The sequence below is a fragment of the Curtobacterium sp. TXMA1 genome, assembly GCF_020162095.1.
GTDB lineage: Bacteria > Actinomycetota > Actinomycetes > Actinomycetales > Microbacteriaceae > Curtobacterium.
This window is the reverse complement of the sequence record NZ_CP083910.1, coordinates 224746-279350: the sequence shown is the minus strand read 5'-3', so window position 1 is coordinate 279350 and position 54605 is coordinate 224746. Positions and strand designations below refer to the sequence as shown.

Annotated in this window: 57 protein-coding genes and 1 pseudogene (2 of these 58 only partly in view); 28 read left to right on the top strand and 30 right to left on the bottom strand. The window is 72.7% G+C overall.

Going from position 1 to position 54605, the window contains the following annotated elements:
• Nucleotides 1-368, top strand: the 3' portion of a protein-coding gene (locus tag LCG91_RS01485; protein ID WP_224442251.1) for a glycosyltransferase family 2 protein. 472 nt of this gene lie to the left of the window's left edge; the window shows 368 of its 840 coding nt (coding positions 473-840); its start codon lies off the left edge, out of view; its stop codon occupies nucleotides 366-368.
• Here the strand turns inward: LCG91_RS01485 and LCG91_RS01480 are convergent.
• The gene (locus tag LCG91_RS01480) at nucleotides 286-903 is read right to left on the bottom strand and encodes a helix-turn-helix domain-containing protein (RefSeq protein WP_224442250.1); all 618 of its coding nucleotides are present in this window, start codon (nucleotides 901-903) and stop codon (nucleotides 286-288) included. The two genes, LCG91_RS01485 and LCG91_RS01480, sit on opposite strands and share 83 nt — an antisense overlap.
• Before the next feature lie 66 nt (nucleotides 904-969).
• On the opposite strand from LCG91_RS01480, the gene LCG91_RS01475 reads away from it, so the two are divergent.
• Nucleotides 970-1959, top strand: a complete 990-nt coding sequence (locus LCG91_RS01475; RefSeq protein WP_224442249.1) for an NAD(P)/FAD-dependent oxidoreductase — start codon at nucleotides 970-972, stop codon at nucleotides 1957-1959.
• Here LCG91_RS01475 and LCG91_RS01470 read toward each other — a convergent pair.
• The 5 genes from LCG91_RS01470 to LCG91_RS01450 all read right to left on the bottom strand — a co-directional run bounded on the left by LCG91_RS01470 (nucleotide 1944) and on the right by LCG91_RS01450 (nucleotide 5895).
• On the bottom strand, nucleotides 1944-2612 hold the full coding sequence (locus LCG91_RS01470) for a pentapeptide repeat-containing protein (protein WP_224442248.1): 669 nt from the start codon (nucleotides 2610-2612) through the stop codon (nucleotides 1944-1946). The two genes, LCG91_RS01475 and LCG91_RS01470, sit on opposite strands and share 16 nt — an antisense overlap.
• A 4-nt stretch (nucleotides 2613-2616) precedes the next feature.
• Nucleotides 2617-3030 (bottom strand): DUF6314 family protein, encoded by a 414-nt coding sequence (locus LCG91_RS01465; RefSeq protein ID WP_224442247.1) that lies wholly within the window; start codon nucleotides 3028-3030, stop codon nucleotides 2617-2619.
• Between the two features lie 9 nt (nucleotides 3031-3039).
• Nucleotides 3040-3387 (bottom strand): SHOCT domain-containing protein, encoded by a 348-nt coding sequence (locus LCG91_RS01460; protein ID WP_058749894.1) that lies wholly within the window; start codon nucleotides 3385-3387, stop codon nucleotides 3040-3042.
• A 209-nt stretch (nucleotides 3388-3596) separates the two neighbouring features.
• Nucleotides 3597-4655, bottom strand: coding sequence for an NAD-dependent epimerase/dehydratase family protein (locus tag LCG91_RS01455; protein WP_224442246.1), 1059 nt, complete (start codon nucleotides 4653-4655; stop codon nucleotides 3597-3599).
• A gap of 49 nt (nucleotides 4656-4704) precedes the next feature.
• Entirely contained in the window at nucleotides 4705-5895 is a 1191-nt protein-coding gene (locus LCG91_RS01450) for a zinc-dependent alcohol dehydrogenase (protein WP_058727523.1), read from the bottom strand.
• A 225-nt stretch (nucleotides 5896-6120) separates the two neighbouring features.
• On the opposite strand from LCG91_RS01450, the gene LCG91_RS01445 reads away from it, so the two are divergent.
• Entirely contained in the window at nucleotides 6121-6963 is an 843-nt protein-coding gene (locus tag LCG91_RS01445; protein ID WP_224442245.1) for a polysaccharide deacetylase family protein, read from the top strand.
• Between the two features lie 114 nt (nucleotides 6964-7077).
• On the opposite strand, the gene LCG91_RS01440 is transcribed toward LCG91_RS01445, so the two are convergent.
• A complete protein-coding gene (locus LCG91_RS01440; RefSeq protein WP_224442244.1) occupies nucleotides 7078-7701 on the bottom strand; it encodes a DNA alkylation repair protein in 624 nt (207 codons plus the stop codon).
• Between the two features lie 159 nt (nucleotides 7702-7860).
• Here LCG91_RS01440 and LCG91_RS01435 point away from each other — a divergent pair, with 159 nt between their 5' ends.
• The 6 genes from LCG91_RS01435 to LCG91_RS01410 are packed head-to-tail and all read left to right on the top strand — an operon-like array spanning nucleotide 7861 to nucleotide 15674.
• Nucleotides 7861-9519, top strand: a complete 1659-nt coding sequence (locus tag LCG91_RS01435) for an ABC transporter substrate-binding protein (RefSeq protein WP_224442243.1) — start codon at nucleotides 7861-7863, stop codon at nucleotides 9517-9519.
• Nucleotides 9516-10469, top strand: a complete 954-nt coding sequence (locus tag LCG91_RS01430; protein ID WP_058750329.1) for an ABC transporter permease — start codon at nucleotides 9516-9518, stop codon at nucleotides 10467-10469. Before LCG91_RS01435 ends, LCG91_RS01430 begins: the two co-directional genes overlap by 4 nt.
• Nucleotides 10466-11341, top strand: coding sequence for an ABC transporter permease (locus LCG91_RS01425; protein WP_058750330.1), 876 nt, complete (start codon nucleotides 10466-10468; stop codon nucleotides 11339-11341). The genes LCG91_RS01430 and LCG91_RS01425 overlap by 4 nt, the downstream gene beginning before the upstream one ends.
• A gap of 2 nt (nucleotides 11342-11343) precedes the next feature.
• Nucleotides 11344-13278 (top strand): gamma-glutamyltransferase family protein, encoded by a 1935-nt coding sequence (locus tag LCG91_RS01420; protein ID WP_224442242.1) that lies wholly within the window; start codon nucleotides 11344-11346, stop codon nucleotides 13276-13278.
• Nucleotides 13262-14926 carry a dipeptide ABC transporter ATP-binding protein gene (locus LCG91_RS01415; RefSeq protein ID WP_411955821.1) on the top strand — a complete coding sequence of 555 codons (1665 nt, stop codon included), beginning with the start codon at nucleotides 13262-13264 and terminating at the stop codon, nucleotides 14924-14926. The genes LCG91_RS01420 and LCG91_RS01415 overlap by 17 nt, the downstream gene beginning before the upstream one ends.
• Before the next feature lie 46 nt (nucleotides 14927-14972).
• Nucleotides 14973-15674: a GntR family transcriptional regulator gene (locus LCG91_RS01410; protein ID WP_224442241.1), complete on the top strand. Its 702-nt coding sequence runs from the start codon at nucleotides 14973-14975 to the stop codon at nucleotides 15672-15674.
• A gap of 25 nt (nucleotides 15675-15699) precedes the next feature.
• Here LCG91_RS01410 and LCG91_RS01405 read toward each other — a convergent pair whose 3' ends face one another.
• Nucleotides 15700-16743, bottom strand: a complete 1044-nt coding sequence (locus LCG91_RS01405) for an NAD(P)-dependent alcohol dehydrogenase (protein WP_224442240.1) — start codon at nucleotides 16741-16743, stop codon at nucleotides 15700-15702.
• A gap of 195 nt (nucleotides 16744-16938) precedes the next feature.
• Here LCG91_RS01405 and LCG91_RS01400 point away from each other — a divergent pair, with 195 nt between their 5' ends.
• The 3 genes from LCG91_RS01400 to LCG91_RS01390 all read left to right on the top strand — a co-directional run bounded on the left by LCG91_RS01400 (nucleotide 16939) and on the right by LCG91_RS01390 (nucleotide 19514).
• Complete coding sequence (locus LCG91_RS01400; RefSeq protein ID WP_058727514.1) at nucleotides 16939-17379, top strand: OsmC family peroxiredoxin; 441 nt, start codon at nucleotides 16939-16941, stop codon at nucleotides 17377-17379.
• Nucleotides 17380-17475: 96 nt separating this feature from the next.
• Nucleotides 17476-17952: a hypothetical protein gene (locus LCG91_RS01395; RefSeq protein ID WP_224442239.1), complete on the top strand. Its 477-nt coding sequence runs from the start codon at nucleotides 17476-17478 to the stop codon at nucleotides 17950-17952.
• Between the two features lie 53 nt (nucleotides 17953-18005).
• Nucleotides 18006-19514 (top strand): threonine/serine exporter ThrE family protein, encoded by a 1509-nt coding sequence (locus LCG91_RS01390; protein ID WP_058750332.1) that lies wholly within the window; start codon nucleotides 18006-18008, stop codon nucleotides 19512-19514.
• Between the two features lie 109 nt (nucleotides 19515-19623).
• Here the strand turns inward: LCG91_RS01390 and LCG91_RS01385 are convergent, their stop codons facing one another.
• Both LCG91_RS01385 and LCG91_RS01380 read right to left on the bottom strand, forming a co-directional pair.
• Nucleotides 19624-19818, bottom strand: coding sequence for a DUF2795 domain-containing protein (locus tag LCG91_RS01385; protein ID WP_058727511.1), 195 nt, complete (start codon nucleotides 19816-19818; stop codon nucleotides 19624-19626).
• 81 nt (nucleotides 19819-19899) lie between these two features.
• Entirely contained in the window at nucleotides 19900-20577 is a 678-nt protein-coding gene (locus tag LCG91_RS01380) for a TetR/AcrR family transcriptional regulator (protein WP_058727510.1), read from the bottom strand.
• Nucleotides 20578-20728: 151 nt separating this feature from the next.
• Here LCG91_RS01380 and LCG91_RS01375 point away from each other — a divergent pair, with 151 nt between their 5' ends.
• The gene (locus tag LCG91_RS01375; RefSeq protein WP_224442238.1) at nucleotides 20729-21046 is read left to right on the top strand and encodes a hypothetical protein; all 318 of its coding nucleotides are present in this window, start codon (nucleotides 20729-20731) and stop codon (nucleotides 21044-21046) included.
• Nucleotides 21047-21120: 74 nt separating this feature from the next.
• Here the strand turns inward: LCG91_RS01375 and LCG91_RS01370 are convergent, their stop codons facing one another.
• Nucleotides 21121-22062 (bottom strand): SDR family oxidoreductase, encoded by a 942-nt coding sequence (locus LCG91_RS01370; protein ID WP_224442237.1) that lies wholly within the window; start codon nucleotides 22060-22062, stop codon nucleotides 21121-21123.
• Between the two features lie 159 nt (nucleotides 22063-22221).
• Here LCG91_RS01370 and LCG91_RS01365 point away from each other — a divergent pair, with 159 nt between their 5' ends.
• Nucleotides 22222-23019 (top strand): hypothetical protein, encoded by a 798-nt coding sequence (locus LCG91_RS01365; RefSeq protein WP_224442236.1) that lies wholly within the window; start codon nucleotides 22222-22224, stop codon nucleotides 23017-23019.
• A gap of 43 nt (nucleotides 23020-23062) precedes the next feature.
• Here the strand turns inward: LCG91_RS01365 and LCG91_RS01360 are convergent, their stop codons facing one another.
• The 5 genes from LCG91_RS01360 to LCG91_RS01340 form a co-directional block, all read right to left on the bottom strand.
• Complete coding sequence (locus tag LCG91_RS01360) at nucleotides 23063-23848, bottom strand: endonuclease/exonuclease/phosphatase family protein (protein WP_224442235.1); 786 nt, start codon at nucleotides 23846-23848, stop codon at nucleotides 23063-23065.
• A gap of 9 nt (nucleotides 23849-23857) precedes the next feature.
• Nucleotides 23858-24451 (bottom strand): sigma-70 family RNA polymerase sigma factor, encoded by a 594-nt coding sequence (locus LCG91_RS01355; RefSeq protein ID WP_224442234.1) that lies wholly within the window; start codon nucleotides 24449-24451, stop codon nucleotides 23858-23860.
• Nucleotides 24452-24521: 70 nt separating this feature from the next.
• Complete coding sequence (locus tag LCG91_RS01350) at nucleotides 24522-26018, bottom strand: LCP family protein (protein ID WP_224442233.1); 1497 nt, start codon at nucleotides 26016-26018, stop codon at nucleotides 24522-24524.
• 100 nt (nucleotides 26019-26118) lie between these two features.
• Nucleotides 26119-26769, bottom strand: a complete 651-nt coding sequence (locus tag LCG91_RS01345) for a GntR family transcriptional regulator (RefSeq protein WP_058727503.1) — start codon at nucleotides 26767-26769, stop codon at nucleotides 26119-26121.
• 12 nt (nucleotides 26770-26781) lie between these two features.
• Nucleotides 26782-28926 carry an MMPL family transporter gene (locus LCG91_RS01340; RefSeq protein WP_224442232.1) on the bottom strand — a complete coding sequence of 715 codons (2145 nt, stop codon included), beginning with the start codon at nucleotides 28924-28926 and terminating at the stop codon, nucleotides 26782-26784.
• Nucleotides 28927-29012: 86 nt separating this feature from the next.
• Between LCG91_RS01340 and LCG91_RS01335 the strand changes: the two genes are divergently transcribed.
• Both LCG91_RS01335 and LCG91_RS01330 read left to right on the top strand, forming a co-directional pair.
• Nucleotides 29013-29411 carry a MarR family winged helix-turn-helix transcriptional regulator gene (locus LCG91_RS01335; RefSeq protein WP_224442231.1) on the top strand — a complete coding sequence of 133 codons (399 nt, stop codon included), beginning with the start codon at nucleotides 29013-29015 and terminating at the stop codon, nucleotides 29409-29411.
• 68 nt (nucleotides 29412-29479) lie between these two features.
• Nucleotides 29480-30577 (top strand): LCP family protein, encoded by a 1098-nt coding sequence (locus LCG91_RS01330; protein WP_224442230.1) that lies wholly within the window; start codon nucleotides 29480-29482, stop codon nucleotides 30575-30577.
• Nucleotides 30578-30667: 90 nt separating this feature from the next.
• Here the strand turns inward: LCG91_RS01330 and LCG91_RS16450 are convergent, their stop codons facing one another.
• The 6 genes and pseudogenes from LCG91_RS16450 to LCG91_RS01295 form a co-directional block, all read right to left on the bottom strand.
• Complete coding sequence (locus LCG91_RS16450; RefSeq protein ID WP_058749091.1) at nucleotides 30668-31345, bottom strand: transglycosylase family protein; 678 nt, start codon at nucleotides 31343-31345, stop codon at nucleotides 30668-30670.
• Nucleotides 31346-31706: 361 nt separating this feature from the next.
• Nucleotides 31707-32857: pseudogene (gene rlmC, locus LCG91_RS01315) on the bottom strand (23S rRNA (uracil(747)-C(5))-methyltransferase RlmC).
• Nucleotides 32858-32864: 7 nt separating this feature from the next.
• On the bottom strand, nucleotides 32865-33740 hold the full coding sequence (locus LCG91_RS01310) for an SMP-30/gluconolactonase/LRE family protein (RefSeq protein WP_224442229.1): 876 nt from the start codon (nucleotides 33738-33740) through the stop codon (nucleotides 32865-32867).
• 38 nt (nucleotides 33741-33778) lie between these two features.
• Nucleotides 33779-34399, bottom strand: coding sequence for a DedA family protein (locus tag LCG91_RS01305; protein WP_224442228.1), 621 nt, complete (start codon nucleotides 34397-34399; stop codon nucleotides 33779-33781).
• Between the two features lie 36 nt (nucleotides 34400-34435).
• Nucleotides 34436-35122 (bottom strand): FadR/GntR family transcriptional regulator, encoded by a 687-nt coding sequence (locus LCG91_RS01300; protein ID WP_058749095.1) that lies wholly within the window; start codon nucleotides 35120-35122, stop codon nucleotides 34436-34438.
• A complete protein-coding gene (locus LCG91_RS01295) occupies nucleotides 35119-35838 on the bottom strand; it encodes an SDR family oxidoreductase (protein WP_224442227.1) in 720 nt (239 codons plus the stop codon). The genes LCG91_RS01300 and LCG91_RS01295 overlap by 4 nt, the downstream gene beginning before the upstream one ends.
• A gap of 70 nt (nucleotides 35839-35908) precedes the next feature.
• Between LCG91_RS01295 and LCG91_RS01290 the strand changes: the two genes are divergently transcribed.
• The 7 genes from LCG91_RS01290 to LCG91_RS01260 all read left to right on the top strand — a co-directional run bounded on the left by LCG91_RS01290 (nucleotide 35909) and on the right by LCG91_RS01260 (nucleotide 43143).
• Entirely contained in the window at nucleotides 35909-36685 is a 777-nt protein-coding gene (locus LCG91_RS01290; protein WP_224442226.1) for an SDR family NAD(P)-dependent oxidoreductase, read from the top strand.
• 139 nt (nucleotides 36686-36824) lie between these two features.
• Nucleotides 36825-39755 (top strand): Na+/H+ antiporter subunit A, encoded by a 2931-nt coding sequence (locus tag LCG91_RS01285; protein ID WP_224442225.1) that lies wholly within the window; start codon nucleotides 36825-36827, stop codon nucleotides 39753-39755.
• Nucleotides 39752-40177, top strand: a complete 426-nt coding sequence (locus LCG91_RS01280) for a Na(+)/H(+) antiporter subunit C (protein WP_058727491.1) — start codon at nucleotides 39752-39754, stop codon at nucleotides 40175-40177. Before LCG91_RS01285 ends, LCG91_RS01280 begins: the two co-directional genes overlap by 4 nt.
• Nucleotides 40174-41874 carry a Na+/H+ antiporter subunit D gene (locus tag LCG91_RS01275; RefSeq protein WP_058749098.1) on the top strand — a complete coding sequence of 567 codons (1701 nt, stop codon included), beginning with the start codon at nucleotides 40174-40176 and terminating at the stop codon, nucleotides 41872-41874. The genes LCG91_RS01280 and LCG91_RS01275 overlap by 4 nt, the downstream gene beginning before the upstream one ends.
• Nucleotides 41871-42452 carry a Na+/H+ antiporter subunit E gene (locus LCG91_RS01270; protein ID WP_058749099.1) on the top strand — a complete coding sequence of 194 codons (582 nt, stop codon included), beginning with the start codon at nucleotides 41871-41873 and terminating at the stop codon, nucleotides 42450-42452. The genes LCG91_RS01275 and LCG91_RS01270 overlap by 4 nt, the downstream gene beginning before the upstream one ends.
• Nucleotides 42449-42790, top strand: coding sequence for a hypothetical protein (locus tag LCG91_RS01265; RefSeq protein WP_058727488.1), 342 nt, complete (start codon nucleotides 42449-42451; stop codon nucleotides 42788-42790). Before LCG91_RS01270 ends, LCG91_RS01265 begins: the two co-directional genes overlap by 4 nt.
• A complete protein-coding gene (locus LCG91_RS01260) occupies nucleotides 42787-43143 on the top strand; it encodes a cation:proton antiporter (RefSeq protein WP_082687439.1) in 357 nt (118 codons plus the stop codon). The genes LCG91_RS01265 and LCG91_RS01260 overlap by 4 nt, the downstream gene beginning before the upstream one ends.
• A gap of 1 nt (nucleotide 43144) precedes the next feature.
• Here the strand turns inward: LCG91_RS01260 and LCG91_RS01255 are convergent, their stop codons facing one another.
• From LCG91_RS01255 to LCG91_RS01245, 3 genes are all read right to left on the bottom strand, one after another.
• A complete protein-coding gene (locus tag LCG91_RS01255; RefSeq protein ID WP_224442224.1) occupies nucleotides 43145-44179 on the bottom strand; it encodes an NAD-dependent epimerase/dehydratase family protein in 1035 nt (344 codons plus the stop codon).
• Nucleotides 44180-44254: 75 nt separating this feature from the next.
• Nucleotides 44255-45493: an MFS transporter gene (locus LCG91_RS01250; RefSeq protein WP_058727556.1), complete on the bottom strand. Its 1239-nt coding sequence runs from the start codon at nucleotides 45491-45493 to the stop codon at nucleotides 44255-44257.
• A 221-nt stretch (nucleotides 45494-45714) separates the two neighbouring features.
• Nucleotides 45715-46155, bottom strand: a complete 441-nt coding sequence (locus LCG91_RS01245) for a MarR family winged helix-turn-helix transcriptional regulator (RefSeq protein ID WP_224442223.1) — start codon at nucleotides 46153-46155, stop codon at nucleotides 45715-45717.
• A gap of 46 nt (nucleotides 46156-46201) precedes the next feature.
• On the opposite strand from LCG91_RS01245, the gene LCG91_RS01240 reads away from it, so the two are divergent.
• Nucleotides 46202-47437 (top strand): multidrug effflux MFS transporter, encoded by a 1236-nt coding sequence (locus LCG91_RS01240; protein WP_224442222.1) that lies wholly within the window; start codon nucleotides 46202-46204, stop codon nucleotides 47435-47437.
• Nucleotides 47438-47572: 135 nt separating this feature from the next.
• Here LCG91_RS01240 and LCG91_RS01235 read toward each other — a convergent pair whose 3' ends face one another.
• Together LCG91_RS01235 and LCG91_RS01230 are read right to left on the bottom strand one after the other, a co-directional pair.
• Complete coding sequence (locus LCG91_RS01235) at nucleotides 47573-48298, bottom strand: phosphatase PAP2 family protein (protein ID WP_224442221.1); 726 nt, start codon at nucleotides 48296-48298, stop codon at nucleotides 47573-47575.
• A gap of 106 nt (nucleotides 48299-48404) precedes the next feature.
• Nucleotides 48405-48713 carry a Dabb family protein gene (locus LCG91_RS01230; protein ID WP_224442220.1) on the bottom strand — a complete coding sequence of 103 codons (309 nt, stop codon included), beginning with the start codon at nucleotides 48711-48713 and terminating at the stop codon, nucleotides 48405-48407.
• Between the two features lie 127 nt (nucleotides 48714-48840).
• On the opposite strand from LCG91_RS01230, the gene LCG91_RS01225 reads away from it, so the two are divergent.
• On the top strand, nucleotides 48841-49197 hold the full coding sequence (locus tag LCG91_RS01225) for a VOC family protein (protein WP_058749105.1): 357 nt from the start codon (nucleotides 48841-48843) through the stop codon (nucleotides 49195-49197).
• 62 nt (nucleotides 49198-49259) lie between these two features.
• On the opposite strand, the gene LCG91_RS01220 is transcribed toward LCG91_RS01225, so the two are convergent.
• Nucleotides 49260-50147, bottom strand: coding sequence for an SDR family oxidoreductase (locus LCG91_RS01220; protein ID WP_058727481.1), 888 nt, complete (start codon nucleotides 50145-50147; stop codon nucleotides 49260-49262).
• A gap of 127 nt (nucleotides 50148-50274) precedes the next feature.
• Here LCG91_RS01220 and LCG91_RS01215 point away from each other — a divergent pair, with 127 nt between their 5' ends.
• Nucleotides 50275-51093, top strand: a complete 819-nt coding sequence (locus tag LCG91_RS01215) for an SDR family oxidoreductase (RefSeq protein ID WP_224442219.1) — start codon at nucleotides 50275-50277, stop codon at nucleotides 51091-51093.
• Nucleotides 51094-51167: 74 nt separating this feature from the next.
• Here the strand turns inward: LCG91_RS01215 and LCG91_RS01210 are convergent, their stop codons facing one another.
• Complete coding sequence (locus LCG91_RS01210) at nucleotides 51168-51899, bottom strand: S1 family peptidase (protein ID WP_058727479.1); 732 nt, start codon at nucleotides 51897-51899, stop codon at nucleotides 51168-51170.
• 134 nt (nucleotides 51900-52033) lie between these two features.
• Between LCG91_RS01210 and LCG91_RS01205 the strand changes: the two genes are divergently transcribed.
• Nucleotides 52034-53560, top strand: a complete 1527-nt coding sequence (locus LCG91_RS01205) for a M81 family metallopeptidase (RefSeq protein ID WP_224442218.1) — start codon at nucleotides 52034-52036, stop codon at nucleotides 53558-53560.
• Nucleotides 53560-54297 carry a copper homeostasis protein CutC gene (locus LCG91_RS01200; protein WP_224442217.1) on the top strand — a complete coding sequence of 246 codons (738 nt, stop codon included), beginning with the start codon at nucleotides 53560-53562 and terminating at the stop codon, nucleotides 54295-54297. Before LCG91_RS01205 ends, LCG91_RS01200 begins: the two co-directional genes overlap by 1 nt.
• Before the next feature lie 21 nt (nucleotides 54298-54318).
• Here LCG91_RS01200 and LCG91_RS01195 read toward each other — a convergent pair whose 3' ends face one another.
• Nucleotides 54319-54605, bottom strand: partial view of a metal ABC transporter ATP-binding protein gene (locus LCG91_RS01195; RefSeq protein WP_224442216.1) — the 3' end only. The gene runs 340 nt beyond the window's last position; only the last 287 of its 627 coding nucleotides appear in the window; the start codon falls outside the window, past its right edge; it ends in the stop codon at nucleotides 54319-54321.

The window sequence follows — 54605 nt, the reverse complement described above, 5'->3', positions numbered from 1 at the left end:
CGTGGGCGGCGATCAGGAGCCGGGCGCACCGCGACGACCCCGAGGTGCACGACGACGTCGACCTGTCGATGCAGCTCGACCCCGCGTGGCACGTGGTCGCCTCCCGGTCGCTCACCGTCGAGGTGTCGGCGCGCCCCCTGTCGAGCGCGACCTCGGCCTTCGTCCGGACCCGGCGGGCGTTCCACACGTTCCGGGTCAACGGCCGCCGCGCGAACCCGGTGCGTCGGTGGGCTCGACGGGGCCGCGTCGCGACCGGGGTCTCCCCGGCACCGCGTCCGATCGAGGTCAGCCGTCTTGCCGCGCCGCCGGCCGAGACCGCACGTGTGCCCGCTCCCCCTGTGGCCCGTACAGGCACAGCACCTCGGTGACCTCGTCCGAGGTGTTCCCGATCCAGTGCGGCGTGTGCGTGTCGAACTCCACCACCTCACCCGGCCCGAGGTCGAAGTCCCGCTCGCCGAGCAGCAGTCGGAGCCGCCCCGACAGCACGTAGAGCCACTCGTACCCCTCGTGGGTCCGCAGCGTGCGGTCGGTCCCCCGGGGCTCCGGCGGGATGAGCTGCTTGAACGACCGCACGCCGCCGGTGCGCTTCGTCAGTGGGATCACCACGCGACCGCCATGCCGCTCGGGCTTGAGGTGGACACGAGGGTCGCCCGTCTGCGGCGCCCCGACCAGGTCGTCGAGCGGCACCTGGTAGGCACGAGCGAGCGGGAGGAGCAGCTCGAGCGTCGGTCGTCGTTGCCCGGACTCGAGCCGCGACAGCGTCGACACCGAGATTCCGGTCCCGGCGGCGAGCGCCGCCAGGGTGACGTCACGTCGTTCGCGCAGCCACCGCAGGCGGGGGCCGACCGCGTCGACCACCTGTGCCGTCGTCGGCGGGGTGGGTCGTGCCTCCAGAGCGTCCATGCCGTGATCTTGCCAGACCAGCAACGAACGTTGCCGCGTTCGAACACGGCACTGCAGGATGCGGTCATGTCCGATCACTCCGACGTCATCGTCATCGGCGGCTCTGCCGCCGGCCTGTCCGCCGCGCTCGTCCTCGGACGCTCGCGGCGCTCCGTCCTGGTCGTCGACGCGGGCGAGCCCCGCAACGCCGTCGCCACGGGCGCGCACAACTACCTCGGCCGCGAGGGCGTCGCACCCACCGAGCTGACCCGCATCGGTCGCGACGAGGTGGCCGCGTACGGCGTCGAGGTGACGGCCGGGAGGGTCGTGGCCGCGTCCGCCACCGACGGCGACGGCACCGACCCGGTCGGCTTCTCCGTCACGCTGGACTCCGGTCGTGTCGTCACGTCCCGGAGGCTGGTCGTCGCCTCCGGCGCCGTCGACGTCCTGCCCGACGTGCCGGGGCTCGCCGAGCAGTGGGGGCGCGGCGTCGTGCACTGCCCGTTCTGCCACGGATGGGAGGTCCGCGACCAGCGCATCGGCGTCCTCGTCACGACGCCGAACGGCGTGCACCACGCGCAGATGTTCCGCGCGTTGAGCGACCGGGTGACGGCGTTCGTCACCGACCCGGCGCTCGTCGACGACACCGGTCTGGCCGGTCTCCGGGCACGCGGCATCGCGGTGGTCGAGGGGTCCGTGTCCCGCGTGCTGTCGTCGGACGGTGTCCTGACCGGGATCGAGCTCGACTCCGGAGATGTCGCCGCACTCGACGCGTTCGCGGCATCGAGCACGGCGGAGCCGCGCGTGGCGTTCCTCGAGGGCCTCGGGCTGCGGGCGGAGGACGTCGTCGTGAACGGGTTCCGGTTCGGCGGCGGACTCGTCGTCGACGCCGTCGGACAGACGGGCGTCCGCGGGGTCTACGCCGCCGGGAACGTGACGTCGCCGATGGCCACGGTCATCGCCTCGGCCGCGGCGGGGACCCAGGCCGGCGCAGCGGTGCACGGCGACCTGGTCCAGGCGGACATCGCGGCTGCGCTGGACGCCGCGGCCGCACCCGTCGGTCAGTCCACGCGGTAGCCGGCCTGCGCCGCGAGGAGCGGCGCGAGGGCGAAGAGCTGGTCCGACCCGATGGTCGCGCCGCGGAGTCCCTCGAGCCGCTCCACCCGATCGAGGTCGGCGTCGCGCAGGTCGACGTGCTCGATGCGGGTGTTCGTGCCCTCGACGGATCGGATCCGGGTGCCGGGGAACGCCACGCGCAGCAGCCGTGCGTCCGCCACGTCGAGCTCGTCGACGACGCAGTCTCGGAACACCACGTCGGTGACCGTCGAGCCGCGGAGGTTCACGAACCCGAGCTTCATCCCGACGAACTCGAGACCGTTCAGCGTCGCGTCGTACAGCTCGGCAGAGCCGACCCGGCCGCCCGCGACCCGGACCTCCCGCCAGGCGCTGCTCGACGCGCGGAGCACCGGGGCGTCGAGCGTCTCGACGATCGAGTCCCGGATGCGCAGCCCACGCAGGTCGGCACCGTCGGCGCGCAGCGTGTCGACCACGCACTCCTCGAGTTCGAGGTCGGGCAGTCGCTCGCCGGCCACGTCGAACACGGCGATGCGCCTGCCCTCGATCCGGTCGCCGGTCAGGACGTCGCCCGGCGCCGGTGCCCAGTCCTCGAGGTCGCCCGGGGCGATCACAGAGATGCGCGGGGCGGTGGTGCCGGTCGGGGTGCGTGCCATGCGCTCAGTCTGCCGTGGCGGGCCGACGCTGGAGCACGCTGTCGAGCCGGTAGTCCTTCGCCGGGCCGTGGGCTTCCCAGCGGACGGTCCAGCGACGGGCGTCCCCGGCGAGCACGCCGGTGTAGTCGTCGGGCGCGCAGGGGTGCTCGACCACGGTGCCCCAGGCCCAGGGGTGGAAGACGCGGCCGTCGGCGAAGTGCACGGTCCACCGCCCGTCCACCCGCCGGACGGACAGCGTCCGGGACACAGGGGTGACGAGGTCCCCGAGGTGCATCGTGCCGGACTCGTCCCAGCGCACCTCGTCCGGGGTCACCAGCGTCAGGGACGTCGTCCCGGTGACGGTGCCGGTCGCGCCCGCGAGCCGGTCGTCGACCGTCCGGCGCAGCATCCAGTCGCCCAGCAGGTCCGTCGGCAGCACCGTCCCAGGCTACGCGCGGAGCGCCTCGGCCCTGGCGGTCCGGTGCTCGTCGTCCGTGATGACACCGCGACGATGGAGGTCGTCGAGCTCGGCGAGCCGCTGCTCGCGTGTCGGTACGGGGCCCAGCACCTGAGCGTGCATCGCGCGGTACGCCAGGTCCTCCGGGACGGTCAGGGGGTTCTGCCCTCGCGCGACCATCCGCCGGGACCGGTACACGGTGACGACGAGCACCGCGACGATCCCGAGGAGCGTGACGATGCCACCGACGGCCACGAGGGTCCAGACCAGGTCGTAGGCGGGCGGAATCAGCGGGTTGTGGGTCTCCCCGCCCGGGGCCCCGAAGTCGTCGATCGCCACGTCAGCCCCTCTCCCTGCCGGGCACGCTCGCGCCCTGGGCTGGAGCGTAGCGTGCCCGGTCCTTCCCAGAACAGGTGCGATGGCAGGCGCTTCCGGGCGTACCTGGTCGAACGGTTCCGCCAGGTACGCCCGTTTCTGCCAGGTACGCCCGATTCCGCCAGGCGCTCGCGCGCGCTCGCCGTCAGGCGTGCCACCGGGCTCAGCGCCGCTCAGCCCCGCAGCGGCCCCGATGCCTCGATGTTCGCCCCGTCCGCGAACCCGCTCACGAGCTCGCGCAGCGCGTCCTCGGCCGTGTGCCGCGGTTCCCACCCGAGCTCGCGCCGGGCCCGGTCGGTCCGCATGATCGGCACGCCGGCAGCGATGTCGAGCCATCCGGCGTCGGTCGGCTGGAGCCTGAGCCGCCAGGTCAGTGTGACGATCCCGCGCAGCAGCCGGAGCGGCACCCGCACCGCCCCGAGCATCCCCGCCGCACGCGCCATCCGCGGCGGGGTGAGCACCGGCGACGCGGCGATGTTGAACGCGCCGGCGGCCCGTCGGTCCATCGCCCGCCAGAACGCGTCGGCGAGGTCGTCGGCGTGCACCGCCTGGAACACGAACGGCAGCGGCAGGGGCAGGACCGCGAACCGGGCCGCCCGGACGATCGACATCGGCACGAGGTGCCCGAGGAACAGCCCCCGGAGCTCTGCCGCGACCCCGCGCTGGAACACCAGGCCGGGTCGGAGCCGGGTGACGACGACCTCGGGGTGGTCCCGCTCGAAGGCATCCATCGCCCGCTCGTTCTCGGCCTTGTGGATCGAGTACGTCGCCGACGGGATACCGGTCGTGGGGAAGGACTCGTCGACCGGGGTCCGCTTGCCCTCGACGTCGACGCCGCGGTAGGCCCCGACGGACGAGGACACGACGAGCTGCCCGACCCCGGCGCGGGCGACCGCCGCGAGCACGTTCGCCGTGCCCGTGACGTTCGTCCGGTGCTGCGCCGGGATGTCGTGCGTCGGCTGGAGCGCCCACGCCAGGTGCACCACGGCGTCGGCTCGCTGGAACACCGCCGCCAGTTCGTCGACCGCACGGGGACCACCGACGTCGACCGCGTGCCACACGGCCACGTCGTACGGCGCCACGCGAACGTCCGGCACCCGACGGGCGACGCCGACGACCTGCAGGCCGCCCTCGTCGCCCGCGCGGCCGTCACCCGTCAGCCGTGCGGCCGCGAGCCGCCGCAGCACCGCGGTGCCGACGTTGCCGGTCGCGCCGACCACGACGACGCGCATCAGCGGGACCGTCCCGGACGGCAGCCCGCGTGCGGCGACGGCGTGGCCATCAGGCTGCGGCCATCGACGGGTCGAGCACGACCTTGATGCAGCCGTCCTCCTTCTTCTGGAAGACCGAGTACATGTGCGGGGCGTCCTCGAGCGACACCCGGTGCGTGGTGAGGTCGAGCGTGCCGAGCGGGTCCGAGGGGTCGGACACGAGCGGCATCAGGTCGTCCACCCAACGGCGGACGTTGCACTGCCCCTCGCGGATCGTGATCTGCTTGTCGAACAGGGTCATCATCGGCATCGGGTCGGCCATGCCGCCGTAGACGCCGGACAGCGACACGGTGCCACCGCGGCGGACGAGGTCGATCGCCGCGTGCACCGCTGCCAGCCGGTCGACCCCGGCGGTCTCGATCGCCTTCTGCGCGAGCTTGTCCGGCAGCAGCCCGGCCGCGCGCTGGGCGAAGCCGGCGACGGGGTTGCCGTGGGCCTCCATGCCGACCGCGTCGACGACGCCGTCCGGGCCGCGACCGTCGGTCAGGTCGACCAGCTGCGGCACGACGTCGTCGGACAGGTCGAACACCTCGATCCCGTGCTTCGCGCCGAGGTCGCGGCGGACCTGCTCCGGGTCGACGGCGAGCACGCGGTAGCCGAGGTGCTTGCCGATCCGCGCGGCGAACTGCCCGACCGGGCCGAGGCCGAGCACCGCGAGCGTGCCGCCCTCGGGGACGTCGGCGTACTGCACGGCCTGCCACGCGGTCGGGATGATGTCGCTCATGAAGAGCCACTGGTCGTCGGCGCCGGTGTCGGGCACCTTGATCGGCCCGTAGTCGGCGTGCGGCACGCGGAGGTACTCGGCCTGGCCGCCGGGGACCTGGCCGTACATCTTCGTGTACCCGAAGAGCGAGGCGCCGGTGCCGTACTCCTGCACCTGGGTCGTCTCGCACTGCGACTGGAAGCCGTGCTGGCACATCCAGCAGTGGCCGCAGGAGATGTTGAACGGCACGACGACCCGGTCGCCGACCTTCAGGTTCGTGACGGCGGAGCCGACCTCCTCGACGATGCCCATGGGTTCGTGACCGAGGACGTCGCCCTTGTCGATGTACGGGCCGAGCACCCGGTACAGGTGCAGGTCGGAGCCGCAGATCGCCGTGGAGGTGATCCGCACGATCGCGTCGGTCGGCTCCTGGATGGTCGGGTCGGGGACGGTCTCGACGGACACCTTCTCGGTGCCCTGCCAGGTCAGTGCGCGCACGTCGCGTTCCTCTCGTGGTCGCTTCTGGGCCGGCCGGGAGGCGCGGCTCACGTGACCTCCTCGCTACGCGCCCGCCCCGTGGCGCCCTCCCAGCCCCGTCCCGCACGCGCGTTGCAGGTGGTGGTGGGGCGCGCCTCCCGTCCGGTCCCGATGGCCGACCGGCCAGCCGCAGGTCCGTCCGACCGCCGATGCGCCGGGGCCTGCGCAGTCGCGAAGCTGGGGACGATGGACCACAGCACCACGCGCAGGGCGCTCCTCGCCGGCGCGACCGGCTCCCTGGCGGCCGGACTCCTCGCAGCCTGCACACCGGGTGCTGCCGCGCCCCGGGGCTCCGGGACCCCGACCGCGACGCCGACGCCGATCGCCGGCCCGACGGCGGCTGCGACGCCGACGCCCACACCGACACCGACACCGACACCGACACCGATGCGACCCGCGCTGACGAAGGTGCCCGTGCCGCACGCGACCGTGACCGGACTGCCGGCGGGGACACCGGGGATCGCCTGGACCGTGGACGACGGGGCCTCCTCCGAGGTCGTCGAGGCCTACGCCCGCTTCGCCGCCGGGACCGGCACCCGCCTGACGTTCTTCGTGAACGGGGTCCGGCCGTCGTGGACCGAGCACGCCGACCTGCTGCGCCCGCTCGTCGACTCCGGGCAGGTGCAGCTCGGCAACCACACCTGGGACCACCCCGCACTGACGAAGCTCGGCGACCAGGCGATCCAGGACGAGCTGATGCGGAACCACGAGTTCCTCGAGCGGACGTTCGGCGTCGACGCCCGCCCGTACTTCCGGCCGCCGTTCGGGTACCACGACGCGCGGGTCGACCGGGCAGCCGCGGCCGTCGGCTACACCACGCCCACGCTCTGGTACGGGTCCCTGGCTGACTCGGGCGACATCTCCTCGGACCAGGTCGTCGGCTTCGCGGAGCAGTGGTTCCAGCCGGCGCACATCGTCATCGGGCACGCGAACTTCCCGGGGACGATCGGGGCGCTGCCCAGGCTGCACGCCCTGCTCGAGCAGCGCGGCCTGCCGACCTGGACGCTCGACGACGTCTTCACCCGCTGACGTTCCGGCTCGCCGGGTTCCGCGGTTCCGCGGGACGCAACCACAGCGGCTGCTCGCTGCGCTGCACCGCTGCGAGGACTCGCCGAGGTTGCGTCCTGCGGGGGCGAAGCAGGGCTACGCGCGCAGGCGGTCCCGCTCGGCCGGCGGCAGGTGCTCGGTCGCCGTCGTCCGGGCCGCCGGGGTCAGGAAGCGCACGTTCCGCTCGAGGAACGCCACGAGTGCAGGCTCGGACGCCCGCTTCCCCGTCTCGCGCAGCACCCAGCCGAGCGCGGACTGCACGGTCTCGCTACGTTCGCGGACCAGGCGTCCGGCGATCGCGAGGGGCACCTCGGCGTCGCCCTGCTTGGCGAACGCGAGCGTCGCGACGACGGCGATCCGGCGGACCATCGCGACGTCGGACTTCGCGAGCGCGAACAGCGGCCCCGTCGAGCTGCCGACGAGCGGGGCGCCGACGAGCTCCTCGGCCGCGACGTCCACCAGCACCGTGTCCTCGAACCGCTCGGCCTTCGCCGCGGCGAGGTACTCGTCGGTCAGCTCCGGGTCGGGCTCGGCGCGCATCGCCTGCACCAGGAGGACGACGGCGACCAACCGTGCACCGGCGTCATCGCTCCAGAGCAGCGCCGAGCGCTCCCCCTCGTCGAGGTCGGCGAACCGTCGGGCGACGCGTCGGGCTCCTGCGACGTCACCCGGCGTGCGGGCGAGGGCGGCCAGCACCGCCTCGGCACCGTGGCTCTGCATCCCACCAGCCTAGGGCCGGCCGGTGCTCCGGCAGGTTTCACATGATCGAAACACGATGTGTACAAAGCAGCGCCAGCACCTGTGATTGTATGCAATCACCGCACTCCTGAGCGTGACTCCACAAGAGTCGCCACGCACACCAGCAGCTCCAGGAACTCGATGTCCCAGACACCCGCTCGACGCCGCCGGACACTCCTCGCCGTGCCCGCCGTCGCCCTGGCCGCCTCGCTCGCGCTCACCGCCTGCGTGCCGGTCCAACGCTCGAAGGCCGGCGGCGCGACCGCCGGCACCGTCACCACCGTCGCGATCGGCGATAAGCAGGTCCGCGAGGGCGGCGACCTCGTGATGGCGCTCTCCGCCGAACCGGACCGCCTCGACCCGACCACGTCGTCGTCGCTCTACACCCGGTACGTCATGGAGACGATGTGCCAGAAGCTCTACGACATCGACTCGGAGGGCACCGTCGTCCCGTTGCTCGCGACCGAGCTGCCGACGGTCTCCGACGGCGGGAAGACCGTCACCTTCCCGGTGCACACCGGGTACCGCTTCGCCGACGGCACCCCGTTCGACGCGGACGCCGTGGTGACGACGCTCGAGCGGAACCTGACGAAGGACGACTCGAGCCGGAAGAGCGAGATGGGTCCGGTGTCGGCCATCGACGCCGTCGACGACCACACCGTCCGGATCCGCTACGCCACCCCCTTCGCCCCGATCACCGCGGCACTGGCCGACCGTGCAGGCATGGTCATGTCGCCGACCGCGCTGGAGCAGGAGGGCGACGGGTTCGGCGACCACCCGGTGTGCATCGGCCCGTACAAGTTCGTCGAGCGCGTGCCGCAGACCTCGATCACCGTCGAGCGCGACCCGATGTACCACGACCCGGCGAGCGCGCACTTCGACCGGATCACCTACCGGATCATCACCGACGCGAGCATCCGCGCGCAGAACCTGAAGTCCGGGGACGTCCAGGTCGCCGACACGATCTCCACCCAGGACGTCGACGAGCTGATGGAGCGCAAGGACCTCAGCATCCTGCGCACCGGGTCGCTCGGCTACCAGGGCATCACGATCAACCTCGCCAACCAGGACGGCGTCGGCACCGACCCGGAGCCGCTCGACACGCCGCTCGCCACGCAGCGGAAGGTCCGGCAGGCCCTGTCGATGTCGATCAACCGCGCCGAACTCGTGCAGAGCGTGTTCCGCGGCTGGGCGGACGTCGCGTGCTCCCCGATCCCGGACACGAGCGCCTTCGCGACCGACGCGAGCAAGGCATGCCCGGAGTACGACCCGGAGCGCGCGAAGGAACTCCTGGAGCAGGCCGGCGTGCAGCAGCCGTTCCCGATCGAGATGGAGGTGACGAACACCCCCGACACCGTCCGGTTCGCCCAGGCACTGCAGGCCCAGGCCCGCGCGGGCGGCTTCGCGATCACGATCACCCCGGTCGAGTACACGACCCTGCTCGACGACCAGACCCGCGGCGACTTCCAGGCGCTGCAGCTCGGCTGGTCCGGCCGTGTCGACCCGCACGGCAACATCGGCTCGTTCCTCGGCACCGGCGGCGGCAACAACTACCCCGGCTACAGCGACCCCGAGGTCGACGACCTGATCGCCCGCGCGGCACAGGCCACCGACCAGCAGGAACGCGCCGACCTGTACGGGCAGCTCGTGACGAAGGTCCAGCAGGACGACCCGATCATCTACCTCTACCGGACCCGCAGCATCACCGGCGTCAGCACCGACGTCGCCGGGGTGTCCACCTACGCCGACGGCGTGGTCCGACTCAGCCAGGCGGCGTTCGTGGAAGGCGGAGACAAGTGACCCGGTACGTCCTGACCCGGCTCTGGCAGGCGGCGCTCACGCTCGTCCTCGCCTCGATCGTGGTGTTCTTCGGGGTCCGGCAGCTGCCGGGCGACCCGGCCCTGGCCCTGGCGGGCGAGGAGGCCAGCCCCGAACGGCTCGCAGCGGTCCGCGCCGACCTCGGGCTCGACGACTCCCTGCTCGTGCAGTACTGGCGCTTCGTCGTCAACGCGCTGCAGGGCGACCTCGGCCAGTCCACCCGCACCGGCACCCCGGTCACCGAGCTCCTCGGCGCCACGCTCCCGGTCACGCTCTGGCTCGCGCTCTACGCGATCGTCGTCGCGGTCGTCGTGGGGGTCGCCCTCGGCACCCTCGCCGAGCGCTACCGCGGGCAGTGGCCCGAGTGGATGGCGAACGCCGCCGCCCTGGTGGGGCTGAGCGTGCCGAACTTCTGGCTCGGCATCCTGGCGATCGTCTGGCTCGCCGCGGGCCTCGGCTGGTTCCCGGCCTCGGGCTACGTCCCGGTGACGAGCGACCCGATCGGCGCGCTGCACCACCTGACCCTGCCGGCGCTCATCCTCGGCACGTCGCTCGCGGCCGTCATCATGCGGCAGACCCGCGCGTCGATGATCGAGACGATGAAGACCGACTTCGTCCGGACCGCCCGGGCGAAGGGCCTGAGCCGTCCGCGGGTGCTGTTCCGGTACGGCCTGCGCAACTCGATGATCGTCGTCGTCACGATCGTCGGCCTGCAGCTCGGCGGACTCATCTCGGGCGCGGTCGTCACCGAGCGCATCTTCGCCCTGCCCGGCTTCGGCAAGCTCACGCTCGACGCCGTGTTCACCCGCGACTACCCGGTGATCCAGGCCGTCGTGCTCGTCATCACGCTGGGCTACGTGCTCATCAACTTCGCCGTGGACGTCCTGTACTCGGTCATCAACCCGAAGATCCGCGTCGGAGGCGCCGCATGACCACGATCACCGCTCCCTTCGACCTGGGTTCGAGCCGCGGGCGCATCTGGAAGCAGGTGCGGACGAACCGGCTCGGCATGACGGGCGGCATCATGCTCGCCGTCGTCGTGCTCGCCGGGGTCGCCGCACCGCTCGTCGCGCCGCACGACCCGACCGCGACGCACTTCGACCTGCCGTTCCAGGTGCCCTTCACCGTCGGCTTCGGGTTCGGCACCGACGACCTCGGCCGCGACATCCTGTCCCGCACGCTCTACGGCATCCAGGTCTCGCTCGTCGTGGGCGTCCTGTCGGTGCTGCTCGCGGTCGTCGTCGGCACTCCGCTCGGGCTCCTCGCGGGCTACTGGCGCTGGCTCGACGCGATCATCAGCCGGCTCACCGACGTCGCCCTGGCATTCCCGTTCCTCATCATCGCGGTGGGGCTCGCGGCGATCAGCGGTCCGAGCCTGACGAACGCCGTGATCGCGATCGGCATCTCGCACGTGCCGGCGATGATCCGCATCGTCCGTGGTGAGACCCTGCGGATCACGAGCGCCGACTTCGTGACGAGCGCGAAGACGCTGGACGCCGGCGGCGCCCGGATCATCGCGCAGCACGTCCTGCCGAACTGCATCTCCGCGATCATCGTGCAGGCCACGGTGATCATGCCGGTCGCGGTCATCGGCGAGGCGCTGCTGTCCTTCCTCGGCCTCGGCATCCAACCGCCCACCCCGAGCCTCGGCATCATGCTCTCGGACGCGCAGCAGTACCTCGGCCAGGCTCCGTGGGCAGCGGTCGTGCCCGGTGTGGCCATCGCCGTCATCTGCCTCGGCTTCAACCTGTTCGGGGACGCCCTGCGCGACGCCCTCGATCCCACCGCCTCCGACCGGAAGTGACCATGAGCACCAACCCCGCCTTCACCACCCCTCCGGCGGAGACCACCCGCCCGGACCTGCAGGGCACCTTCGGCATGGCCGCGTCGACGCACTGGATCGCGACCGCGACGGCGCAGTCGGTCCTGGAGCGCGGCGGCAACGCCTTCGACGCCGCCGTCGCCGGTGCCTTCGTCCTGCACGTCGTCGAGCCGCACCTGAACGGACCCGGCGGCGACGTGACCGCCGTCTTCGCGACGGCGTCCGACAAGACCCCGACGGTCCTGATGGGCCAGGGACCGGCCCCGGCCGGCGCGACGCCGGAGCACTTCCGCGCCGAGGGCCTCGACCTCGTCCCGGGAGCGGGTGCCCTCGCGGCCGCCGTGCCCGGCGCCGTGGACGCGTGGTTGCTGCTCCTCGCCGAGCACGGCACGTGGGAGCTCGCCGACGTGCTCGCCCCCGCGATCGGGTACGCCCGCGACGGCCACCCGGTCGCCCCTCGGGTCGTCGCGACCATCGCGACCGTGCAGGACCTGTTCCGCGACCACTGGCCGTCCTCCGCCGAGCGGTGGCTGCCGGGAGGCTCGGTGCCGGTCCCCGGGACGATGGTGCGCAACGAGGCCTACGCCGCGGTCCTGGAACGGCTCGTGCAGGCCGGGTCCGGTGTCACCGCAGGCGACGACACCGCGGATGACGAGACCGCCGGCGCGCGCGTCGCGCGCATCGAGGCGGCCCGGACCGAGTGGGCCGAGGGCTCCGTCGCGCAGGCGATCGACACGTTCGTCCGGACCCCCCACCGGCACGCGTCCGGGACCGACCACGCCGGAGTGGTCCGCGCGTCGGACCTGGCGGCGTTCCGGGCGTCGACCGAGCCCGCGACGACCGCCGAGTTCCGCGGGCACACGATCGCGAAGACCGGGCCGTGGGGCCAGGGTCCGGCGCTCCTGCAGACCCTCCGCCTGCTCGACCCGCTGGACGACGAGCGACTCGACCCGTCCACCGTGCTCGGCGCCCACACGATCGCCGAGGCGCAGAAGCTCGCGCTGGCGGACCGCGAGGCGTACTACGGCGACGGCGACGTCCCGATGGCCGAGCTCCTGTCCGACGCGTACTCCGACGAGCGTCGCGCCCTGATCGGCGACCGCGCCTCGCACGAGCTCCGCCCGGGCACGGTCTCGGTACCGGCCGGCGCGCTGCCGCCGCTCCGCGTGACCTACACGCCGGGCGGCGAGCCGATCGCCGGCGTCGGCGAGCCGACCGTTCCGGGTGCCCGCGGGGACGCACCGACGACCGGCGCCGTGGCCGTCCCCGCCGAGGACGACGCCGTGCACGAGGACCGTGGCGAGCCGATCGTGATGGCGACCGGCGAGACCCGCGGTGACACGTGCCACATCGACGTCGTCGACCGCTGGGGCAACATCGTCAGCGCGACGCCGTCCGGCGGGTGGCTGCAGTCCTCGCCGACGATCCCCGAGCTCGGGTTCTGCCTGGGCACCCGCATGCAGATGACCTGGCTCGAGGAGGGCACGGCGTCCACGCTGACCCCCGGCGCCCGGCCCCGCACGACGCTCACGCCGACGCTGGTGCTGCGGGACGGCGAGCCCGTCGTGGCGATGGGCAGCCCGGGCGGCGACCAGCAGGACCAGTGGCAGCTGCTCTTCCTGCTCCGCACGATCGTCGGCGGGTGGACCCCGCAGCAGGCGATCGACGCCCCCGCACTGCACACGACGTCGTTCCCGGGGTCGTTCTGGCCCCGCACCTGGACCCCCGGCGGCCTCGTCGTCGAGGACCGTCTCGGGGACGACGTCATCACCGGGCTCGAGGAGCTCGGCCACGTCGTCACCCGGGCCGGCGACTGGTCGCTCGGCCGCCTGTCGTGCGTGACGCGCGACCCCGACACAGGCGTCATGGGCGCCGCCGCCAACCCGCGAGGAGCACAGGGCTATGCCGCAGGACGCTGAGAACGTGACGACGACCGCCGGGGCCGCACCGCGCCTCCCGTCCGACACCGGAGCCGACACCCTGCTCTCGGTACGCGACCTGCGGGTCGCGTTCGGCGACCGCGAGGTGCTGCACGGCGTCGACCTCGACGTCCGCCGCGGCGAGCGCGTCGCGATCGTCGGCCAGTCCGGCTCGGGCAAGTCGACGCTGATCGCGGCGCTGCTGCGGCTGCTGCCGGGCGCCGGGCACATCACCGGTGGGGACATCCGGCTCGGGTCCGACGACATCGCCCACGCCGACGAGACGCTCATGCGCCGCGTGCGTGGTGGTCGGATCGGTCTCGTCCCGCAGGACCCGTCGACGAACCTCAACCCGTCGATGCGGGTCGGTGCGCAGATCGCGGACGCGCTGCGGGCCGGCGGCCTGCGTGGTCGGACGGCGATCCGGCAGCGGGTCGTGGAGCTCATGACCGAGGCGGGCATCCCCGAGGCCGGCCGGCGCGCGGGCCAGTTCCCGCACGAGTTCTCCGGCGGCATGCGGCAGCGCATCCTCATCGCGGTCGCGCTCGCCCGGCAGCCCGAGCTGCTCATCGCCGACGAGCCGACCAGCGCGCTCGACGTGACGGTGCAGCGCCAGATCCTCGACCACCTGCAGACCCTGGTCGACCAGCACGGCACGACGCTGCTGTTCGTGACGCACGACCTCGGTGTCGCGGCCGACCGGACCGACCGTGTCGTCGTGATGCTCGACGGCGACATCGTCGAGCAGGGTGCCCCGGAGGCGATCCTCCGCGATCCGCAGCACGAGTACACGAAGCGGCTCATCGCGGCGGCCCCCGCCCTGTCCGGGGTGGCACCGGAGCCGGTCAGCGCCGGCGAGCCGATCCTCGTCGTGTCCGACCTGGTCAAGGAGTACAAGCTGCGCGGCCGGGGCGCGGGGACGCTGAAGGCCGCCGACGGGGTGTCCTTCGCCGTCCGGCGGGGCACGACCACCGCGGTCGTCGGCGAGTCCGGCTCGGGCAAGACGACCGTGGCGCGGATCGTGCTCGGGCTGGAGACCCCGACGTCGGGCACCGCGCTGGTGGACGGCAAGTCGATCGGCACCGCGCGTGGTGCCGAGCGACGGGAGATCCGTCGACGGGTGCAGCCGGTGTTCCAGGACCCGTACGGATCACTCGACCCGACCTCCACCATCGAACGCATCATCGACGAGCCCCTGCGCGTGTTCGGCATCGGTGACCGGGCGTCGCGCACCGAGCGGGTCGCGACGCTGCTCGACCAGGTCGCACTCCCCCGCGAGGTCGCGCAGCTCCGACCGAACGAACTGTCCGGCGGGCAGCGGCAGCGCGTGGCGATCGCCCGGGCACTGGCGCTCGAGCCAGAGCTGATCATCCTCGACGAGGCGGTGTCGGCGCTCGACGTGCTCGTGCAGGAGCAGATCCTGGCGCTGCTCGAGGAGCTGCAGGACCGACTCGGGCTGAGCTACCTGTTCATCACGCACGACCTCGGGGTGGTCCGGCGGATCGCCGACGACGTCGTGGTGATGCGTCGGGGCGAGGTCGTCGAGCGGGGCAGCGTCGCAGCGGTGTTCGACGACCCGCAGGAGCAGTACACGAAGGACCTGCTCGACGCGATCCCTGGTCGGAGCCTCGCCGAGGCGGCTGCGTGACGCGTTCCCGGGCCGCCGACCGGCGCGGTGTGGCACGATCAGCACCGTGCTGAACGGGACGAGCGTCATCGACGCCATCCGCCACGACATCGTCACCGGCGCCCTGCAACCGGGCACCCGGGTGACCGAGGCGTTCCTCGCGGAGCGCCACGGGGTCTCCCGGGTCCCGGTCCGCGAGACGCTCCGCGGGCTCGAGGGCGAGGGCTTCGTCGTCTCGCGTCCGAACGTCGGCTCGCGGATCGCCGACATCCCCTTCGACGAGGCCGACGACCTCTTCGCGGTCCGCGAGTCGCTCGAGACGGCCACCGCCCGCCGCGCCGCGACCCGTGCCCGGACGCTCTTCGCGGCCGACGCCCCACCCGAGGACTGGTGGCGCGTGCGCCGCGAGCTCGGTGCGGTCCTCGACGAGGGGGACGCGGCCGTCGGGCGGGACGAGCTCGACCTGCTCGTCGACCTCAACGAGCGCTTCCACCTGCTCGTCGCCGAGCTCTCCGGCAGCTCGACGCTCGCGACCCTGCTCCGCCAGCTGTCGCGGAAGATCGAGTGGCTCTACGCGCTCGACACCTCGTCACGCGGCAAGCGGTTGTGGCCCGACCACCGTCGCATCCTCGCGGCGATCGACGCGGGGGACGTCGAGGCAGCGGCCGAGCGGATGGCGTGGCACGTGCGCGAGAGCCGCATCGGCTACGCGGCACGCACGTCCCCGGAGCAGGCCGACGTCCTGCGCTCCGCGGGCCCGGCCGTCTGAGGCCGAGCCCCGAGCGCGCTGACACTCAGAGCGTCGGCACGACCACTGCGCGGCCGGACAGTTCACCGGCCTCGAGCTTCCGGTAGGCCTCGAGCGCGTCGGACAGTGCGAACCGCTCGACGTCGGGCTCGATCTGCCCGGCGCGGTACATCGCGACGACCTCGTGCAGGTCCTCGATCGTGCCCCAGTACGTGTTCGTGATCGTCGACTCGTACGGCGTCGAGAAGAAGTTCCACTCGACCGTGCCGCCGGCGATCCCGACGACCGTGAGTCGCCCGCCGATCGCCATCGAGGCCTTCGCGGTCGCGATCGTCGGCGTCGCCCCGACGAAGTCGAACGCCGCGTCGACGCCCCGACCGCCGGTGAGCTCGCGGATCGCAGCCGCCTGGTCGGGGCCGGCCGGGACGGTCACCGCTCCACGAGCCGCAGCGCGGTCCATCGCGTCCTGCTTCGTGTCGGTCGCGATCACGGTCGCACCGGTCAGGGCCGTGAGGATCTGCACGGCGATCTGCCCGAGGCCACCGAGGCCGACCACGAGCGCGTACCGCCCGCCACCCGCCAGGTTCGGCAGCGCGGCCTTGATCGCGTGGTACGGCGTGAGGCCGGCGTCGCTGAGCGGAGCGGCGGCGATCGGATCGGCGTCCCCGAGGGGTACGAGGTTGCGGGCCGGCACGGTGACGTACTCGGCCATGCCGCCGTCCCGCCCGAGGCCGATGGCGGCGTAGGGGTTCGTCGCCGCGTGCTCGCAGTAGGTGTCCTGGCCCTTGGAGCAGTACGAGCAGTGCCCGCAGCCGACCGGTCCGTAGACGAGGTACGCGTCGCCCTCCGTGAAGCCGGTCACGCCGTCGCCGACCGCTTCGACCCAGCCGGAGTTCTCGTGGCCGAGGACGAAGCCTGGAGCCTGCGCTCCGGGCTGCCCCTCCTGGAACTCACGGTAGACGGCGACGTCGGAGTGGCACGCCCCGGCACCGGCGACCTTGAGCAACACCTCCCCCGGGCCAGGAACGGGCTTCTCGACCTCGGTCAGGACGGGGAACGTCCGGTACTGCTGGAACACGACGGCGTGCATGGGTGTCCTCCTTCGACCCGCTCAGACTACGCCTGTCGATCAGCACGACAGGTGTCGATCGGATTCCCGACCCCGGCGAGCGGGTCGGGGCGCGCCGGCACCTGCGTACTCCCCGAGAGCCGGTTGCGAGAACGATCGTTCTCCGATTGACTGGCGACGGCTCAGAACGGGCCTCCCCCAACGAAAGGAGCGGGTATGCCCACGCGCACCGCACGCACCGCCTGGCACGGCGGCCTCAACGACGGTTCCGGCCAGGTCGAGCTGTCGAGCTCGAAGGTCGGCACCTACGACGTCTCCTTCCCGAAGCGCGCCGCTGACGAGGCCGGTGGCACCACCAGCCCCGAGGAGCTCATCGCCGCGGCCCACTCGGCCTGCTACGCGATGCAGTTCTCGGCCATCCTCGGCGAGGCCGGCGGCACCGTTGAGGCGCTCGACGTCAAGGCCGACGTCTCGCTCGGCCCGGACAGCGCGGGCGGCTTCAAGCTCACCGGCATCACCCTGACCGTCAACGGCGAGGTCTCCGGCATCGACGAGGCCGCCTTCCTGAAGGCCGCCGACGAGGCCAAGGCGACCTGCCCGGTCTCCAAGGCACTCACCGGTGTCGACATCGAGCTCAAGGCGACCTTCGAGCAGTAGTCGTCACGTCCCACGGGACGTCACCACGTGACGGACGGGAGGCGCGGTGCCAGCTGGCACCGCGCCTCCCGTCCGTTCGTCGGTACCGTGGTGCGCATGCGCCGCCTCTTCGGGACCCGCACGCACACCGTCGCGTGGGCGGGCGCCCTCGTCTCGCTCGTCGGCGTCCTGCTCCTGGCGGCGCGACGACTCGAATCGTCCGGCTGGATCGCGGGTGCGACGAGCCGTGACTTCGCGTTCGTCAGCGGGGACCGACCCGGACAGCTCGTCGCCGGCGCGGTCCTCGCCCTGGTCGGCGGGATCGTGGCGGCCGTCTGCACCGTACGCCTCGCCCGGACCGGGACACTTCGTGTGCTCCTGGCGGGCATCGTCCTGCTCGTCGCCGGTGTCGTCCTCCTCCTCGCAGCACCGAACCCGTCGTTCGGGTGGTTCGCCTACGCGCCCCTCGCCGACGAGGCCGTGCTGCCGATCACGCACACCTGGCAGGAGCGCGTGGGGCAGGTCGTCGTCCTCGTCGGTGCCGTCGTCACCGCGTTCGCGGTCGGACGACTCAGCACGCAGCGTCGGCACTGACGGCGTCCAGCCGACGTCCGGACTCGGGTGTGCACGGCTGGCACCATTGACGGATGGCCGAGCAGTTCCTCCCCGGCGTCCCGCGGCCCGGGCGTCCACCCCGGCCGCGCGTCCGCAACCTCGCACAGCACGACATCCGCGACGCCCGCGCCCGCCTGCGCGGCACGATCTACGAGGACGTCACCCCCGACACCCGCCCTCGCGAGCAGTACTCGCCCGTGCAGATCGTCGACTTCTGCCTCGACCTGGCAGAGGTCATGCTCGCCTCGGGCGCGGACACCCGCAGCGTCGAGACCGCCGTCGTCGCGGTGTCCACGAAGTGGAACCTGGCGCCGCTCGACCTCGACTTCTCGGGCAGCTCGGTGACCATCCAGTACGCCCCCTCCGACCACCCGCCGCTCGTCAAGGTGCGGACGGTGCAGTCGGACGGCTCCGACCTCGACCGGCTCGCACGCGCCAACCAGATCGTCGACGACCTGGTGCACGGCGAACGCGACATGACGAGTGCGGTGAGCGCCCTGGTGGCGGTGCTGCGCCTGCCGAGCCGCTGGCCGTCGTGGCTCGCCGACGTCGGACTCTCGGTGCTCGGCACCTCGATCGCGATGCAGGCCGGTGGCGGGTGGCGCGCCGGCGTCGGCGCCTTCGTGCTCATGCTCGGGATCATCCTGTCCGGGCGGTGGCTGACCGGTCGGGGCTTCCCGCAGTTCTTCGTCTCGGGAGCCCAGGCCGCGGTCGCCTCGGCGATCGGCACGCTGGCGATCTGGGCCGACGTCCTCACCGCGACCGGGGCGGCCACGATGGTCGCCGCGCTCGTGGTCCTGCTGCTGCCGCACGTCTCGCTCGTGACCTGGGCGCAGGACGCGATCTCGGGCTTCCGGGCGATGGCGGTGGCCCGGGCGTTCTACATCGTGCTCGTGATCGCGGCGATCGTCGTCGGGGTCCCAGCGGGCATCGCGGTGCTGCAGTGGCTCCGGATCGAGGTCGACCCGTCGGGCATCGTCCTGCAGCCGCTGCCGCTCTGGGCGTCCCTGTCCCTGACGGTGGTGTCCGCGGCGGCGAACTGCTTCGTGCAGCAGGCCAGCGCGCGGGTCATCCCGGTGGCGGTCGTGTTCTCGGTCGCCGCCGGGGCGTTCCTCTGGGAGCTCCGGCACCTCGGCATGCCGCTGCTCGGGGCGACGTTCATCGCCTCGGTGCTGCTCGGCGTGCTGTCCACCATCGCCGCCGCCCGGATGCGCACGGCGGTCGCGGCGATCGCGGTCCCGGCGTTCTGCGGTGCGCTGCTGCCCGGTGTCGCGGTGTCCGATGCGCTGCTGCACTTCATGTCCGGGTCCTCCGGCGCGGCGCTCGACTTCGTGGCGGCGGTCTCGGTGGCGCTCGGCATCGGAGCGGGGCTCGTGCTCGGCGGCCTCGTGGCGACCCCGGGCGCGCGGCGGGCCCTGCGGCGTGCACGCCGGGTCACGGTGCACTCGGTCCACAACGACACGACGGCGATCCCCGTGCTGCGGGACACCGGGTACGACCCGGGCAACGGCTCGGTGCCGCGGGGTCACCGCCCGCGCTGAACGCGGTTGCGTGCGCGGGCCCCCGAACGAGTTCACGGGCTGGGCGACACCCCACGCGCTCGGAAGCCCGTGAGGTGTCGCCCAGCCCGTGAAGTGGACGCCGCGGCGCTCAGCCCTTGTCGGAGACGGCCTTCGTCACCGCGGTGGGCGCGTCGTAGTCGCCGTCCGGGATGCCCTTGAGCGCCTCGAGGACGTCACCGGGGGCGTCCTCCTTCTCGGCGGTCGCGACGATGTCGTCCTTCGAGGCCGGGTAGTCGATGCCGCTGAGGTACTTCTGGACCTGGATCGGGTTCGGTGCTGCCATGTCGGTTCCTTCCGTCGGAGCCTCCATGACTACGCCTGCGCGCCTGCGGGGCGACCCGGCTGCGCGCCTCGCGGCCAGGCGTCAGATCTCCCAGCTCCCGCCGTCGCTCCACTGCGAGAAGCGCTGCGCCGCCTGCGGCTCGTACCGCTCCATCCACCCGCGTTCGAGCCGCGCGACTGCCCGATCGAACGCCGGCACGAGGTCGAGGTCCGGCCGCAGCATGGCCTGCAGCTGGAGCCCCTCGTACAGCGCGATGAGTTGCTCGGCACCCCGTCGCGGCTCCATCGTGTGCGGTGCCCGGCCGACGGCGATGTCGTGCTCGAGCCCGCGCCGGATCTGCGAGAAGAAGAGCTGGTAGCGCGACCGCAGGTAGGTGGACATCGGGTGCTCGGGGTTGCCCGCGACGGAGAGGAGCGCGACGAGCAGCCGCATGAGCGCGGGGTCCTCGGCGTTCGAGGCGACGATCGCTCGCAGCAGGTCGACCGTGGGGCCGTCCCCGACCTCGTGCGCGACCTCCTCCAGACGCGCGCCGTTCCACCGGTCGACGGCCGCGAGCACGAGGCCGTCCCAGGAGGGGAAGTGCTGACGGAGCTCCGCGGTCGTGATGCCCATCCGGTCGGCGACCATGCCGACGTGGGCCTCGTGGAAGGGCACGTCGCGGAGGACGTCGACCGTGGCGCCCACGATGGTGATCCGCAGGTGCAGGGTGGCGGCCGCGGCGGCTGCCGCCTGCGTGTCCGCGCTGGTGTGTTCGAGCATCGTGCCCTCCGTCGTGCGGCGGACGTCCTGTCCGCACCCCTGATCCAACCGCAGTGTCGGGGGACACGGCATCCCCGGTCCGGGTGTCGGCATGTCGGGGGACAAGTGACGACTCCAGCGTGTTCGGGGTCTTCCGTGCGACGATGCCGGGATGGACCCGCAGGACCCCGTCGCACAGGGACTCGCCACCATGGCGTCGGCCGGCTTCGAGTTCGGCGGCGACGACGAACAGGTCGCGCACGACGTCCGGACGATGTGGGAGCAGCTCGGCTCCCCGGTCGGCGCCTTCGACGCGGCAGCCCGGGCGATCGCGGGACTGCCGCAGCGGCCCGAGGTCTCGATCGCCGACCAGGCCCGTCGCCGGGCGTTCGAACGCGCGGTCGGGATCAACCCGGTCGAGGTCGAGCTGACGGCGGCGATGTCGGCGCGGGAGCTGCTGGAGCGGATGGCACGGTCCGTCGCCTGCTGACGCGATCCTGGGGCGGACGGACGGGAGGCGCGGTGCCGGCTGGCACCGCGCCTCCCGTCCGTCACCGGTGGCGTCTACGGCGTCGGCATGCCGCCGTCGACGTGGAGCGTCTCGCCGACCACGTAGGACGACTCGCCGCTCGCCAGGAAGACGAACGCCGGCGCGAGCTCGGCGGGCTGGCCCCAGCGGCCGAGGTAGGTCTGCTCACCGGCGGACGGCAGCGCCTCCGGCGGCTGGCCACCGGCCGGCTGCAGCGGGGTCCAGATCGGCCCGGGAGCGACGGCGTTGACGCGGATGCCCTTCGGCGCGAGCTGCGCTGCGAGGCCCTTCGCCATGTTGTTCACGGTCGCCTTCGTGGCGGCGTAGTGCACGAGGTGCGGCGACGGCGCGTAGGCCTGGATCGACGTGGTGTTGATGATGGTCGAGCCCGGCTGCAGGTGCGGGACGGCCGCCTTGGTGATGCGGAACGTCGCGTAGGCGTTCGTCTTGAAGGTCTCGTCGAACTCCTCGTCCGAGATCTTCGTGATGTCGTCGACGTTCTGCTGCTTGCCGGCGTTGTTGACCAGGATGTCGAGTCCGCCGAGGCCGTCGACGGCCTTCTGGACGAGCTCCTCGCAGAAGGCCAGGTCCTTGATGTCGCCGGGGATGGCGACGGCCTTGCGACCGGCCGCCTCGATGAGCCCGACGATGCGGTCGGCGTCCTCCTGCTCCTCGGGCAGGTACACGATGGCGACGTCGGCACCCTCGCGGGCGTAGGCGATCGCGACCGCCGCGCCGATGCCCGAGTCACCGCCGGTGACGAGCGCCTTACGGCCCTGCAGGCGGCCCGAGCCGCGGTAGGTGTCCTCGCCGTGGTCCGCGGGGACGTTCTTCGCCATCTCCTCGTCGGTGCCGGCGCCCTGCAGGTACTGCTCGTCCGGCTTCTTGTCCGCGTACATCGCGGTGGGGTCCTGCATCGAGTACTGGTCCAGCCCCGACTGTCCGGGCCCCGTCTGGTCGTTCTGCTGCTCCGTCATGGGCTGGACGCTACGCACCGGGACACCCCCGCCCGTCCAGCCGGCTGTCCCCCGCACCGCGTTCCGTGACACATCCCCAAGATCACGAACACGTGACGAGCGGGCTGCGATTCGGTAACACCTGTCGTCCTGTCCGGTCGCGCGTCGTACGGTCGACTGGTGACTCCCCGTACCTTGCTCGCGCTCGGCGCTGCCGCGCTCGCCTTCGCGGCCGGCACGGTCGGGTCCGACATCGCGGCTCCCGGGGGTGCAGCGCCGGCCGCTGCTGCCGAGGACCGCGGCGACGTCACCAGCACGGCGCAACCCCTGGTGCGGGTCACCGACCGCGAGCTCCGACGCGTCGACACCGTCGAGCTCGACGCCGAGACCCTGGTCCTCCGTCGCGGTGACGCCACCGTGGCAGACCTCCCGATGCGCGACGCCAGGTCCACCGTCTCGCTGCTCAACCGCCTGCTCGGCACCCCGTCGCGCACGCAGACCGCAGTCGGCGACGGCGGTGCGTGCTTCCCGGCGGGGACCACCTACACCTGGGGCGGCGCGGTCCGCGTCGCGGCGCTCGACACACCGTCCTCGGTGGGCAACGCGGTCGAGGTCCGCGTCCTGCGGGACTCGGTCCGCAGTCGGGCCGGCGACCGGATCGAGCTCACCGGGCCCGACGGCGTCCAGGTCGGCGACGACGTGTCGGACCAACTCGACGCGGCGCCCCGTTCGGACAAGGTCTCGTTCGGGTCCGGCGACACCCAGGCGTGGCAGCTCCTGCTCGAGCCCGGCTGGGCACCGGACGACGACGGCACGACGACGGACGACCCGCGAGCCGAGCACGACGCCGACTCCTCGCAGACGGACGAGAACGGCGCGGCCGAGCAGGGCGCGAACGGCGTCTCGGCGCTCACGAACGACACCGAGGTCACCGTCATCGGCTCACCGATGCCGGTCCACGCACGACGCTCCTGCTGACGCGACCCGCTCGAGGCCGCCGTGGGGGACCCGCCCCGGACGATCAGCCCGCGCGCAGGGTCGCCACCACGGGGAAGTGGTCGCTCGCGGCCCAGGTATCGGGCCCGTCGTGGTCCATCACCACGCGCTCGGCCGTGACGTCGCCGCGGGTCAGCACCCAGTCGATCCGCTCGCCCGAGTCCACCGGCGCCTGCCAGCCGTTGAACGATGCCGTGCGGTCGTCGGGGTCACCGGCGTCGGTCCAGGCGTCCCGGTACCCGGCGTCGGTGAAGACCCGGGACGCCGGGCCAGCCCCCCAGGGCTCGTTGCAGTCGCCCGCGAAGACGACCGGACCCTCGACCGGTGCGAGTCGCTCGACGACCAGGGCCGCACTGCGACGACGGACCTCGTCCCCGTGCTCGTTCTCCTCGTGGTCGAAGTGCGCGGTCAGGAGCGTGAACGCCGCACCCTCGGCGTCGAGGAACCGAGCGTGGTTCGCGACCCGGGGGTACAGGCTCCCCCAGGTGTTCGACACCGGCTCGTCCGGGGTGTCCGAGAACCAGAACGTCCCGACGTCGACGGGGCGGAGCCGATCGCGGCGGAAGAAGACCGCGGCGTGCTCCCCCGCGGTTCCGCCCTCGCGGCCCTGGCCCACCGCGTCGTGGTCCGGCAGCCCCTCGCGCAGCGCGTCCATCTGGTGGTCGAACGCCTCCTGCACGCACAGGACGTCCGGGTCGTGCCGACGGATGACGTCGAGCACCAGCGGCAGTCGCGCCGGCCAGTCGTGCCGCGGGTCCGGGTTCTTCACGTTGTAGGTCATCAGGGTGATCGGACGTGCGACGTGGCTCACCGGTCGAACCTACCGACCGGCGACCCCCGACCGCCCCAGGGTCCGGCGCAACGCCTGGACGCCGTCCCGCGCCCGGGTCTTCGCCGTCCCGACGGGGACGCCGAGGCGCTCGGCGAGCTCGGGGCCGCTCAGCTCGGCGAGGTGCCGGAGCACGACCGCCTCACGTTGCCGCTCGGGCAGGGCCGCGACCGCCCGCCGCAGGGACTCGCGCTCGAGCACGCCCTCGGCCCGCTCGACGGATGCGTGGTCGACGGCGTCGGCGTACCAGGCTCCGACGCGGGCGTCCCGCTGCCGGTCAGCCTCGGCCTTGCGGACACGGTCGATCGCCCGCCGCTGCGCGATCGTCCGGATCCAGGACACCGGTGGGTGGCGCGGGTCGTAGCGGTCGGCGATGCGCCAGAGCTCGAGGAGGACGTCCTGCACGACCTCCTCCGACTGCCACCGGTCCACGACGTGGTGCCGGACCCAGTGCTCGACCAGCGGGCGGAACCGGTCGTGGAGTCTGGTGAACGCCACACGGTCCCCAGCGGCGACGTCGAGCAGCAGCTGCCGTTCCTCGTCGCGGCGGTGGAGCAGGTCGTCGTGCACCGTGACATTCCACATGCCGGTCCTGACGATCGGCAACTCCGACGCCCGGCTGTCGAGGGATCGGCAGCCCACTGTCGGCCGTCTGTCAGTTGATGCAGACGCCTTCCTGACCGTAGTTCTTCACGTCCGTCGAACTCGGCGCGGGCTCCGGCTCCGTCGGCTGCGACGCCTCGGCCGTGGGCGACTCCTCGGCCGGGGCCGGGGCGGCGTCGCCGGGCGTGGCCGGCGCGGTGACGGTGACACCGTCGGACCCGAGGACGAGCGTGACGCCGGTGACCGAGGCGGACCGCACGGCGACCGCTCCGGGCACCACCGCCGCGACGGCCTTGGCCTGCGCCTCCTGTCCGGCGGGGTACTGCACCTGGGTCTTCTGCGTCGTGTCCGACGAACCGGGCGTCCCGACCTGGAACCCGCGCGCGGTCAGGTTCGCGGTGGCGGTCGCGGCGGCGCCCGATACCCCGCTGCCGTTGAGCACGGTCACGGTCGTCGCTGCAGGCTCGGCGGCCGTTGCCTTCGTGTACTCCTCCGGTTCACCCACCAGGCCCTGCACGAAGGCGGGGAGGCCGACGGTGTCGACCTCGACGATGGAGAGCGGGCCCGACCTCGTCGAGATGGTCGGGGTGCCGAGCGTCGGGATCGTCGCCGACTGGATGTTGCCGGGCCGCAGGTTCCGCATCTGCGTCGCGAGGGAGACCAGGTCGGTGTCCGTCTGGATCGAGCCACCGACGGCGCTGAGGATGTTGTTCATCTTGATCGGGTTGAGCAGGGTGCCGGCGGAGAGCACCTTGCGGGCCTCCTGCGACAGGAAGTACTGCTGACGCACGTTGCGGTCGAGGTCGCCGTTCGGCAGCCCGTGCCGCTGGCGGACGAAGGAGAGTGCCTGCTTGGCATCCAACTCCGACGTGCCCGCCGGCAGGTCGACGCCGGAGTACGGGTCCTTCACCGGGTTGTTCAGGCAGACCTCGACCGGCCCGAGCTCCTTGACCACCTGGTAGAAGCCGAGCAGCGACACCCGGACGTAGTGGTCGATCGTCAGGCCGCTGAGGTCCTGGATCGTCTGGATGAGCAGTTTCGCGCCGCCGGTGTCGCCGCCCCCGTTGAGGGTGCCGTAGTAGAACGCACTGTTGAGCTTGCCCTTGCCGACGCCGGGGATCGAGACGTACGAGTCGCGCGGGAACGAGATCATCGTCGCCTGGGTCCCGTCGGCGTTGATGTGCAGGACGATCATCGTGTCGGTGTTGGTCGCGCCGCCGTCGGACTCGGTGCTCAGCTCCGCCATCTCCTCCGGCGTCGCGTTGTCCGGGCGGTGGTCGTCACCGACGAGCAGGATGTTCTGCGCCTGGCCGTCCACGTCGTCACCGTCGTCGTCCGACCGCGGGCTGATCGCATCGATCTTCGTCACGCCGTTGTTCAGGCTCGTGTACGCGAACGCGACGTAGCCGCCGGTCAGCGCGAGCCCCATGGCGAGCACGCCCGCGACCGCCGGCAGGACCACCCCGCCTCCGCGCTTCTGGCGCCCGTGGCGCGGCGGCACGTGGCCGCGGCGGGCACGGCGCGTCGTCTGCTCGGGTTCGATGCTCACCCGGAAACCATAACGGCACAGCGTGGATCGGACAGGGAGATCCCTGGGGGTTCCCGGTCGACGCTGTACGTGCGGGGCCTGGCCGGCCCGAGGGACCCGCTCAGTCCCGCGTCGGCAGGAGGTGGATCGCCTCCATCGCGAGCTCGGCGGCGATGGGCTCGCCCGCGGCGACCGCGGCGCGGAGCTTCACGAGCTCGGGGCGCACCACGTCGGTGGGGACGAGCTCGGCGAGCTCGGGGACCCGGAGCCGGAACGCGAGGCCGTCCGTGGTCGAGCGGCACAGCTGGGCGAGCGCGGCGTTGCCGCAGGCGTCGGCCCACATCGAGTAGATGTCCGCACCCTCGCGTGCGACCTCGGCCTGCTGATCGGCGTCGAGACGCGCCAGGACGTCGTCGAGCACCCCGAGGACCCGCTCGCGTTCGGCGTCCGAGAACCGCGGGACGGCCAACCGGACGACACCGCCGTAGATGACGCCGAGCGTTCGGTACGCGTCGAGCAGTTCGTCCTTGGTCGGGGCGGCGACGCGCGTGTAGCGGTTCGGCGCCATCTCGATCAGTCCGGCTCGGGCGAGTTCCGCCAGTGCCTCGCGGATCGGGGTCCGCGAGACGCCGAGCCACGCGATGAGGTCGTCGTCGTTCAGCCGTTCACCGGGCTCGAGCGTGCCGTCCATGATCGCGTCGCGGATCTTGTCCTGCACGGTGTCACGGAGGAGCTTGCGCTCGGCGGCCGGCTGCGTGGAGGGGACTGGCATGTCACCAGCGTGTCACATGTGACGGGCTGCGCGCGAGAGGCGCGACGGCCACCACGCCCGCCGTCCCAGGTCGATCACGAGCGCGGGGACGAGCAGGGACCGGACCACGACCGTGTCGAGCAGCACACCGAACGCCACCACGAAGGCGATCTGTGCCAGGAACAGGATCGGGATGACGCCGAGCGCCGCGAAGGTCGCCGCCAGGACGATGCCCGCCGAGGTGATCACGCCACCGGTCGCCGCGAGCCCGCGGAGCACGCCCTCCCGCGGACCGTGCCGCAGCGACTCCTCGCGCACACGGGTCATGAGGAAGATGTTGTAGTCCACCCCGAGCGCGACGAGGAACACGAACGCGTACAGCGGCACGGACGGGTCGGCCCCGGGGAACCGGAGGACGTGGTCGAACACCAGTGCACCGACACCGAGCGCGGCTGCGAAGGACACGACGACGCTGCCGACGAGCACGAGCGGGGCCACCACGCTGCGGAGCAGCAGCACGAGGATCAGCAGGATCACGGCCAGCACCACGGGGATGATGACCGACCGGTCCCGGATCCCCGTGTCGTTCGTGTCGACGGCGGTGGCGGTGACACCACCGACGACCGCCTCGGGGTCGACCCGCTCGACGGCGGCGCGGAGGTCGCGGACGGTCTGCTCGGCGGCGGCGGAGTCGGCGGGGTCGGCGAGGGTCACCTCGAGCAGGACGTCGCCACGCGACACCGTCGGCGCCGCCGCGGCCGTGGCGTCCCCGGCGCCGGCGTCCCCGGCGCCGACGTCCTCGCCGACGGCGACCGTGCCCGACGGCGAACCGGTCGAGGCGGCGACCACGCCGTCGACCCCGCGGACCGAGCGGACCGCGTCGACGAGGGCGTCCAGGTCCCGCTCGGCGCCGATCACCTGCGCCGGGCTGCCGGACCCACCGGGGAAGTGGTCAGCGAGGACGCGCTGGCCGTCCCGGGCCTGGGACGCCCCGATCACCAGGTCGCTCTGCGGCACGCCGTCGGCCCGGAGCCCGACCAGTCCGCTGCCCATCGCCAGGAGCGCCACGGTGCAGACGATCCAGACCGTCCGGGACCGTCGCGCGACGAGACGCCCGACCCGCGCCCACAGTCCGGTCGCGTCCGGACCGGTCGTCGGGCGGTCTCTGGAGCCGAACGCCGGTCGCAGCGGCCAGAACGCCGCCCGTCGGAACGCCAGCAGCAGGGCGGGGAGCAGGGTGAGTGCGGCGAGCAGGCTGAACGCGATCCCGATCGCCGCCACCGGACCGAGCGCCTTGTTCGAGTTCAGGTCCGACAGGAGCAGGCAGAGCACGCCGACGATGACGGTGCCGCCCGAGGCGACGATCGGCTCGAACGCCCCGCGGAGGGCAGACCGCGTGGCCTCCCAGCCGGTGCGGTGCGCTCGGAGCGCCTCGCGGTAGCGCGCCGTGTAGAGGAGCGCGTAGTCGGTCGCGGCGCCGATGACCAGGATCGACAGGATGCCCTGCACCTGCCCGTTGACGGTCACCACGCCGGCCTTCGCCAGCGCGTACACGACGAGGATCGAGGCGCACAGGGCGAAGGTCGCCGTGCCGAGCACCAGGAACGGCAGCAGCGGCGAACGGTAGACCACGACCAGGATGACGAACACCGCGGCCAGCGCCACCCCGAGCAGCAGGCCGTCGATGCCCGCGAACGCCTCGGTCAGGTCGGCCGTGAAGCCCGCCGGTCCGGTGACGTACCCCGCGACGCCGGCGGGCAGCGCGTCGTCCACCGTGGTCCGGATCGCCGTGACCGCGTCCCCGGTGTCCGCACCCTCGGTCAGCGTCGCGACGATCTCGGCCGCGTCGCCGTCCTCGCTCGGGATCACCGGACTCGTGCCCTGGACGTCGTCCCGTGCACCGAGGTCCTCGGCGATCCGGTCGGCCGCCGCGAGGTCGTCGCGCGTCAGCCCCCCGTCGCGCTCGAGCACGACGATCGCCGGCGCCCCGGACGCCTGTCGGAACTCCGCGGCGCGTTCCTGCACCCGCGTCGCGTCCGCCGACGCCGGCAGGAAGGACGTCTGGTCGTTCGTGGCGACCTCGGAGATCTTGCCGAAGACGGGACCGCCGATCCCGGCCACGACGAGCCAGGCGAGGATGACGAGGGCGGGCAGGACGACTCGGAGGAACCGGGGCACGTCGGCGAGCGTACACCGATCATCAGCATGCTGTCTATCTGCCCGGGAGCGGCTCGCCTCGGAGTCGCGCCCGTAGACTCCCCACCATGCACGAACCCGCGGAGCAGTGGCCCCTCGGACGCCTGCTCTCCGCCGCCGCGCGTGCCGTCGAACGCGAGTGGGACGAACGACTCCGGGCGGTCGGCTTGACGCACGCAGCCCTCGTCGCGATCGACATCCTGCTGCGGACCGGCCCGACGGGCGCCGACACCCTCGCCAGGACCGCGCGCGTCCAGCCGCAGACGATGTCCCGGACACTCGAGCGCGCCGAGCGGGACGGCCTGGTCGAGCGGACGTCGCACCCGGAGGACCGTCGGCGACGCGTGGTGACCGTCACCGACGAAGGGCGTCGGGCGTGGGAGACCGCGCAGCACATCGAGCGAGAGGTCCTGCCGGAGGACGTCGAGCTGCGGCAGCGCCTCACCGACGTCCTCCACCGCTCGTGACATTGAAATACCACATGCACTAGACTCCTCGGGTCGGCGCAGGGCCGACCCGATCCGCAGGAGTCCCGATGTCCGAGCGTCGCGCCGCACGAGCTGCGGCGGAAGCAGCAGCAGCCGAATCGAGAGCCGCCGCGAAGGCAGCAGCAGCCGAAGCGCGAGCAGCGGCGAAGCGCGCTCGGGCGTCGGCCCGCAGGAAGCGCCCGGCGCTCGTCGCGCTGCTCTCCACGCTCGGTGCCCTGGCCGGTGTCGCCACCGTGCTCGCGGTCGTCGCGGCGGCCTTCGTCGGCAGCCTGGCCCGGAGCTTCGACACCCACGCCGAGGCGATCCCCGAACCGTTCCCCGTCGGCGACCGACCTGCGCCGTCGAGCGGGGCCGAGAACATCCTGCTCATCGGGTCGGACTCCCGCTCCGGCCTCGATCCCGACGGCGACCACGCTGCGGGGGGACGGTCGGACACGCTGATGCTCGCCCACGTCCCGGCCGACCGCCGGCACGTCTACCTCATGTCGATCATGCGCGACTCGTGGGTCGACGTCCCGGGCCACGGCCAGGCGAAGATCAACGCCGCGTACTCGTGGGGCGGTGACCCGCTCACGGTGCAGACGGTGGAGCAGCTGCTCGACGTGCGGATCGACCACGTCGCCGAGATCGACCTCGCCGGGTTCGAGGGCATGACGGACGCGCTGGGCGGGGTGACGGTGCAGTCCCCGCAGGACTTCACCGCACGGGGCCACCACTTCGTCCGCGGCGCGAACCGGCTCGACGGCGAACAGGCCCTGGCGTTCGTGCGGGAGCGGTACGCCTTCGCCGACGCCGACCACACCCGCGTGCGGAACCAGCAAGCGTTCCTGCGCGGGGTGTTCGACCAGGTCGTCTCCCGCCGCACCCTGACGAACCCGGGCCGACTGCAGGAGTTCGTCACCGCGACCAGTGAGCACCTCGCGGTCGACCCCGGCCTCGACGCCACGACGATCGCCCGCCTCGGGTGGTCGCTGCGCGGGGTCCGGCCGGACGACCTCGTCACGTTCACGATGCCGACCGCGGGCGGCGGGACCACCCCGGACGGGCAGTCCTTCGTCCGGCTCGACGAGCACGACCGCGCGGCGATCTCCACAGCGCTGCGATCAGACGACCTGCAGCAGTGGCTCGACACCCGACCGCGATAGACGCGCCCAGGAGACCCGTCACACGAGACGCACGACACGAGACCCCCGCGGCACGTGTGCCACGGGGGTCTCGTCGGATCGGGAGGTCGATCAGGCGGGGAGCTGGAGCTCCTGGCCGGCGTAGATCAGGTTCGCGTCGTCGATGGTCGACGTGTTCGCGGCCCAGAGCTTCATGTAGCCACCGTCGATGTTCAGCTTCGTCGCGATCTGGTCGAGTGTGTCGCCCGACTGGATCGTGTACGTCTTGCCGCTGGTCGGCACGGCGGCCGGCTTGCTCGACACGGCAGCCTTCGGCGCCGCCGGCGTGGTCGCCTTCGGAGCAGCCTGCGTGGTCGCCTTCGGGGCGGCCGGCGTGGTCGCCTTCGGCGCGGCCTGCTGCGGTGCAGCCGGAGCCGGAGCCGCGGCCTGCGGTGCGGCGCCGGTCGTCCCGCTCAGACCGAGCTTCGCGGAGCAGGCGGGCCATGCGCCCCAGCCCTGCGAGGCGAGGACGCGCTCCGCGACGGCGATCTGGGCCTCGCGGCTCGCGGAGGCCGGGTTGCCGGTGCCGCCGTGCGCCTGCCAGGTGCCGAGGTTGAACTGCAGGCCACCGTAGTAGCCGTTGCCGGTGTTGATGGCCCAGTTGCCGCCGGACTCGCACTGCGCGAGGGCGTCCCAGGTCGAGCCGGACGCTGCGTTCGCGGGCGCTGCCGCGAGGCCGACACCGGTCGCGGCGATGCCGGCGAACGCCAGGCCACCGACGATGGTGCGGGTACGGGAAAGCTTCTTCATGGTTGATCGCTCCACCGGGACCACGGACCCGGGGCCCGCCTGAGCGGACCCGGTCGCCACTGCCCGTCCCGACCGATCGCGGTCGTGTCGTGGGGTGCGCCGCCGGGGGCAGTGGTCTCGTGCCGGTGGCGCTGGTCGGCAACCATAGGAAATCCGTGACTGTTATCAAACCGAGACAATGGGTTCTACCCGTGAGTGCTATGTCCCCCACCGGCTTTCCTGAGTGCCCCGATCACCATGGGCGCGCAGATCGGTCTGTACCCGGGTACGTCACCTTGGCAGTTTCCTGGCAATGCTGCGGCCGGGAGGCGGACGGCGGCCTGGCCGCGAGCCTCCCGACCGCCGCCTGGTCGCGTCCTGGTCAGCGCCTGGAAAGCAGCGTCACGGCCTCCAGGTGACCGGTCTGGGGGAACATGTCGAGCACGCGCGCCCGCCGCAGACGGAGCGACGGCATGCGCGCGAGGTCCTTCGCGAGGGTGACCGGATTGCAGCTCGAGTACACGACGTGGTCGACGTCGGACTCCTCGAGCCAGGTCGCGAGCGTCTCGCCGATGCCCCGGCGGGGCGGGTTCACGACGACCAGCTCGGGCAGCGCGTCCGGCCGCGCACGGAGGGCGTGCTCGGTCGCGTCGTCGGCGGCGAAGCGGAGGTCGGTCAGCCCGGCCTCCCGCGCGGACTGCTTTGCGGACCGGATGGCCTCGCGGCTGGTCTCGACCCCGGTCACGGCACGACCGGGGCGCGCGGCGTGCAGGGCGAAGCCGCCGACCCCGCAGTACAGGTCCCACATCGATGCCGGTGCGACCTCGTCGATCCACGCCGCGGCCTGGTCGTACAGCTGGCTCGCGACGCTCGTGTTCGTCTGGAAGAAGCTCTGGGGACGCAGGTGCATCGTGACGCGGTCGAAGCGCATCGGCAGCGTCTCCTGCTCGGTCAGCACGACCTCGCGCTCGCCCTCCGTCACCGCCTTGTGCTCCGGCAGCAGGTTCGCGGTGACCACGACCGCCTCGGGCAGCACCCGTCGCAGGTCGTCGAGGTGCTCGCGCAGCCGGGGCAGTTGTCCCTCGGAGCGCAGCACGAAGCGCACCATGAGCTCGCCGTCCGGGGACTCGGTCACGAGCACGAACTTCAGCTCCCCGCGACGAGCGGCGACGTCGTACGGGATCAGCCCGGCGTCGGCGATGAAGTCCGCCAGGACCGGGAGCGCCCGCTGGATGCCCGGCTTGCAGATGCCGCAGTGCCGCAGGTCGACGCCGCGCTGCCGGTGGTCGAGGATCCCCACCGTGGGACGCTGCACGGTGCCGCCGACCACCATCTTCGCCTTGTTCCGGTAGCCGGACTCCGGGCTGGTGATCGCGGGCAGCCACTCCACGGCGCCGGCACCACCCGCGGCCTCGACGGCGTCGTGCAGGAGTTCGCGCGTCCGGATCTCCTTGTCGAGCACCTGGTCGCCGTAGGGCTGGCCCATGAGCGTGCACGACCGGCACACCCCCGGTCGAAGTAGTCGCACTGCATGGCCGGCTCAGGATACGGCAGCGGCGTCCCGGGTCGTGGTCGCGATGCGGTACAGCGAGGTCGTCGCGGTGACGAACAGGGTCGTGCCGTCGTCACCGCCGAAGCAGAGGTTCGAGACGACCTCCGGCACGGGGACGTCCCCGATGCGGGTGCCGTCGGGCGCGGACACCGTCACACCCCGGTGCGTCGAGGACCACAGGTTGCCGTCGACGTCGACGCGGATGCCGTCCGGGACCCCCTCGCCCTGGTCGAGCCGGACGAACACGCGGCCGTTCTTCACCCGCGTCCCGTCGACGTCGTACGCGCGGACGACCGGTTCGTGCGCCGACGAGCTCGCCACGTAGAGCGTCCGTCCGTCGGGCGAGAAGGCGATGCCGTTCGGCTCCTCGACGTCGAGCACCACGGGACGCAGGTCCTGACCGTCCGGGCCGCACCGGAACACCCAGTGGTCGCCGTACTCCCGCTCCCCCGGGTGCCCCTCGCGTGGCTGCGTGATCCCGTACGCCGGGTCGGTGAACCAGATCGAGCCGTCCCGCGCGACGACGACGTCGTTCGGCGAGTTCAACCGCACGTCCGCCCAGGCGTCGACGACCGGTTCGACGACGCCGTCCCGGTCGCGCTCGACCCGGCGCCGGCCGTGCGAGCACTGCACGACGGACCCGTCACGGTCGAGGGTGCGGCCGTTCGTGTACTCGACACCCGACGCGTACACCGTCGTCCCGCCGGACTCCTGGTCCCACTGGAGGATCCGGTCGCCCGGGATGTCCGACCACCGCAGCGTGCGACTCGACGGGATCCAGCACGGTCCCTCGGCCCAGGTGCTGCCCGTCGCGATGCGCTCGATCGCATCGCGATCGGGGACGAGGTCGGTGAGGCTCGGCACGGGGGTCCTCCTTCGGACGGTGCCCCCACGCTACGGCGTCAGGCGACCGCAGCGCCCTCGGCGCGACGCCGCACGGCCTTCTCGACCGCCGAGATCGCGAGGCCGAGCAGGATCGAGGCCACGACCGCGAGCGCCGTCACCAGGAAGGGCTGGTCGCGACTCCAGCTCCCGGTGGCGGCGGCGATGCCCACGCAGTAGGCGGCCCAGACGACGTCGGCGACGAGGCAGGTGACCAGGAAGCGCCGGAGGTCGAGCCCGCTGTCGGCACCGACCAGGTTCGTGGTGAGCCGACCCATCGGGATGAACCGACCGAGGACGGCGATGCGCCCGGGGGCCTTCCGGTACCGGGCGTCGATCGACTCGCGCGCCCTGCGGACCTTCGGGCGGCTGAACCACGACCGCGATCCGAGGTCGACGGTCCGCGCCAGGTGCCAGAGCGCGACGTCGCCGAGCACCATGCCGATCGTCGCCGCCACCACGAGGACGAGCACCGGCAGGAGGCCGCCGTCACCCCCGACGAGCAGCGTGCCGATCGCCACGACGAGCGCCTGGCTCGGCAGGAAGACCGCGACGCTGCCGACGGCGAGCACCAGCCCGACGACGAGGAACGCCCAGGGCGTGCCGACGAGCTGGAGCACCGTCTCCTGCGCTGCGTCCACCGGTCACCTCCGTCGACGCGGGCGCGTCGACCTCGATCATCCCAGGTCGGGGTCCGGTCGGTGCTCGGTCCGTCGCACGATCTCGCGCATCACGTCGGCGGCCTCGTCCGGTCGACCGCCGGCGACCGCCTGCGCGAGCGTGCGGTGGAGTCCGACGTCGTGGCGGTCCGGACGGATGCTGCCGCGCTCACGGAGCGCCTCCCCGACCACCCGGTGCAGTCGTCGGTACAGCGCGTTGCCGGACAGGTCCAGCACGAGGGCGTGCAGCCGGATGTCCGCGATGGTGAAGTCGAGGCGGCGGTCCTCGGCCGCGGCGGACGCGAGCTCGTCCGCGGTGGCGAGCAGCGCCTCCCGGCGGGCCGCGCACTCGTCGAGGGGAGCTCGTCGGGCGGCTGCAGCGGCGGCTTCCGGCTCCACGGCGGTCCGCAGCTCGCGGAGCTCGGCGGACACCCGCGCGGCGTCCGGTCCCTGGAGGCGCCAGCGGACGACCCGTGGATCGAGGACGTCCCAGTCGGCGGGGTGCGCGACGACCACGCCGACCCGGGGCCGGGCACGGAGCATGCCGAGGGCGACGAGGACCCGGACGGCCTCGCGCACGATGCTGCGGCTCGCGCCCGACCACGCGACCAGGTCGTCCGTGCTCCGGCGGCTGCCCGGGGCGAAGGTACCGGTGACGACGGCGGTGCCGATCCCGTCGAGCACCCGGTCGAAGGCGCTCGTCACCGCTGCGCGACGGGCGACAGGACCAGCTCGTCGATCCGCACGTGCGCCCGCTGCCCGAGCACGAAGACGACGGTCCGGCCGACGTCCTCGGGCTGCAGCATCCGTGCACGGGCCGCCGCGTCGGGGACCTCGGGCCGCTGGTCGAGGAAGTCCGTGGCGACGTCGCCCGGGCACAGGTGGGTGGCGCGCACGCCGTGCTCGGCCTCCTGCTGGTTGAGCGTCCGGACGATCGAGCCGAGTGCGGTCTTGCTCGCCGAGTACGCGACACCGGCACCCGGCTGGAAGGACCAGCCCGCGTACGACGACACCACCACGACCACGCCGCCCGACTGCCGGAGCGCCGGCAGCACTGCGTCGACGACCGTCACCACCGCCGTCGTGTTCGTGTCGAGGACGGCCCTGACGTCGGCGAGCGACTGGTCGGCCCACCGTCGCGCCGGCGCGTTCAGCCCCGCGGCGAGCACCAGGCCGTCGATCCGCCCGTGCCGCTCGAGCACCGCGTCACGCGCGACCGACACGGCTCCGGCGTCCGTCACGTCGAGCGGCAGCACGTCCACCGTCCCGCCGGCCGCTCGGACCTCGTCCGCGACCTGGTCGAGTCGGTCCCGCCGACGACCGCTGAGCACGACCGTCCATCCGTCGCGGCCTGCGGCGACCGCGCTGGCCGCTCCCATGCCGCTGCCGCCACCCGTGATCCAGAGCACCTTCGCCGTCATGCTCGAATAGTATGACGATTCGAGGCACGGGTGCCCCCGTTGCCGGAGCACACCGACGACGGGAGCGACGATGCACCTCGACCTGACCGACCGCGTTGTGGTCGTCACCGGCGCCGGCAGGGGCATCGGCCGGACCCTCGCCGCACGCTTCGCCGCCGAGGGGTGCCGGGTCGTCGCGTTCGACCTCGCCTTCGACGACGGCGACGCCGTCGACGACGTCGACGCCGCACCGATCGTCGACCGGATCGCGTGCGACGTCGCCGCTCCCGGCTCCGTCCGGGCCGCCGTGGACGAGGTGGTGCGCCGGCACGGGACGATCGACGTGCTCGTCAACAACGCGGGCATCAACGTCACCGGGACCGTCGCCGAGCTCGGGTGGGACGAGTGGCGACGGTGCATGGACGTCAACCTCGGCGGGACCTTCCTGGTCAGTCAGGCGGTCGCGCCGGTGATGCAGGCCGCCGGACGCGGGAGGATCGTCAACGCGGCGTCGTTCGCGGCCATCGTGCCGAGCGTCGGGAGTGCGGCGTACGCGGCGTCGAAGGCCGCGGTGGTCTCCTTCACGCGGGTGCTGGCGTCGGAGCTCGGCCCGTGGGGCATCACCGTGAACGCCTACGCGCCCGGGATGGTGCCGACCGCCATGAACGGGTTCGCCGAGATGCCGCAGGCCGACCAGGACCGCCTGCTCGACACGCTGTCGCTCCGGCGGTGGGAGACGCCGGACGACGTCGCCGACCTGCTGGTCTTCCTGGCGAGCGACGCCTCCGCCTACGTCACGGGGACGCTCCTCGACGTGTCCGGTGGCAAGCTCGCGACGCAGATCCCGGCACGGGCGCACGGTCGCTGAGGTCGGGTGCGGAGCAGAGTGGAGGAGCCGGCTCGGACGAGCGTGCCTGTCCGGGCGTTCAGGAACCTGTCATCCCTCATTCCGTAGGCTGTGAGGGCCCAGTGAGCCGGACTGCAGCCCGACCCCGAGGAGGTGCCCGATGGTCTCCGTCCTCGTCGCGTTCGCGATCGTCGCCCTGATCGTCCCCGCCCTGACCCCGTTGATGGGTCGCCGCGTCTTCTACCTCGCCGCCCTCGCACCCGCCGCCGCCGCGGTGCTGACCGTCGCGCAGACCGACACCGCCCTGCACGGCGGCGGGGTCACGAGTCGGTGGCAGTGGATCCCGCAGCTCGACCTGGCCCTGTCCCTGCGGATGGACGCCCTGTCGTGGGTGCTCGCCCTGGTCGTCTCGGTCGTCGGGGCGCTCGTGCTCGTCTACTGCGCGTCGTACTTCGGGCGGGACGAGCCCGGGCTCGGACGGTTCGCGTCCGTCCTGACGGCCTTCGCCGGGTCGATGTACGGCCTGGTCGTCGCCGACGACGTGATCGTGCTCTTCGTGCTGTGGGAGGCCACGACGGTCTTCTCGTACCTGCTCATCGGCCAGGACGCCGACAAGCGTGCGAGCCGGGCCGCCGCGATGCAGGCCCTCGTCGTGACGACCGCCGGCGGGCTGGCGATGCTCGCCGGACTCGTCGCCCTGTCGGTCACCGCGGGCACCACGAGCCTGTCGGGCATCATCGCGCGGGCTCCGGAGCTCGTCGACCGGCCCGGACCGCTCGTGCCGGTCGCGGTCGTCCTCGTGCTCCTCGGCGCGCTGACGAAGTCGGCGATCGTCCCGTTCCACTTCTGGCTCCCGGCAGCCATGGCCGCGCCGACCCCGGTCAGCGCGTACCTGCACGCTGCCGCGATGGTCAAGGCCGGCATCTACCTGGTCGCACGTCTGGCCCCGGCCTTCGCCCTGCTGACCGGCTGGCGCGAGACGATCACGGTGCTCGGCGTGCTCGGGATGCTGATCGGTGGCTACCGGGCACTGCGGCAGACCGACGTCAAGCTGCTGCTCGCCTACGGCACGGTCGCGCAGCTCGGGTTCCTCGTCCTCGCGGCGGGGTGGGGCGCACCGGCGGTCGCCCTGGGCGGCGTCGCCCTGCTCGTCGCCCACGCCACGTTCAAGTCGACGCTCTTCCTCGTCGTCGGCGCGGTCGACCACGTGACGGGCACGCGTGACCTGCGGAAGCTCAGCGGGCTCGGACGGAGGATGCCCTGGCTCGCCGTCGTGGCCGTCCTCGCGCTCGCGTCGATGGCCGGCATCCCGCCGACGATCGGGTTCGTCGCAAAGGAGGCCGTCCTGACCGGCTTCGTCGAGGAACTCCACGGTCCGCAGGCCGCCTGGGCGTGGATCGCGCTCGTCGGGGTGACCCTCGGCTCGCTCCTCACCGTCGCCTACTCGCTCCGCTTCCTCTGGGGCACCTTCGCACGGAAGCCCGGGGTGGCCGACACCGAGACACACGGCCTGCACGGACTCGGCGTCGTCCCGTCCGTCCTCGCCGTCGCCGGACTGGCACTGGGTGTGCTCACGCCCGTCGTCGCACACGGCATCGAGCCCGCGGCGACCGCTGCGGCGCTGCCCGAGGGCGAGGTCCCGCACCTGGCGCTCTGGCACGGGCTCGAGCCGGCACTCGGCCTCTCCGCGATCACCCTGGTCGGCGGTGTCGCCCTCTTCCTCGCACGACGTCGGGTCGAGGCCCTGCAGCACCGGCTCTCCGGGTCGCCGAGCGCGGCGGACACCTACCGGAAGACCATGCGCGGGCTCGACCGACTGGCGACCGGACTCACCGCCGGGGTCCAGCGTGGTTCGCTCCCCTACTACCTGACCGTCATCCTGTCGGTGTTCGTCGCCGGGGCGCTCGCGAACCTGGTGCTCGGCGGCCCGTGGGCGTTCCGCGTGCGCTTCGCCGACTCGTGGGGCCAGGTGCCGGTGGTCGCCGTGATGGCCGTCGCCGCGATCGGGGTGCTGACGGCGAAGACCCGGTTCGCCGCCGCGGTGCTCGTCGGGGTCACCGGGTACGGGATGTCCGTGCTCTTCGTCCTGCACGGGGCGGTCGACCTCGCGCTCACCCAGCTCGTCGTCGAGACCGTCACGCTCATCGCGTTCGTGCTGGTGCTCCGCCGGCTCCCCCCGCGGATCGCCACGGCGAACCCGTCCCGCTTCCGGATCGTGCGGGCGCTGTTCGCCGCACTCGCCGGCGTCACGATGGCGATCGTGGTCGTCGTCGCCGCCTCGGCGCGGAACAGCACCCCGATCTGGCCCGACATCCCGGCGCTCACGAAGTCCTTCGGGCACGGCCTGAACGTCGTGAACGTCGCCCTGGTCGACCTGCGCGGCTGGGACACGCTCGGCGAGCTGACCGTCGTCGTCGCTGCGGCCACGGGCGTCGCGAGCCTGATCTTCCTCGACTCCCGCGAGGACACCCTGCCCCGACTGCGCGACCTGCCCGCGAGCGTCACCAGCGACAAGCACCGCCCGGACGGCGAGCCCCGCGCGTGGCTGCCGACGAGCGCCGCGATCCCGACCGGCCGCTCGGCGCTGCTCGACGTGGTCGTCCGCCTCCTCTTCCACGGGCTCGTCGTGCTGTCGCTCTACCTGCTCTTCGCCGGGCACAACGCCGCGGGCGGCGGGTTCGCCGGCGGACTCGTCGCGGGCATCGCACTGGCCGGCCGGTACCTCGCCGGTGGACCCGCGGAGCTCGGTGCCGCCGCGCCCGTCCGCGCCGGACGCCTGCTCGGGCTCGGCGTCGCGACCGCGGCCACGACCGCCATCGTCCCGCTGTTCTTCGGCAAGGAGGCGTTGTACTCCTCGTTCATCGAGGCCGACGTCCCCGTGCTCGGCCACGTCGAGTTCGTCACCGCGACGTTCTTCGACATCGGCGTCTACCTGGTCGTGGTCGGACTCGTGCTCGACGTCCTCCGCAGCCTGGGTGCCGAGGTCGACCGCCAGCGCCTCGAGGACTCCCGCGCACGGGTCCAGGACACGACCGAGGACGACCCGCACGACAACGCCGCCGCCTCGACCCCGGAGGGGAGTGCCGTATGACCATCACCCTGGTCCTGGTCATCGCGATGGCGGTGCTGTTCTCGTGCGGTGTGTACCTGCTGCTCGAACGCTCGCTGACACGGATGCTGCTCGGGTTCCTGCTGCTCGGCAACTCGCTCAACCTGCTGCTGCTCATCATGTCCGGCGCCGCAGGCAAGCCCCCGATCGGCGGCTCGTCGGAGGGCATCACCGACCCGCTCCCCCAGGCGTTCGCCCTGACCGCGATCGTCATCACCTTCGCGGTGAGCGCGTTCCTGCTCGCGCTCATCCACCGCTCCTGGAAGCTGTCCCGTGCCGACGAGGTCGAGGTCGACGAGGCCGACGCCGCCATCGGCCGGGACCGCGAGGACGACCCCGCCGACGACGACCCCGAGATCGACACCGACCCCGAGGCAGCCCAGAACGAGGAGGCCACGCGATGACCTGGCTCGTCCCCCTGCTCGTCCTCGTCCCGCTGCTCGGCGCCGCCGTCGCGCTCGGGCTGCTGCGGCACCAGAAGCTCCAGCGCGCCATCACGGTCGCGGTGCTCGCCGTCGCCGTGGTCGTCGCCGCCACGCTCATGGTGCTCGTCGACCAGCACGGCACCATCGTCGTGCAGGTCGGCGGGTGGCAAGCGCCCTACGGCATCTCGCTCGTGGTCGACCGGTTGAGCGCGCTGCTCCTCACCGTGAGCGCGAGCGTGCTCCTGCTCGTCCTGCTCTTCTCGATCGGCCAGGGGCTCGCGGCCGACGACGAGGACGCGCCCGTCACGATCTACTACCCGACGTACCTCGTGCTCGCGGCCGGCGTGCTCGACGCGTTCCTCGCGGGCGACCTCTTCAACCTCTACGTCGCCTTCGAGATGCTCCTGGTGGCGAGCTACGTGCTCATCACCCTGGGTGGCAGCGAGCAGCGCGTCCGGGCCGGCACGACGTACATCATCACGAGCCTGATCGCCTCGGCGCTGTTCCTCGCCTCGATCGGCCTGGTCTACGGCGCGACCGGCACGGTGAACATCGCGCAGATCTCCGAGCGCGTCGCCGGGCTCCCCGAGCACGTGCAGCTCCTGCTCCACACGATGCTGCTCATCGCCTTCGGCATCAAGGCGGCGGTGTTCCCGCTGGCGTTCTGGCTGCCGGACTCCTACCCCACCGCACCGGCGCCGGTCACCGCGGTGTTCGCCGGTCTGCTCACCAAGGTCGGCATCTACGCGATCATCCGTCTCGAGACGATCATCTTCCCGCGACCGCAGCTCAACACCGTGCTGCTCGTCGTCGCCGTGCTCACGATGATCGTCGGCGTGCTCGGGGCCGTGTCGCAGACCGACGTGAAACGCCTGCTGTCCTTCACGCTCATCAGCCACATCGGCTTCATGGTGATGGGCGTCGGCCTCGGCTCCGTCGTCGGCACCGCCGCGGCCGTGTTCTACACGGTGCACCACATCGTCGTGCAGACGACGCTGTTCCTGGTGTCGGGGGTGATGGAACGCGTCGGCGGGACGACGTCGACCCGGTCGCTCGGCGGACTGCTCAAGGCCGCCCCGTTCCTCGCGGCGCTCTACCTGGTGCCGGCCTTCAACCTCGGCGGCATCCCGCCGTTCTCCGGCTTCATCGGCAAGCTGGGCCTGTTCCGCGCCGCGGCCGAGGACGGCTCCCCGATGGCCTGGGTGACGGTCGGTGCCGGGGTGGTCACGAGCCTCCTGACCCTGTACGCGCTGATGCGGGTGTGGGACGCGGCCTTCTGGCGGCCGAAGCCCGCCGCCGAGGCGGCGGCCCCGCACGCCAGCACGGCCGAGCCGCACGCGCACCTGCGGTCGCCGGAACCGGCGCCGCTGACCGTCTCCGAGGAGACGGGCGAGGCGTACCACCCGGGAGGCTCGACCACCGTCACCGACGCGGCGCACGCGAGCAGTGCCTCCAGTCCGGCCACGGGACAGACAGCAGCCGTCGAGCCGTCGGTCCACACGCCGCTGCCGCGGATGCTCGTCGCCGTCACGACGGTGGCGGTCCTCGGGTCGGTCGCGCTGACCGTCGTCGCCGGTCCGCTCTACGGCTACGCGACGCGCGCAGCCGAGTCGCTGGAGTCACCCGCCCGGTACGTGCAGGCGGTCCTGGGCAGCACGGACGGGGGTACCCGATGAGTGACACCCGCCGCATCACCAACGCCCGACGGATCGCCGTCGCCTGGCGGTACGACGTGCCGCTCGTGGCCGGACTGACCGTGCTCTGGGCACTGCTGTGGGGGTCGTGGAGCGTCCTGACGCTGCTGTGCGGCCTGGTCGTCGCGCTCCTCGTCACGCAGCTGCTGCCGCTGCCGCCGGTCCCCCTGTCGAAGCGGTTCTCGCTGCCTCGCGCCGTGTGGTTCCTGGCGGTCTGGGCCGGGCACGTGGTCGTCGCGTCGTTCCGGGTGGCCTGGGCAGCAGTCCGGCCACGCGGCGTCCGGCGGAGCTCGATCGTGCTCGTGCAGCTGCACACCACGTCGGAGATGACCTTCACCCTCGCCACCCTGGCGATCTCCCTCGTGCCCGGGTCGTACGTCGCCGACGTCGACCTCCCCCGCCGACGCCTGCTCATCCACGTGCTCGACACCGAGCGCCCTGAGCAGGTCGACCAGGAGCGACGGACGGTCGCCCGCATCGAGGAGCTCGTCATCCGCGCCATCGGATCGAAGCAGGACGTCTCCGAACTCGCCGAGCCGCTGCCGGCGGTGACCCGGTGAGCGCCGCGGTCGTCGTCATGGCCGTCGGGATCGCCCTGGTGCTCGTGCTGCTCGGCGCCACGCTCGCGCTGGCCGTCGGGAGGATCGTGCGCGGGCCGACGATCCTCGACCGGATGATCGGATCCGACATGGTGCTGACCACCGCCCTCGTCGTGATCGCCGCCGCGATGGTGATCCGGCGCGACCTGACCGCGGTGCCCGTGCTGGTCGTCATCGCGGCGACGAGCGTCTTCGCCACCATCGCCGTCGCGCGCATCGTCACGCCGTCGTCGGACCCGTCCGACGAGGGCACGGACGTGACCACGCCGGAGCACGCGGTGGAGGAGGAGTCGAAGTGATCGAGATCCTGGAGTCCTTCGTCGACGGCGCCGGTGTGCGCGCCTGGATCGCCCTCGGCCTGATGCTGGTCGCCGCGGCGCTGTCCCTCGGCGCCGCCGTCGGCATCGTGCGCTTCCGGGACCCGCTCGTCCGGCTGCACGCCATGGCGAAGCCGCAGGTGCTCGGGCTCGCGCTCGCCCTGGCCGCGATCGTCGTGGCGGTGTGGACCTGGACGGCGTTCTGGGTGGTGCTGCCGGTGCTCGTGTTCCAGCTCTTCCTGGTGCCGGTGTCGACGCACATGATCGCGCGTGCCGGGCTGCGGTCGAACGACTACCGGCACGAGGACCTGCTGGTCGACGACACCGAGGACTGACTCAGCCCTCGGCGGACTGGACCACGTCCTCGTCGGCGTCCGAGAGTCCTGCGCCGTGCGGCTGGTCCGGCTGGAGCTGTTCCCACGCGAGTGCGTCCGCCAGCGTCTCGGCGAGGGGTCTCCGCTTCAGACCGGCCGAGCGCGCGCGGGTCGCCGGGCGGTCGTTCATGCCCTGGTGGTCGTCGTCGGGGATCCACAGCGGCAGGGACCGCGGACCCGCCCACGGGGCCACCCCGCGGGCGAGGAGCACGTCGTCTGCGAGCGGCACGACCGGCACGGCCGCAGCGGCAGCGGTCCGTGCTGCGTCGAGGTGCTGCCCGAGCGTGACGACCTCGCCGGTGACGTCGTACACGCCTGCTCGACCGCCCTGGATCGCCCCGATCCGGGCCGCTCCGTCCTGGGCCGCTCCGATCCGGGCCGCTCCGTCCTGGGCCGCTCCGACGAGCCAGTCTGCGAGGTCACGGACGTCGATCACCGACGTGGGCCGGTCCGTGCGCGCCGGGACGACCACCGCACGGCCGCCTGCCGCGGCGCGGGCGAACCGCCACGGCCAGTAGCCGGAGCGTCCGGTGTGGTCCCCCGGTCCGCCGACGAGGCCGGCCCGGGCGATCGACGCCCGTTCGGCTCCGAAGGCGTCGAGGACCGCACGCTCGCACGCCACCTTGGCGGCGCCGTACTCGGCTGGGTCGTCGGACGGCTCGAGCACGGCCGCGTGCTCATCGGCGCCCTGCTCGGCCTGGGAGGCGTAGACGCTGACGGTCGACACGAAGACGTACCGACGGGCGACGGGCTCGAGGTCCCGGACCGCCCGGCGGACGTGCTCCGGGGTGCGCGAGACGTCGACGACGGCGTCCCAGTGCTCACGGGACACCGCGGTCAGGGCATCGTCGTGGTCCCGGTCGGCCTGCACGAGTCGCGCGCCAGCGGGGACGTCGGAGCCGCGCGCGACGCACGTGACGTCGTGCCCGGCGTCGAGGGCGCGCTGCACGACGGTCCGACCGAGCCAGGCGGTGCCGCCGAGGACGAGGATGCGCATGCCGTCCAGCCTGCACCGAGCCGCAGCGGTCGGGTCGAGCTGGTCAGGCGCCGCGCGGGTCAGGCGCCGGGCCGGTCAGGCGGTCGCGACGACCGGGCGGCGCTCCCGCCGGGCGAGCAGCAGGTCCGCCACGGCGGCGACGACGACGAGCGCGGCGGCGTACGCGGGGAACGCCATCGCGGCACCGGTCCCGGCCCGCTCCGCGACCTCCCCCACGACGGCCGATGCGATCGACTGCCCGACGATGACCGCCGAGCCGAGGATCGTCATCGTGGTCGCCGAGCGTCCGACGGGTGACCGGTCCGACCCCAGGCTGTACTGCGCGACGAGGGTCGGACCGATGCCGATGCCCATGACGCCGAGCACGAGGACGACCGCGCCGACGGAGTCCGCCCGGCTGAAGGCGATCGCGCCGCCGAGCAGCACGACGCCGAACACGAGCCAGCGCCAGGCGACGCCGAACCGCTGCGGGAACGCCGCCGACCCGAGCGCGAGCGCCGCGGACCCGATCCCCATCACGCCGTAGAGCAGGCCCGCCCGGGATGCCTCGCCCTGCTGTTCCGTGAAGGCCGTCAGCGAGGTCAGCGTCGACCCGAAGAAGAGCCCGATGCCGAGGATGCCGACGACGACCACGAGGAGCCGCGGGCGGAGCAGCTGACGAGCCGGAGCGCGCGTCTCCTGCGCCGGACCGCCGACGACGAGCGCACCGGTCGGGTGCAGGGCGAAGGCGGTGACGAACACGAAGGTCAGGGCCGAGGCGCCCGCGACGGCGACCCACGGCGCGATCGTGCTCGCGAGCAGACCGACCAGGAACGGTCCGACGATGAAGACGGTCTCGTCCGCGGCGGACTCGTACGCCATCGTGCCGCTGAAGACCTTGTCGCGTCGGGCTCCGGACATGCGCTGCCGGATGATCGCGACGAGCCGCGTGCGGGACATCGGCGCGACCTGGGGTGCGGTCGCACCGATGAGGAACGACATGGCGAGGACGGCCAGGTCGGGTGCGGTGCTCGCGACGACGAGCGGCAGGACCCCGAGCAGCACGGCGTTGGCGAGGCCGACCGGGACGAGGACGGCACGCTGGCCGAAGCGGTCGGCGGCAGCGCCGACGAGCGGCCCGAAGACCGCCGAGCCGATGCCGACGAACGCGGAGTTGATGCCGCCGAGGGCGACGGAGTCACGAGATGCGACGACGAGGGTGAGGACACCGACGACCATCATCGCGAAGGGCAGCCGGGCGACGAACGCGATCGGGAAGTACCACCGACCGGCGAGGGAGACGAGGGACGCGTCGGAGCGTCGGGGTTGGAGCATGAGGGGGTGTGCCTTCTGGGGCCCGGCCTGGTCGGGCAGCGGGCCCATCGGGTGCCGCCGCTGTCCGTCGGTGGGGTCGACGGCCGGTAGATACACACTGCTTGCTGTTGTGTGCCACCAGGGTACCAACCCCGTCCGGACGGCACACGGGATCCGTCGGGACGCACCACGGATCGGTCTGGAGGCGCGTGGCGGACCCGCCACGCGCCTCCAGACCGTCGTCAGCTGCGGCGCAGGCCGTCGTCGATGCGCGCGAGCAGGGTGGCAGCCGCGTCGAGTCCGTCCTCGTCGCCGCCGAGGGCGGCGCGGAGCCGATCCGCCCAGTGCGCGTGCAGCCGGGCGATGCTGTCGTGGGCGAGCGGGGTGGGGTGCAGCTGCACGGTCCGGGCGTCCTCCGGGTCCGTGCGGCGCTCGACCATGCCCTTCGCGACGAGGGACCGGAGCGCGACGCTGCAGTTGCTGCGCTGCAATGCGGTGGACTCGGCGACGGCGCTCGGCGAGGCGCCGGGGTTGCGGTGCACCCAGCGCATCACGAGTGCCTCGGTGCCGGTGAGCGGCACGATGTCGAGCGCGTGCGGGCCGTGCGGGTCGACCTCGCGGCCGATGCGCAGGACGACGTCGGCGAACTCGGCGAGGGCGTCGTCGGAGACCGCTGGTGCCATGCTGCAACTGTACCGCTCAGCAGCGATGAGTTATGCTTTCATAACCATGACGACGGACACCGGATCGATCCGCGCCTCCACGGCGACGCCCTCCACCCGCCCCACGGGCATCACGACACCGCTGCTGCTCGTGCTCGGCCTGCTCAGCGCGGTCGCGCCCTTCGCGACCGACCTGTACCTGCCGGCGTTCCCCCGGATGACCACGGAGCTGGCGGCGTCCGCGACGACCGTGCAGCTCACCCTGACGGCGTTCCTGGTCGGGGTGACCGCCGGCCAGCTCGTGTTCGGGCCCCTGTCGGACCGGTTCGGCCGCGTGCCCCCGCTCGTCGCCGGGGCCGCACTCTGCGTGCTCGCGAGCGCCGCTGCGGTGCTCGCGCCGAACGTCGGCGTGCTCGTCGTCGCGCGGCTGCTGCAGGGCCTCGGTGGCGCGGCCGGCATGGTGATCGGCCGCGCCGTGATCTCCGATCTCGCGACCGGCAAGCCGGCGGCGCGGGCGTTCTCGCTCATGATGATCGTCGGCGGCGTCGCACCCGTGGTGGCGCCGCTCCTCGGCGGTCTGCTCACCGGACCGATCGGGTGGCGGGGACTGCTGTCGATCGTGCTCGGCCTGTCGGTGCTGATGCTCGTCGCCGTGCTCGCCGTCGTGCGGGAGACGCACCTGCGGTCGCGCCGCGACGCCCTGCGGGCCGAGCGCGTGGCGTCCGGTTCGCCGCTGCGGGCCCTGCGGTCACGCACGTTCCTCGGCTACACGGCGGTCTTCGGCTTCGCGTTCGCGGTGATGATGGCGTACATCTCGGCGTCGCCGTTCCTGTACCAGGGCATGCTCGGCCTCGACACCGTCGGCTACGGGCTCGCCTTCGGCCTGAACGCACTCGCGCTGATGGGCGTGAGCGTCCTGTCGGCGAAGCTCACCGCGACCCGGTCGGTCGAGGGCGTCCTGACGCTCGGCATCACCCTCGTGGTGGCGTCGACCGTGGCGTTCGCGCTGCTCGTCGCGACCGGAGCGCCGGTGCTCTGGCTCGCGGTGCCGCTGTTCACCGCGGTCGGGTCGCTCGGCCTCGTGCTCGGGAACGCCACGGCACTGGCGCTCGGCGCGGTGCCCGGGGTCGCCGGCAGTGCATCGGCCGTGCTCGGTGCGCTGCAGTTCGGGCTCGCGGCGCTCGTGTCGCCGCTCGTCAGCATCGGGGGCGAGGGCACGGCGGTACCGCTCGCGGTCGTCATGCTCGCGGCCGCGGTGGTCGCCGTCGTCGCACTCGTGGCAGCGCGGCGCAGCCGGGCGTAGTCGGACGCGGCCACTCCCCGGCCGCCGCGAGCGCTCACGTGTCCACGCGCTCAGCGACACTCCACGTCCGCTCTGACGCGTGACGTGTCGCTGAGCGCGTGAGGACGAGGCGGCCGAGCGCTGACAGCGAGCGGCTCAGTGGCGGCGGCTGAGTGGCACCGCTGCACCCTCGCGCGGGCGGAGGAACGGGATGCGGGGCATCACCCAGTCGACCCACACCACGCGCGCGGCCGGTGCGACCGCGAGGGCCCAGATGATCGAGGCCGCGGCGTCCGTCGGGTAGTGCACGGCGTCGATCGACACCGACAGGAACACGACCACGATCGCCACGACACCGGCGACCCGGGCGACCTGGTGCCACCGCGTCTCATGGACGACCCACACGAGCGCGATCACGAACGCGGTGATGTAGACGGTGTGGCCGCTCGGGTACCCGGGGTCCGGCTGCACGGGGAACGGGTGCGGCAGCAGCGCGACGTCGGGGCGGGCCCGGTGCACGATCTCCTTCACCACCGCGGACGGCAGCCACGTGATCGCGATCGTCATCCCGAACCCGAGCGCCGGCCGGAGGTCCCGCGCCCGCCACCAGATGACACCAGCGACGACGAACGTGATCGCGATCGCCGGGACCGGACTGATGACGTGGTAGACCGCCGTCGTGAACGCGCCGACCGCACCCGTGTGCAGCGTGTTGAACGCCTTCGCGAGGCCGATGTCCACCGAGCCCAGGAAGAAGCCGATCACCGTCAGCACGACCACTGCGCCGATGCCGATCGTGACGGTCGCCAGCGGATGGGGGTTCGGCTCGAGGATGCCGACGACGTCGGCCCTCCTGCGGCGGCGCTCGGGCTCGGTGCTCATCAGTCCATCGTCCCAGGGAGAGCCGCCCGTGCCCGGCTCACGCGGCCCGCGCAGATCAGAGACCGCTCAGCCTGACGCTCGTGGCCCGGCGGAGGACGTCCCCGGCTCAGTCCTCGACGTCGAACACGACGACGTTGCTGCTGCCCGCGCCGATGTGGTCGGCGACCGGGCGGTGCTCCGGGTGCGGCAGGTAGCCGGCGAGCGCCTCGCGGTCACGGAAGCGCACGGCGAGCATCCAGTCGAAGCCGCCCTCCTTGCCCTCGGTGCTGATGCTCGGCCCCGAGTGCACGGACTCCACTCCATCGATGCGGGGCAGGTGCTCGCGGCACAGGTCGTCCGCCCGTGCGGCGTGCTCGCCGATCCCGTCCTGTCCTGCGTCCCACTGCACCAGCACCACGTGCGTCACACCGGCCATGCCCTGCTCCCGTCGTCGTCCCCGACACTGCCACCAGGCCGCTGGGACACCACTCCGCCTGTGTCCGCACGCAACCGTGCGACCTACCGTCGCCCGGGTACGAGACGGCACGACGGAGAGGAACACCATGGCAAGCGGAGTGGCAGCAGTGTGGGTACCGGTCAGCGACATGCAGCGCGCGGTCGCGTTCTACCGGGACACGCTCGGCCTGACGGTCGCGAGCGAGGACGACGACTGGAGCGAGATCGACGCGAACGGGCTGCGCATCGGCCTGAACGGCCGGGAGTCGGCGAGCCCGTCGAGCGGGGGCGGCGCAGTCGTCTCGTTCCAGCCGGACGGCAGCATCGAGGACGAGGTCGCCGACCTGCGGTCGAAGGGCGTCGAGTTCGCGGGTGACGTCAGCGAGCACCCGTGGGGGAAGATCGTCCCCTTCCAGGACAGCGAGGGCAACGACCTGCAGCTGTACGCACCGCCGCAGGGCTGACGGACGGACGGGAGGCGCGTGGCGGACCCGCCACGCGCCTCCCGTCCGCTAGGTGGTCCCGTCTAGAACGCGGGGGTCCCGCCCGCGATCGTGACGGTCGAGCCGGACTGGTAGCTCGACTCCGGGCTGACCAGGTGCACGTAAGCGGCACCGAGCTCGGCGGGCTGGCCGGGGCGGCCGAACGGCGACTGCTCACCGAAGTGCGCCACGGTCTGCGCGTCGTCCGAGCCCGGCTGCAGCGGCGTCCACACGGGACCCGGTGCGACCGAGTTCACGCGGATGCCCTTCGGGGCGAGCTGCTGGGCGACGGCCTCGGTGAAGGTCTTGACCGCGCTCTTCGAGATCGCGTAGTCGATCTTGTCGGGCGACGGGGTGGCTGCCTGGATCGAGCCGGTCGTGACGATCGTCGATCCGGGCTCGAGGTGCGGCACGGCCGCCTGCGTCAGCCAGAACAGCGAGTAGATGTTCGTCTTGAACGTCGAGTCGAAGTGCTCGGTGGTGAGCGACAGGATGTCGTCGTTGCTGTCCATGCGACCGGCGACCATGACGAGCGTGTCGAGGCCACCGAGCTCGTCGACGGCCTTCTGGACGAGGTCCTTGCAGTACTGCTCGTCGGAGATGTCGCCCGGGACGAGGACGGCCTTGCGCCCCTCCGACTCCAGGAGGTCACGGACCTGCTCGGCGTCCTCCTGCTCGTCGGGCAGGTAGGAGAGGACGAGGTCGGCGCCCTCACGGGAGAGCGCGATCGCGGCCGCGCGACCGATGCCGGAGTCGGCGCCGGTGACGATGCCACGGAAGCCGGTCAGGCGCTCCTTGCCGACGTAGCTCTGCTCACCGTGGTCGGGCTCCGGGTCCATCTTCCACGCGGCACCCGGCAGCGACTGCTCCTGCTCGGGGAACGGCGGCTTCGGGTAGAGGGAGTTCGGGTCGCGCTTCTCGTACTGGCTCATGGGGCCATGGTGCTCGCGGGCGGCTCCGCGACGGCCCAGTCGGTGCTGTCACCCGGACGTCCAGGCGGCACCCGGGCGACGGGCGTTGCCTGCTCGCGGTCACCCGAACAGCAACTGGAGGCACCACATGGCGAAGACCTGGTTCATCACCGGAGCATCGAAGGGCTTCGGCCGCGAGTGGGCGGAGGCCGCCCTGGAGCGCGGGGACTCCGTCGCGGGCACCGCTCGGAACCCCGACGACGTGCGGGCGCTCGTCGACCAGTACCCCGACACCTTCCTGGCGATCCGGCTCGACGTCACCGACAGGGCTGCGGACGTCGCCGCGGTGCAGCAGGCCGCCGAGCACTTCGGTCGGCTCGACGTGGTCGTGAACAACGCGGGTTTCGGCCACTTCGGCATGGTCGAGGAGCTCACCGAGGACGAGGTCCGCGCGCAGCTCGAGACGAACTTCTTCGGCGCGCTGTGGGTCACGCAGGCGGCGCTGCCGATCATGCGGGAGCAGGGCTCGGGGCACGTCGTGCAGGTGTCGAGCATCGGCGGGATCAGCGCGTTCCCGACGGTCGGCGCGTACCACGCGTCGAAGTGGGCGCTCGAGGGGCTCTCGCAGTCCCTGTCGCAGGAGGTCGCCGGCTTCGGCATCCACGTCACGCTCGTCGAGCCCGGTGGCTTCTCGACCGACTGGTCGGGCCCGTCCTCGAAGCACAGCGAGGAGCTCGGCGCCTACGCGGACGTCCGCGAAGCAGCGTCGAAGCGCCCGTCGGCGTCCGACCCGGGCAAGCCCGAGGCCACGCGGTCCGCGATCCTGAAGGTCGTCGACGCGGAGCAGCCGCCGCTGCGCGTCTTCTTCGGCAAGGCGCCGCTCGGCATCGCCGAGCAGGACTACGAGTCGCGACTCGCGACGTGGCGCGAGTGGCAGCCGGTCGCCGAGGAGGCGCACGGCGCCTGACGCCACCACGCGACGGACGGGAGGCACGGTGCCGGCTGGCACCGTGCCTCCCGTCCGTCATCCGGTCACGCTGGTCAGAGGCCCGCCGTCGAGCGGATCCACGAGGACGACTGCGACAGCAGCGCGTAGTTCGACCCGGCCGTGGTGTTCGCGCCCGGGTCGGCGCTGTCGCCGGTCGAGCACACCGCGACGACCTTGCCGTTGACCAGGAGCGGGCCGCCGGAGTCGCCGTGGTTCGACGCACCGGTCACGCCGGTGACGTGCTGCGCCTTGCCGCTGTAGGCGTCACGCGTCGCGCCCGTCAACGAGACGGTCGCCTGGTAGAGCCCGTCCGACTGCTGCGCGTTCGCCCGGAGACCGTAGCCCTGGATGACACCCGTGCCGCTCGACTTCGCCGCCGCGGTCAGGTCGAGGGGAGCGTAGGTCGACAGCGTGTAGGTGCTGCGCAGGTGCACGAGGGCGATGTCCCCGGCCGGCGCGGCGCTGACGCGGTCGACGGCGACGGCGGTGCCGCGGTTCGTGGTGGAGTTCGAGTGGTAGACGTTCATCGCCCCGATGCCGTCGATGCAGTGGCGGGCGGTGACGATCCACGATGCGTTGATCTGCTCGCCGGTGCAGTTGCTGACGTAGCCCGACGGGATGGTGCCGCCGGAGGCCTCGAGCTGGACGGCCCAGGTGGTGGAGGGCGCCTTCTCACCGCCGACGACCTCGGTGCCGGCGGGCAGTGCGGAGGCGGGGGCGGCGACGAACACGCCGCCGGCGACGACGGCCACGGCGGCGAGCGCCGCTGCGAGGGTGTGCTTCATGTGGACTCCTCGGTCAGGGACCCTGCTGCGTTGCAGGGTGCAACTGGGAGTCATCCTGACCCCCGTCCGGGGGCCGCACCAGTCCGCACTTCCACCGACACCACGCCCTGGCGCCGGCGTCGTAGGGTGAGCACGTGTCCGCCCACGGAACTGACGGAGTCCGCCGCCCGGTGATCGCCATCGCCGGACTCGCGATCGAGACCTCGACCTTCACGCCGACCCGGACGCTCGCTCCGGCCTTCCACCCCGATCGCGGCGACGAGGTCGTCGCGCGGCACCCCTTCCTGGCGGCGTACGAGCACGCTGCCGAGTTCCGCGGAGCGCTCACCGGTCACGCGCTGCCGGGCGGGGTGGTCGCCCGGCCGGCCTACGAGGAGCTCGCCGACGAGGTCGTCGCCCGGCTGAGGGAGATCGGGCCGGTCGACGGCCTCTGGTACGACATCCACGGCGCGATGGTCGTCGAGGGCCTCGACGACGCCGAGACCGACCTGCTGGCCCGCATCCGCGCGGTGGTCGGCCCCGACACGATCGTCTCGGCGTCGATGGACCTGCACGGCAACGTCACGCGGGAGCTCGCACACCAGCTCGACCTGGTCACCTGCTACCGCACGGCCCCGCACGAGGACGTCGACGCGACCCGGGAGCGCGCGGTGCGGAACCTCGTGGACGTGCTCACGACGCGTCCCGTCGGACACCGGCGACCGGTGAAGGCCTGGGTGCCGATCCCGGTGCTGCTGCCGGGCGAGCAGACCTCCACCCGGGTCGAGCCGGCGGCATCGCTGTACGCGCAGGTCGCCGAGGTCGAGGCCGCCGACGGGGTCCTCGACGCGGCGCTCTGGGTCGGGTACGCCTGGGCCGACCAGCCACGCGACCGTGCCGTCACGGTCGTCACCGGATGGGACACCGACGCCGTCGCCACCGGGGCGGAACGGCTCGCCCGCGCCTTCTGGGACGCCCGCGAGGACTTCGCCTTCGTGGCGCCGACGGGGACGTTCGACGAGTGCATCACCGCGGCGCTGGCGCCCGGGGCTGCGCGCCCGTTCTTCGTCTCCGACTCGGGCGACAACCCGACCGCCGGTGGGTCGGGCGACATGACGTGGGGGCTGACGCAGGTGCTCGCACAGCCGGCGTTCGCCGCACCGGACGGCCCCACGCTGATCTACGCGAGCGTCCCCGGCCCCGCTGCGGTCGCCGAGGCCGTGGCCGCCGGGGTCGGGGCGACCGTCACGGTGACGGCGGGCGCCGAGGTCGACGACGTGCACGCGGGGCCGATCACGATGACCGGCCGGGTGCACGCCGTGCGGCACGGCGACCGGGACGCCGGCACCGAGGTGGTCCTGCAGGTCGGCAGCGTCTTCGCGGTCCTGACGACGCTCCGCAAGCCTTACCACCACGAGCACGACTTCACCGATCTCGACCTCGACCCGCGTCGGGCCGACGTCGTCGTCGTGAAGATCGGCTATCTCGAGCCGGAACTCTTCGACATGGCGGCCGACTGGATGCTCGCGCTCACCCCTGGTGGCGTCGACCAGGACCTGCTCCGCCTCGGGCACCACCGGATCGAGCGACCGCTGTTCCCCTACGATCGGGAGTTCGCGACGCCGCCGGACCTGTCCGCGCGCATCGTGCCGCCGTCGGACGAACCCCTCGGAGCCACCTGATGACCGTCGCCCTCGAGATCGCCGTGACCTCGCCCGCCGGGGCCCTGGTCGCCCGTGACGGCGGTGCCGACCGCGTCGAGCTCTGCGTCGGTCTGGAGCTCGGCGGGCTGACGCCGTCGCAGGCCCTGGTCGAGGCGACACACGAGACCGGGATCCCGGCGCACGCCCTGGTGCGCTGCCGCCCCGGGGGCTTCACGTACGACATCGACGAGCTCGCACTGATGGAACGCGAGGTCCGCACGGTCCTGCGCTCCGGGGCCGCGGGGGTCGTGGTCGGCGCCCTGCGCCCGGACCGGACCCTCGACGAGGACGCCCTGCGCCGCTTCGTGGACGCAGCCCGCTCGGTCTCCGCGCACGCCGAGGTCACCCTGCACCGCGCGGTCGACCACGCGGCCGACCCGGTCGCGACGGTGGCGCGGCTCGCCGACCTCGGCGTCACGCGGGTGCTCACCTCGGGCGGCGCGGCGAGTGCTCCGGCGGGTGCGGCGACCATCGCCCGCATGGTCGACGCCGCCGGGCCGGTGCAGGTCATGGCGGGTGCGGGTGTCCGGCCGGAGGACATCGCAGCGCTCGTCGCGACCGGGGTCGCCGCGGTGCACCTCTCCGCCAAGCGGTCGGTCGGCAGCGCCGGACACGGTGGCGTGCTGATGGGCAGCGGGGACGACGGCTCCGGCCACGCCGTCACCGACCCGGCTGTCGTGGCGGCGGCGCGCACAGCGCTCGACCGCTCGGTCTGACCGCCAGCCGTTGCAGGCGGGTCAGGCCAGCGCCACGACGCGGTCCGCAGCGGCGATCGCGACCGGGTCGTGCGCCGCGTGGACGACGACGACACCCGCGGCTGCCTCCGCGGCGAGCGCCGCCGTCACGAGTGCCGCCGACCCGGCGTCGACCCCCGCGGTCGGCTCGTCGACGAGCAGGACCGGCGCGCGCTGCGCGAGACCGAGGGCGACGAGCGTGCGCTGCCGCTGCCCGCCGGACAGCTCGTCGAGCGGCCGGTCGGCGAGGTCGGCGATGCCCATCCGGTCCAGCTGCGCGTCGACCACCG

What these genes read in the sequence shown, in the direction of transcription:
- LCG91_RS01375 (WP_224442238.1), top strand. Translation starts at nt 20,729, where the DNA reads ATGGACCCGCAGGACCCCGTCGCACAGGGACTCGCCACCATGGCGTCG.
- LCG91_RS01380 (WP_058727510.1), bottom strand. Translation starts at nt 20,577, where the DNA reads ATGCTCGAACACACCAGCGCGGACACGCAGGCGGCAGCCGCCGCGGCC.
- LCG91_RS01235 (WP_224442221.1), bottom strand. Translation starts at nt 48,298, where the DNA reads ATGAGCACCGAGCCCGAGCGCCGCCGCAGGAGGGCCGACGTCGTCGGC.
- LCG91_RS01250 (WP_058727556.1), bottom strand. Translation starts at nt 45,493, where the DNA reads ATGCTCCAACCCCGACGCTCCGACGCGTCCCTCGTCTCCCTCGCCGGT.
- LCG91_RS01435 (WP_224442243.1), top strand. Translation starts at nt 7,861, where the DNA reads ATGTCCCAGACACCCGCTCGACGCCGCCGGACACTCCTCGCCGTGCCC.
- LCG91_RS01330 (WP_224442230.1), top strand. Translation starts at nt 29,480, where the DNA reads ATGTCCGAGCGTCGCGCCGCACGAGCTGCGGCGGAAGCAGCAGCAGCC.
- LCG91_RS01445 (WP_224442245.1), top strand. Translation starts at nt 6,121, where the DNA reads ATGGACCACAGCACCACGCGCAGGGCGCTCCTCGCCGGCGCGACCGGC.
- LCG91_RS01405 (WP_224442240.1), bottom strand. Translation starts at nt 16,743, where the DNA reads ATGCACGCCGTCGTGTTCCAGCAGTACCGGACGTTCCCCGTCCTGACC.
- LCG91_RS01245 (WP_224442223.1), bottom strand. Translation starts at nt 46,155, where the DNA reads ATGGCACCAGCGGTCTCCGACGACGCCCTCGCCGAGTTCGCCGACGTC.
- LCG91_RS01425 (WP_058750330.1), top strand. Translation starts at nt 10,466, where the DNA reads ATGACCACGATCACCGCTCCCTTCGACCTGGGTTCGAGCCGCGGGCGC.
- LCG91_RS01230 (WP_224442220.1), bottom strand. Translation starts at nt 48,713, where the DNA reads ATGGCCGGTGTGACGCACGTGGTGCTGGTGCAGTGGGACGCAGGACAG.
- LCG91_RS01255 (WP_224442224.1), bottom strand. Translation starts at nt 44,179, where the DNA reads ATGCGCATCCTCGTCCTCGGCGGCACCGCCTGGCTCGGTCGGACCGTC.
- LCG91_RS01270 (WP_058749099.1), top strand. Translation starts at nt 41,871, where the DNA reads ATGAGTGACACCCGCCGCATCACCAACGCCCGACGGATCGCCGTCGCC.
- LCG91_RS01420 (WP_224442242.1), top strand. Translation starts at nt 11,344, where the DNA reads ATGAGCACCAACCCCGCCTTCACCACCCCTCCGGCGGAGACCACCCGC.
- LCG91_RS01470 (WP_224442248.1), bottom strand. Translation starts at nt 2,612, where the DNA reads ATGGCACGCACCCCGACCGGCACCACCGCCCCGCGCATCTCTGTGATC.
- LCG91_RS01385 (WP_058727511.1), bottom strand. Translation starts at nt 19,818, where the DNA reads ATGGCAGCACCGAACCCGATCCAGGTCCAGAAGTACCTCAGCGGCATC.
- LCG91_RS01220 (WP_058727481.1), bottom strand. Translation starts at nt 50,147, where the DNA reads ATGAGCCAGTACGAGAAGCGCGACCCGAACTCCCTCTACCCGAAGCCG.
- LCG91_RS01355 (WP_224442234.1), bottom strand. Translation starts at nt 24,451, where the DNA reads ATGTGGAATGTCACGGTGCACGACGACCTGCTCCACCGCCGCGACGAG.
- LCG91_RS01440 (WP_224442244.1), bottom strand. Translation starts at nt 7,701, where the DNA reads ATGCAGAGCCACGGTGCCGAGGCGGTGCTGGCCGCCCTCGCCCGCACG.
- LCG91_RS01475 (WP_224442249.1), top strand. Translation starts at nt 970, where the DNA reads ATGTCCGATCACTCCGACGTCATCGTCATCGGCGGCTCTGCCGCCGGC.
- LCG91_RS01285 (WP_224442225.1), top strand. Translation starts at nt 36,825, where the DNA reads ATGGTCTCCGTCCTCGTCGCGTTCGCGATCGTCGCCCTGATCGTCCCC.
- LCG91_RS01400 (WP_058727514.1), top strand. Translation starts at nt 16,939, where the DNA reads ATGCCCACGCGCACCGCACGCACCGCCTGGCACGGCGGCCTCAACGAC.
- LCG91_RS01225 (WP_058749105.1), top strand. Translation starts at nt 48,841, where the DNA reads ATGGCAAGCGGAGTGGCAGCAGTGTGGGTACCGGTCAGCGACATGCAG.
- LCG91_RS01240 (WP_224442222.1), top strand. Translation starts at nt 46,202, where the DNA reads ATGACGACGGACACCGGATCGATCCGCGCCTCCACGGCGACGCCCTCC.
- LCG91_RS01370 (WP_224442237.1), bottom strand. Translation starts at nt 22,062, where the DNA reads ATGACGGAGCAGCAGAACGACCAGACGGGGCCCGGACAGTCGGGGCTG.
- LCG91_RS01390 (WP_058750332.1), top strand. Translation starts at nt 18,006, where the DNA reads ATGGCCGAGCAGTTCCTCCCCGGCGTCCCGCGGCCCGGGCGTCCACCC.
- LCG91_RS01275 (WP_058749098.1), top strand. Translation starts at nt 40,174, where the DNA reads ATGACCTGGCTCGTCCCCCTGCTCGTCCTCGTCCCGCTGCTCGGCGCC.
- LCG91_RS01215 (WP_224442219.1), top strand. Translation starts at nt 50,275, where the DNA reads ATGGCGAAGACCTGGTTCATCACCGGAGCATCGAAGGGCTTCGGCCGC.
- LCG91_RS01345 (WP_058727503.1), bottom strand. Translation starts at nt 26,769, where the DNA reads ATGCCAGTCCCCTCCACGCAGCCGGCCGCCGAGCGCAAGCTCCTCCGT.
- LCG91_RS01415 (WP_411955821.1), top strand. Translation starts at nt 13,262, where the DNA reads ATGCCGCAGGACGCTGAGAACGTGACGACGACCGCCGGGGCCGCACCG.
- LCG91_RS01455 (WP_224442246.1), bottom strand. Translation starts at nt 4,655, where the DNA reads ATGCGCGTCGTCGTGGTCGGCGCGACCGGCAACGTCGGCACCGCGGTG.
- LCG91_RS01290 (WP_224442226.1), top strand. Translation starts at nt 35,909, where the DNA reads ATGCACCTCGACCTGACCGACCGCGTTGTGGTCGTCACCGGCGCCGGC.
- LCG91_RS01335 (WP_224442231.1), top strand. Translation starts at nt 29,013, where the DNA reads ATGCACGAACCCGCGGAGCAGTGGCCCCTCGGACGCCTGCTCTCCGCC.
- LCG91_RS16450 (WP_058749091.1), bottom strand. Translation starts at nt 31,345, where the DNA reads ATGAAGAAGCTTTCCCGTACCCGCACCATCGTCGGTGGCCTGGCGTTC.
- LCG91_RS01210 (WP_058727479.1), bottom strand. Translation starts at nt 51,899, where the DNA reads ATGAAGCACACCCTCGCAGCGGCGCTCGCCGCCGTGGCCGTCGTCGCC.
- LCG91_RS01200 (WP_224442217.1), top strand. Translation starts at nt 53,560, where the DNA reads ATGACCGTCGCCCTCGAGATCGCCGTGACCTCGCCCGCCGGGGCCCTG.
- LCG91_RS01395 (WP_224442239.1), top strand. Translation starts at nt 17,476, where the DNA reads ATGCGCCGCCTCTTCGGGACCCGCACGCACACCGTCGCGTGGGCGGGC.
- LCG91_RS01295 (WP_224442227.1), bottom strand. Translation starts at nt 35,838, where the DNA reads ATGACGGCGAAGGTGCTCTGGATCACGGGTGGCGGCAGCGGCATGGGA.
- LCG91_RS01480 (WP_224442250.1), bottom strand. Translation starts at nt 903, where the DNA reads ATGGACGCTCTGGAGGCACGACCCACCCCGCCGACGACGGCACAGGTG.
- LCG91_RS01280 (WP_058727491.1), top strand. Translation starts at nt 39,752, where the DNA reads ATGACCATCACCCTGGTCCTGGTCATCGCGATGGCGGTGCTGTTCTCG.